Origin of the sequence: Pseudoalteromonas sp. SR41-7 (assembly GCF_014163935.1) — a bacterium.
In the GTDB taxonomy this organism is placed as follows: domain Bacteria; phylum Pseudomonadota; class Gammaproteobacteria; order Enterobacterales; family Alteromonadaceae; genus Pseudoalteromonas; species Pseudoalteromonas distincta.
In genome coordinates, this window is sequence record NZ_JACJEF010000008.1 from 1 (window position 1) to 57,671 (window position 57,671).

Annotated in this window: 44 protein-coding genes and 1 pseudogene (1 of these 45 running past the window's edge); 24 read left to right on the forward strand and 21 right to left on the reverse strand. The window is 39.5% G+C overall.

What is annotated here, in order from left to right; genetic code table 11:
- Window positions 1–558: 558 nt before the first annotated feature.
- From H5092_RS12210 to H5092_RS12230, 5 genes are all read left to right on the forward strand, one after another.
- Entirely contained in the window at window positions 559–1,353 is a 795-nt protein-coding gene (locus tag H5092_RS12210) for a VOC family protein (RefSeq protein ID WP_182733594.1), read from the forward strand.
- A gap of 88 nt (window positions 1,354–1,441) precedes the next feature.
- Window positions 1,442–1,807, forward strand: coding sequence for a hypothetical protein (locus H5092_RS12215; RefSeq protein WP_182694334.1), 366 nt, complete (start codon window positions 1,442–1,444; stop codon window positions 1,805–1,807).
- On the forward strand, window positions 1,804–4,137 hold the full coding sequence (locus H5092_RS12220; protein ID WP_182724140.1) for a fatty acid cis/trans isomerase: 2,334 nt from the start codon (window positions 1,804–1,806) through the stop codon (window positions 4,135–4,137). The genes H5092_RS12215 and H5092_RS12220 overlap by 4 nt, the downstream gene beginning before the upstream one ends.
- A 132-nt stretch (window positions 4,138–4,269) precedes the next feature.
- Entirely contained in the window at window positions 4,270–6,000 is a 1,731-nt protein-coding gene (locus H5092_RS12225) for a response regulator (RefSeq protein ID WP_182733595.1), read from the forward strand.
- A 76-nt stretch (window positions 6,001–6,076) separates the two neighbouring features.
- Window positions 6,077–7,489: an ATP-binding cassette domain-containing protein gene (locus H5092_RS12230; RefSeq protein ID WP_182733596.1), complete on the forward strand. Its 1,413-nt coding sequence runs from the start codon at window positions 6,077–6,079 to the stop codon at window positions 7,487–7,489.
- On the opposite strand, the gene H5092_RS12235 is transcribed toward H5092_RS12230, so the two are convergent.
- The 7 genes from H5092_RS12235 to H5092_RS12265 form a co-directional block, all read right to left on the reverse strand.
- The gene (locus tag H5092_RS12235; RefSeq protein ID WP_182733597.1) at window positions 7,479–7,670 is read right to left on the reverse strand and encodes a hypothetical protein; all 192 of its coding nucleotides are present in this window, start codon (window positions 7,668–7,670) and stop codon (window positions 7,479–7,481) included. The genes H5092_RS12230 and H5092_RS12235 overlap by 11 nt on opposite strands.
- 70 nt (window positions 7,671–7,740) lie before the next feature.
- Complete coding sequence (locus H5092_RS12240) at window positions 7,741–8,619, reverse strand: TraB/GumN family protein (RefSeq protein ID WP_182733598.1); 879 nt, start codon at window positions 8,617–8,619, stop codon at window positions 7,741–7,743.
- 49 nt (window positions 8,620–8,668) lie between these two features.
- The gene (locus H5092_RS12245) at window positions 8,669–10,105 is read right to left on the reverse strand and encodes a sensor histidine kinase KdpD (protein ID WP_182733599.1); all 1,437 of its coding nucleotides are present in this window, start codon (window positions 10,103–10,105) and stop codon (window positions 8,669–8,671) included.
- Entirely contained in the window at window positions 10,086–10,760 is a 675-nt protein-coding gene (locus H5092_RS12250; protein WP_182721024.1) for a response regulator transcription factor, read from the reverse strand. Before H5092_RS12250 ends, H5092_RS12245 begins: the two co-directional genes overlap by 20 nt.
- A 63-nt stretch (window positions 10,761–10,823) precedes the next feature.
- A complete protein-coding gene (locus tag H5092_RS12255) occupies window positions 10,824–12,770 on the reverse strand; it encodes an LTA synthase family protein (RefSeq protein ID WP_182733600.1) in 1,947 nt (648 codons plus the stop codon).
- Entirely contained in the window at window positions 12,761–13,132 is a 372-nt protein-coding gene (locus H5092_RS12260; RefSeq protein ID WP_007582120.1) for a diacylglycerol kinase, read from the reverse strand. Before H5092_RS12260 ends, H5092_RS12255 begins: the two co-directional genes overlap by 10 nt.
- Entirely contained in the window at window positions 13,129–14,799 is a 1,671-nt protein-coding gene (locus H5092_RS12265; protein ID WP_182733601.1) for a phosphoethanolamine transferase, read from the reverse strand. Before H5092_RS12265 ends, H5092_RS12260 begins: the two co-directional genes overlap by 4 nt.
- Before the next feature lie 540 nt (window positions 14,800–15,339).
- On the opposite strand from H5092_RS12265, the gene ilvG reads away from it, so the two are divergent.
- The 8 genes from ilvG (at window position 15,340) to H5092_RS12305 (ending at window position 24,457) form a co-directional block, all read left to right on the forward strand.
- Window positions 15,340–16,989, forward strand: a complete 1,650-nt coding sequence (ilvG, locus tag H5092_RS12270; RefSeq protein ID WP_182733602.1) for an acetolactate synthase 2 catalytic subunit — start codon at window positions 15,340–15,342, stop codon at window positions 16,987–16,989.
- Window positions 16,986–17,231, forward strand: coding sequence for an acetolactate synthase 2 small subunit (gene ilvM / locus H5092_RS12275; protein WP_002959893.1), 246 nt, complete (start codon window positions 16,986–16,988; stop codon window positions 17,229–17,231). The genes ilvG and ilvM overlap by 4 nt, the downstream gene beginning before the upstream one ends.
- Window positions 17,232–17,334: 103 nt before the next feature.
- The gene (gene ilvD, locus H5092_RS12280) at window positions 17,335–19,191 is read left to right on the forward strand and encodes a dihydroxy-acid dehydratase (RefSeq protein WP_024596945.1); all 1,857 of its coding nucleotides are present in this window, start codon (window positions 17,335–17,337) and stop codon (window positions 19,189–19,191) included.
- A gap of 2 nt (window positions 19,192–19,193) precedes the next feature.
- Window positions 19,194–20,747 (forward strand): threonine ammonia-lyase, biosynthetic, encoded by a 1,554-nt coding sequence (ilvA, locus tag H5092_RS12285; RefSeq protein WP_039485942.1) that lies wholly within the window; start codon window positions 19,194–19,196, stop codon window positions 20,745–20,747.
- Window positions 20,748–20,844: 97 nt separating this feature from the next.
- Window positions 20,845–21,879: an ABC transporter substrate-binding protein gene (locus H5092_RS12290; protein WP_182733603.1), complete on the forward strand. Its 1,035-nt coding sequence runs from the start codon at window positions 20,845–20,847 to the stop codon at window positions 21,877–21,879.
- A 60-nt stretch (window positions 21,880–21,939) separates the two neighbouring features.
- Entirely contained in the window at window positions 21,940–23,115 is a 1,176-nt protein-coding gene (locus tag H5092_RS12295; protein ID WP_182733604.1) for a methyltransferase, read from the forward strand.
- A 30-nt stretch (window positions 23,116–23,145) separates the two neighbouring features.
- Window positions 23,146–23,808, forward strand: a complete 663-nt coding sequence (can, locus tag H5092_RS12300) for a carbonate dehydratase (protein WP_002959903.1) — start codon at window positions 23,146–23,148, stop codon at window positions 23,806–23,808.
- Window positions 23,809–23,812: 4 nt separating this feature from the next.
- On the forward strand, window positions 23,813–24,457 hold the full coding sequence (locus tag H5092_RS12305) for an NAD(P)H-binding protein (RefSeq protein ID WP_182696387.1): 645 nt from the start codon (window positions 23,813–23,815) through the stop codon (window positions 24,455–24,457).
- A 217-nt stretch (window positions 24,458–24,674) separates the two neighbouring features.
- Here H5092_RS12305 and H5092_RS12310 read toward each other — a convergent pair whose 3' ends face one another.
- Window positions 24,675–24,938, reverse strand: coding sequence for a ubiquinone biosynthesis accessory factor UbiK (locus H5092_RS12310; protein ID WP_002959905.1), 264 nt, complete (start codon window positions 24,936–24,938; stop codon window positions 24,675–24,677).
- Between the two features lie 161 nt (window positions 24,939–25,099).
- On the opposite strand from H5092_RS12310, the gene rep reads away from it, so the two are divergent.
- The gene (gene rep, locus H5092_RS12315) at window positions 25,100–27,118 is read left to right on the forward strand and encodes a DNA helicase Rep (protein WP_182733605.1); all 2,019 of its coding nucleotides are present in this window, start codon (window positions 25,100–25,102) and stop codon (window positions 27,116–27,118) included.
- 15 nt (window positions 27,119–27,133) lie between these two features.
- Here the strand turns inward: rep and H5092_RS12320 are convergent, their stop codons facing one another.
- The 3 genes from H5092_RS12320 to elbB form a co-directional block, all read right to left on the reverse strand.
- Window positions 27,134–29,698 (reverse strand): diguanylate cyclase domain-containing protein, encoded by a 2,565-nt coding sequence (locus tag H5092_RS12320; protein ID WP_182724151.1) that lies wholly within the window; start codon window positions 29,696–29,698, stop codon window positions 27,134–27,136.
- A 164-nt stretch (window positions 29,699–29,862) separates the two neighbouring features.
- The gene (locus H5092_RS12325) at window positions 29,863–30,258 is read right to left on the reverse strand and encodes a cytochrome c5 family protein (protein WP_002959908.1); all 396 of its coding nucleotides are present in this window, start codon (window positions 30,256–30,258) and stop codon (window positions 29,863–29,865) included.
- Window positions 30,259–30,491: 233 nt separating this feature from the next.
- Window positions 30,492–31,139, reverse strand: a complete 648-nt coding sequence (gene elbB, locus H5092_RS12330; RefSeq protein ID WP_182733606.1) for an isoprenoid biosynthesis glyoxalase ElbB — start codon at window positions 31,137–31,139, stop codon at window positions 30,492–30,494.
- A gap of 523 nt (window positions 31,140–31,662) precedes the next feature.
- Between elbB and polA the strand changes: the two genes are divergently transcribed.
- The 3 genes from polA (at window position 31,663) to H5092_RS12345 (ending at window position 35,991) form a co-directional block, all read left to right on the forward strand.
- On the forward strand, window positions 31,663–34,398 hold the full coding sequence (gene polA, locus H5092_RS12335; protein ID WP_138488411.1) for a DNA polymerase I: 2,736 nt from the start codon (window positions 31,663–31,665) through the stop codon (window positions 34,396–34,398).
- Window positions 34,399–34,888: 490 nt separating this feature from the next.
- A complete protein-coding gene (locus H5092_RS12340) occupies window positions 34,889–35,476 on the forward strand; it encodes a YceI family protein (protein WP_182694000.1) in 588 nt (195 codons plus the stop codon).
- Window positions 35,473–35,991, forward strand: a complete 519-nt coding sequence (locus tag H5092_RS12345) for a DUF1285 domain-containing protein (RefSeq protein WP_182696383.1) — start codon at window positions 35,473–35,475, stop codon at window positions 35,989–35,991. The genes H5092_RS12340 and H5092_RS12345 overlap by 4 nt, the downstream gene beginning before the upstream one ends.
- 9 nt (window positions 35,992–36,000) lie before the next feature.
- Here H5092_RS12345 and yihA read toward each other — a convergent pair whose 3' ends face one another.
- Window positions 36,001–36,669, reverse strand: a complete 669-nt coding sequence (gene yihA / locus H5092_RS12350; RefSeq protein WP_002959920.1) for a ribosome biogenesis GTP-binding protein YihA/YsxC — start codon at window positions 36,667–36,669, stop codon at window positions 36,001–36,003.
- A 281-nt stretch (window positions 36,670–36,950) separates the two neighbouring features.
- Between yihA and H5092_RS12355 the strand changes: the two genes are divergently transcribed.
- The 3 genes from H5092_RS12355 to H5092_RS12365 all read left to right on the forward strand — a co-directional run bounded on the left by H5092_RS12355 (window position 36,951) and on the right by H5092_RS12365 (window position 39,449).
- A complete protein-coding gene (locus tag H5092_RS12355) occupies window positions 36,951–37,583 on the forward strand; it encodes a cytochrome c (protein ID WP_182682808.1) in 633 nt (210 codons plus the stop codon).
- Window positions 37,584–38,336: 753 nt separating this feature from the next.
- A complete protein-coding gene (gene yihI / locus H5092_RS12360; RefSeq protein ID WP_002959924.1) occupies window positions 38,337–38,921 on the forward strand; it encodes a Der GTPase-activating protein YihI in 585 nt (194 codons plus the stop codon).
- A 12-nt stretch (window positions 38,922–38,933) separates the two neighbouring features.
- The gene (locus H5092_RS12365) at window positions 38,934–39,449 is read left to right on the forward strand and encodes a DUF2489 domain-containing protein (protein ID WP_002959926.1); all 516 of its coding nucleotides are present in this window, start codon (window positions 38,934–38,936) and stop codon (window positions 39,447–39,449) included.
- A 75-nt stretch (window positions 39,450–39,524) separates the two neighbouring features.
- Here H5092_RS12365 and hemN read toward each other — a convergent pair whose 3' ends face one another.
- Both hemN and yjgA read right to left on the reverse strand, forming a co-directional pair.
- Window positions 39,525–40,898, reverse strand: coding sequence for an oxygen-independent coproporphyrinogen III oxidase (gene hemN, locus H5092_RS12370; protein WP_182733607.1), 1,374 nt, complete (start codon window positions 40,896–40,898; stop codon window positions 39,525–39,527).
- Between the two features lie 123 nt (window positions 40,899–41,021).
- Window positions 41,022–41,555, reverse strand: coding sequence for a ribosome biogenesis factor YjgA (gene yjgA / locus H5092_RS12375; RefSeq protein WP_182733608.1), 534 nt, complete (start codon window positions 41,553–41,555; stop codon window positions 41,022–41,024).
- A 144-nt stretch (window positions 41,556–41,699) separates the two neighbouring features.
- Here yjgA and pmbA point away from each other — a divergent pair, with 144 nt between their 5' ends.
- The 3 genes from pmbA (at window position 41,700) to H5092_RS12390 (ending at window position 46,099) form a co-directional block, all read left to right on the forward strand.
- The gene (gene pmbA, locus H5092_RS12380; protein ID WP_002959932.1) at window positions 41,700–43,049 is read left to right on the forward strand and encodes a metalloprotease PmbA; all 1,350 of its coding nucleotides are present in this window, start codon (window positions 41,700–41,702) and stop codon (window positions 43,047–43,049) included.
- Window positions 43,050–43,121: 72 nt separating this feature from the next.
- Complete coding sequence (locus H5092_RS12385; RefSeq protein ID WP_002959934.1) at window positions 43,122–43,601, forward strand: DUF721 domain-containing protein; 480 nt, start codon at window positions 43,122–43,124, stop codon at window positions 43,599–43,601.
- Between the two features lie 422 nt (window positions 43,602–44,023).
- Entirely contained in the window at window positions 44,024–46,099 is a 2,076-nt protein-coding gene (locus tag H5092_RS12390) for a M13 family metallopeptidase (RefSeq protein ID WP_154903909.1), read from the forward strand.
- 36 nt (window positions 46,100–46,135) lie between these two features.
- Here the strand turns inward: H5092_RS12390 and H5092_RS12395 are convergent, their stop codons facing one another.
- From H5092_RS12395 to H5092_RS12410, 4 genes and pseudogenes are all read right to left on the reverse strand, one after another.
- Window positions 46,136–47,236 carry a phosphotransferase enzyme family protein gene (locus H5092_RS12395; RefSeq protein WP_182733609.1) on the reverse strand — a complete coding sequence of 367 codons (1,101 nt, stop codon included), beginning with the start codon at window positions 47,234–47,236 and terminating at the stop codon, window positions 46,136–46,138.
- A gap of 22 nt (window positions 47,237–47,258) precedes the next feature.
- Window positions 47,259–47,657 (reverse strand): 8-oxo-dGTP diphosphatase MutT, encoded by a 399-nt coding sequence (mutT, locus tag H5092_RS12400; protein ID WP_007377262.1) that lies wholly within the window; start codon window positions 47,655–47,657, stop codon window positions 47,259–47,261.
- A gap of 68 nt (window positions 47,658–47,725) precedes the next feature.
- Window positions 47,726–50,434 carry a preprotein translocase subunit SecA gene (gene secA, locus H5092_RS12405; RefSeq protein ID WP_182733610.1) on the reverse strand — a complete coding sequence of 903 codons (2,709 nt, stop codon included), beginning with the start codon at window positions 50,432–50,434 and terminating at the stop codon, window positions 47,726–47,728.
- A gap of 371 nt (window positions 50,435–50,805) precedes the next feature.
- A pseudogene (locus tag H5092_RS12410) lies at window positions 50,806–52,833 on the reverse strand (methyl-accepting chemotaxis protein).
- 116 nt (window positions 52,834–52,949) lie between these two features.
- Between H5092_RS12410 and H5092_RS12415 the strand changes: the two are divergent.
- Window positions 52,950–53,720: an NADP-binding protein gene (locus H5092_RS12415; protein ID WP_182733611.1), complete on the forward strand. Its 771-nt coding sequence runs from the start codon at window positions 52,950–52,952 to the stop codon at window positions 53,718–53,720.
- Here H5092_RS12415 and hutH read toward each other — a convergent pair.
- The 3 genes from hutH to hutC form a co-directional block, all read right to left on the reverse strand.
- Window positions 53,717–55,252 carry a histidine ammonia-lyase gene (gene hutH, locus H5092_RS12420; protein ID WP_182724155.1) on the reverse strand — a complete coding sequence of 512 codons (1,536 nt, stop codon included), beginning with the start codon at window positions 55,250–55,252 and terminating at the stop codon, window positions 53,717–53,719. The two genes, H5092_RS12415 and hutH, sit on opposite strands and share 4 nt — an antisense overlap.
- Window positions 55,253–55,254: 2 nt before the next feature.
- Window positions 55,255–56,928 carry a urocanate hydratase gene (gene hutU, locus H5092_RS12425; RefSeq protein WP_182733612.1) on the reverse strand — a complete coding sequence of 558 codons (1,674 nt, stop codon included), beginning with the start codon at window positions 56,926–56,928 and terminating at the stop codon, window positions 55,255–55,257.
- Between the two features lie 66 nt (window positions 56,929–56,994).
- Window positions 56,995–57,671, reverse strand: partial view of a histidine utilization repressor gene (gene hutC / locus H5092_RS12430; RefSeq protein ID WP_002959947.1) — the 3' portion only. It continues 31 nt past the right edge of the window; the window shows 677 of its 708 coding nt (coding positions 32–708); the start codon falls outside the window, past its right edge; the stop codon is at window positions 56,995–56,997.

The window sequence follows — 57,671 nt, forward strand, 5'->3', positions numbered from 1 at the left end:
ACGAAACAGCGCCGATGATAGTGTAGCATTTGCTATGTGAAAGTAGGACATTACCAGGCTTCAAATTGTAGAGACCCGTTACAGCAATGTGACGGGTTTTTTGCTTTCTGGGATTTAGTAAATAGTCAAGAGCCCATCCCGAACTCAGTAGTGAAACCAAACAGCTCGAAGGCGAGCCCCGGCCAACGATAGTGTAGCATTTGCTATGTGAAAGTAGGACATTACCAGGCTTCAAATTGTAGAAAGCCCGACTAGAAATAGTCGGGCTTTTTTACGTCTGCAGAAAAGTGATTCAGGGATTCCTCTAGAGCGAAGGACTTCTTAGTAAATCATTTATATCAATCAGCAATAATATTTAATCCATTTGAGAGGTTAAATCTGACCCTAACTGCGTTAAAAACCTCAAATATGAAACAACTGGATAACGAATTTTTGTCCTTCTTTTATCGACTCCGCTTAGTTATTGCTCTAATCTCAATTTATGATCTGTTCAATTATGTAGTTTATAAAATGTGACAGAGTTCGTTTAGGTAAAATTAGAATAATAAGGGCTTAATCATGAGTAAAGTTGAAAACCACCCGCATGGTGTTTTTTGTTGGTCAGAGCTTTGTACGCACAATTGGAAAGACGGTAAGGCGTTTTATACATCATTATTTGATTGGGGGCATGACGATCAACCTATTGGACAGAACATATACTACACCATGCTACAAAAGCAAGGTGATGATATCGCTGCAATGTACGAAATGCCTAAAGAGCAAATTAGTGCAGGTATCCCAAGTCATTGGTTGGCTTACATTGCCGTCGATAATATTGATGATTGTGCGCTAAAAGCAAAAGAACTAGGTGCTGAGGTTATTGCCGGTCCTCATGATGTTATGAATGCAGGACGAATGTTGATGCTAAAAGATCCAGTAGGCGCAACTGTTGCACTATGGCAGGGGAATGAGCATAAAGGTTGTAAGCACTTAGGTGAATTAAATACGCCTTATTGGCATGAGTTAGCAACAAGAGATAGTAAAGTAAGTCGAGACTTTTACTGTGCTTTACTAGGCTGGGAAAGCGAAATAAAGCCTATGGAAGGGATGGACTACATTTTATTTTTAGTCGATGGACAACCAATTGCCGGTATGCTTGAAATGACAAGTGAATGGCCTGATGATACCCCTGCTCATTGGATGATTTATTTTGCAGTAGAGAGTTGCGATGTAATTGTTAGTAAAGCCGCTAGCTTAGGTGGACAAGTATGTGTTCCTGCAACAGATATCCCCGATGTTGGTCGTTTTAGTGTTATATGCGACCCTCAAGGTGCTGTATTTTCGGTGATCGAATCTGTTATGGATGACGTTTAAACACAGTTAAATTAGCTTTAGCGTTAATTTGCTCGCTAGTTTGATATAATACTCGTCAATTAAATCGTCAGAAAGTGCAGAGAACGCAATGGAATTTGAACAAGATAGTAATTTAACCCTCCCTTTATTTCTATTAGATGAATCATTAAGTAATAGAGACTTAGAGCAGCCTGATTTTGAAATATCAATTGGACTTGATGATGAGTTACTTGCTCAAATTTGCCAGAACCCAAGTGAAGATAGCAGTGTCGCTATTACTTTTAGCGGTTATGAGTTGCTTATAACTAATCCTCTGTACTTAGCTATATTAGATCAAGAGCACGATGCGCAGATAACATTAACGCATGGCCCTCTTTTAAGTATTGTTTTGAATACTGAAGGTCAGAATACATTTGTTTCTCCTCAAATGGATATGATGCCCACCTTTGATTTAGGTGATGAGGACGACGAATGAGAAAAATACTAATAAGTACGATAGTACTCATTATTTTAAGTGGTTGTGCATATTTGGGAAATGCTCACTACGATGATCTTTTTGGACCTGAACAAACACAAGAGAGAATGGTGCCTCATACAACAGGTGCTGGTGCTGATTTTTTACAAAATGTAAAACCTGTACTCGATACCCGCTGCGTAGTTTGTCATGGTTGTTACGATGCACCATGTCAACTGAAGCTCTCATCCCCTGAAGGTATTGACCGAGGTTTGAGTAAAGAGCTCGTTTACGATGGAACTCGTTTATTGGCAACAACCCCAAGCCGTTTATTATTTGATGCAACTAATACTCAGCAATGGCGAGAGAAAAACTTTACGCCAGTGCTAAATGAGCGCGTGCAAAGTGAAGAAGCTAACTTAGCGGGCAGTGTGTTATTTAATAGCCTGGTGCTAAAGCAAAGCCATGAATTGCCAGTAAATGAAGTGTTAGGTGATGAGTTTGACTTTTCGTTAGCGCGTTCGCAAACCTGCGCAACAATGGGTGAGTTCGATCGATTGGCAAGTGATCAACCTCATGGCGGCATGCCTTATGGTTTACCTGGTGTTTCGCGTGAAGAGTTTAATCACTTACAGAACTGGCTTAAAGGTGGTGGTAAAATGTCACATATTCAGCCACCAAGTAAATATGATCAGAATAAAATAGCGGGCTGGGAAGCATTTTTAAATCAAGATAGCTTAAAGTATCAGTTATCAGCACGGTATATTTATGAGCATTGGTTTTTAGCACATATTTATTTTACTTCAGAAAACCCACAAAGCTTTTTCAAATTAGTTCGCTCAAGTACGCCTCCTGGTGAGGAAATAAAGTTAATTAACACGCGCCGCCCATACGATGACCCTAAAGTTAGCCGTGTTTATTATCGTTTTATGCAAGAACGTACAACCATACTTTCTAAAACACATTTACCACTTGAGCTTAATGAAGCTAAATTACTGCGTTTATATGAGCAGTTTATTGCGCCAGATTATACTGTTACGAAAATGCCTAGTTATGAGGCTAAGGCAGCATCTAACCCTTTTAAAACTTTCGAAGTTATTCCAATTAATTCTAAGTATCAATTTATGCTTGATGAGGCAGAGTTAATTATTATGGGCTTTATAAAAGGGCCTGTTTGTCGTGGTCAGATTGCTTTAAATGTTATAAACGATCATTTTTGGGTGGCTTTTGCTGATCCTAATAAAGTAGCGACTCCGGCTGTAGGGGAAATGCTAATGCAACATGAAGAGGCATTAGAACTTCCTGCCGCTGAGGAGAGTAATGCCTTACCCATTTCTAGCTGGGTTAAATATTCAGTTCGCGAGAAAAAGTATTTACAGGCGAAAGTAGAGTTGGCTAACAAAATGTTCAAAGGTGGTGAGCACCTTACAACAGACTTACTTTGGAAAGGTGATGAGCATAATAAAAATGCGGCACTAACTATTTTTCGCCATTTTGATAGTGCAACTGTAGTTAAAGGTTTTATTGGTCAAGAGCCTAAAACCACCTGGATATTAGATTATGCTTTGTTTGAGCGTATTCACTATTTGCTTGTAGCAGGCTTTGATGTGTACGGAAATATAGGCCACCAATTAGTGACACGCCTATATATGGATTTTTTACGTTTAGAGGGAGAGCAAAACTTTTTAGCATTGTTACCTGAGGCTAAGCGTAATCAAATCAAAAAGCAGTGGTATCGTAATTCACCACCTGACTTATCTAAGTTCTTTAAAAATAACCGAGAATTTAGTCAGCCAAGCGGTATTAACTATAAAACTGATGATCCACAGCATGAGCTATATACTTTGATGAAAGAAGCCTTAGCGCCAGTTTTAAGTGAAAGATACAACTACACTGAAGTACCAAAGCCGTTAAATGTAGTAAGTTCTATGCCAGCAAAAGCGGTAAACTTGTTACCTCAGCTTTCTTTTGTACTTGTAAAGCAAAAAGATAATAGTCATAAGGGCTACACTATTATTCATCATAATGCGCACTACAATATTTCTAGTTTACTAAACGAGGATGGTCAACGTGCTTATGATGAAGATACCGCAACGATTGTTCCTGGCTTTATCGGTGATTACCCAGCAGCTATTTGGTATTTAAATAACGAGCAGCAAGTAAATGCTTTTGCCGAGCAATTGCCTATGATGCAAATAGAAGCCGATTATGGTGCTTTGAAATCTAAGTTTGGTATTCGACGTACTCATCCACAGTTTTGGCAATACAGCGATATATTGCACGATACAGCTAAAAAGTATCGTGGGATAGAATATGGAATGTTCGATTATAATCGATTAGAGAATCGCTAATATAATTTTACTACAATGGCCCAGCTTGATGCTGGGCTTTTTTATTGGGTATTAATAATTCGCTTAATTATTTTGACTGATTCTTCGTTTTAAAAAATTAGTCTACACTTATATAAAAAAACTGGTATATACATGTTCAATATTATTAAAAGCGTGAGAACACGTTACCGATGGGCACTAATTGCAATAGCGCTATTAATAAGTGGCTCTGCTTTATTAATGCAGCATAGTTTTTCTGTTCAAAAGTTTGATGCAAAAATTATTAACATCGCTGGTAGCCAGCGCATGCTCTCACAGAAAATTGCTTGGCACAGTAATGCTATGCTTAACATCAGTAATTACTCGCCAGCTCATACTGAGTCACTTGAGAAGTCCCTCAATACATTTAAAAAGTCCCATCAAACATTATTAACTAAAAACTCTGATGACGAATACATTTACTTAAATCCAGCGTTAGTAGACTTATATTTTGGTGAAACGATAGGGTTAGATAAAGCGGTATTTGACTATATAGAACAAACAGAGCGGCTTTTGTATCAGCAAGGAGAGATAAACCACTCAGTATTTTCTATAAAGCATGTTGAAACGTTATTAACAAAGCTTGATAAGGCAGTGAGCTTATTTGAATCTCAAGCTGTAAAAAAAGTAAATTGGGTCGCCAACCTAGAGATACTATGCTGGTTATTGGCAATGACATTATTACTTATTGAGTTAAGATTTGTTTTTATACCAATGGAAAAAGAGGTTTCAGACACGCTTTTAGAGCTACAAAAACAAAAAGATTTTGTTTATCAAACAAGTCAAAATAAAGAACATTTTATTGCCAGAGCTAGTCACGAATTTAGAACACCTTTGCAGGGACTTATTACGTCTATTGAGGAGCTAGAGGTTTCTGATAAACAGCAAAGCGTTAAAACCCAAGCTAACTATTGCGCGCTTAGGTTAATAGCCATATTAGATGAATTACAAGACTTGCAGGCTTTAAGTGCAGGTAAATGGGTACCGCATTTAAATGACGAAAACCTTTTAGAGTCGTGTAATAAAGTAGTAATAGCTTACAAGCATGCGTGTAAGCAAAAAGGCCTAAAACTAGTTAGCACTTTAGATGAATCGTTAAATTGTGTATGTAAATTGGATCATCAACGTTTGCAGCACACACTTACAGAATTAATTAGTAATGCAATTAAGTTTACACAAAAAGGTGAAATTACTGTTTCAGCTAAGCTTTTAAATGATGAATTTCATTTAACAGTGAGTGACACTGGCAGTGGCTTTTCGAAGAATATTACCAGTCTTGAATTTGACTCATTTAAACAAACCAATCACTTTCAAGGGTTGAGAACAGGCCTAACCCGGGTTCAATACGTTGTAAAAGCACTGCATGGTGAAATTACTTTTACAAATAATAAAACTCATGGTGCTTTGGTGTCTTTGTATTTACCAGTGACAATAAGTAAAGCCCTCCCAACACCTCTTAAAGTAAACAACAAGCTAACGTGTTTAGTCGTTGAAGATAACCCATTAAACACTATGTTATTAACCCGCATACTTAGTTTATTAGGTTTAAGCTATGATTGCGCAGAAAATGGTAAAGTCGCGTGTGATATGGTGAGTGAAAATCAGTACGATATTGTTTTTATGGATCTAAATATGCCAGTAATGGATGGGTTTGAGGCGATTAAAAGAATACGTTCCGATCTTAATAAAGTAATGCCAATTATTGTTATAACAGCAAATACCTCACAAAATGATATAGAGCGAGTTTATGAATACGGAGCTAACCTCCATATTCATAAGCCAATAAGCCAGCAAGCAATTAAAGACGCATTAAATAGTATTAGCGTTGTTAGTGAAATAAATTAATTTTGCGGATAACAAGCTTGCTAAGCACTTTTAATATACGTTAACTTGCTGTTTTAAGGTTTATTAGGAAAAGTTAGTGCAGTCAATTACGCTTGAGCAATTTAATGGTTACTTACAAGGGCAAGGTAAAAGCCGTTACGATATATGCAACCTAGATTGGCAAGTAAACCTAGGAGAACATTGGTTACTTTTAGGTGCTAATGGAGCTGGTAAATCTGCTCTGACAGCTGCGTTAATCGGTGAGGCTAAGTGCGAAAGTGGTAAGCGTATAAGTAGTATTAATAAGCTTATGCTCGTGTCTTCAGATTCACATAAACAGTTACTAGCTCAAGAATTAGAGCATGAAAAGCACACTCTCGTTAAAGACCTTATTTTTACAGGGCATAGTAATAATGATGAATTATTAGCGCAGCTAATAGAATTATTTAAATTTAGCTCATTACTAAATAGGCATTTTAGAGACCTTTCAACGGGTGAAACTCGTAAACTCCTACTTATAAAAGCACTCAGCTCCCATAGTGAGTTAGTCGTGCTTGATGAGCCATTTCATGGACTCGACGTACAATCTTGCCAGCAGCTTAATAAAATACTCATAGAACTTAGCCAAATTATTACTTTTGTTTTTGTACTAAACCGCCTAGACGAAATCCCTTCATTCATTACTCACTATGGCTATGTAAACCAAGGTTGCTTGTTACATACTTTGGCAAAGCCAGACAGTGAGCAATTGAGTGATTTACTAAAACTACTTCATTTAGAACATACCTCATTGGATGTGCCATCTCCGGATACTGAACAAGAGCAAAAGGCATTCACCGGTAATACCTTAGTTAAATTGAGTAATGCTAAAGTTAGTTACAGTGATGTAAGCATATTCAAAAATCTCAATTGGACTATAAAAAAGCATCAGCATTGGCAGCTTAGTGGAGCGAACGGTTCAGGCAAAACATGCTTATTAAATTTAATAACAGGTGATAACCCACAGTGTTATAACAATGACATTGAAGTGTTCGGTTTTAAACGTGGGACAGGGGAGAGTATTTGGGATATAAAACAGCATATTGGTTTTATATCTAACGCGCTACATATGGATTACCGCGTAAGTATATCGACTTTAAATACTGTTATTTCAGGTTTTTACGACAGCATAGGTTTATATCAAAAACCGAGCGACGCACAAATTAATATTGCTCAACAGTGGCTGGCATTTATTGGTTTAAGTGACAAGCAAAGCACCTCATTCACTCAGCTATCGTACGGCGATCAGCGTATGTTATTAATTGTGCGGGCTATGGTAAAACATCCAACGTTACTTATTTTAGATGAACCTTGCTTGGGCTTAGATGAAGCAAACAGGCAACGTGTACTGCTACTAATAGAGAAAGTTTGTGCTGCTAATACAAGTACTGTGATTTATGTAAATCATCATGCGGCAGACAAAATTAAAGGAATAGAGAATTACTTAAAAATGGAAGACTTTAGTTGTTAGTTCGTTTTTTATATTTTTTATTAATGCTTTCTATTAAGTAAATAACAATTTCAATCGCAATAAAAATAGAGGCAAGGATTAACCCAACACTTGGTTTAAAATACCCCTCTTGGTAGTAATATACTCCATTGATAAAAAGCATCGTGAGAAAAAATAAAATCTCAAATTGAAAACGTTTCATAATTTACCTAAACATTATGAGCTTACTTAGCGAGTTTGTTTACGTAAGCTCTATTGGGGTCATTTTTATTTTAAAGACGAGTAACGCTAAAGCCTTTATCTCGAAGTTGTTTAAGTAACCCGTGTTTTTCAGGTAAATGCAGAGCACCTACAGCAATAAATAGCTGCTCGTTTGCTAAACGCGGTGTGAGTTGTTTAACCCAATTATTATTGCGGTTAGTTAGCATTACTTGCTCGCTAATTTCACCGTAATTACTGTCATCAAAACTCATGTTGTAGTAATCGGTTAGTGTATCCATGTCACCGCTTTTCCAGGCATTAACTAACTTGATAAAGTAAGTATTAATATCGGCTAGTTGCTCAAAAGTTTCTTCAATCATTTCATTGCTTAATAGCGCCATACCATCAAACATTTGTAGTTGTTGTTCTAGGGTTTCAAGCTCACCAATTTTTATTTTATGTTCTTTAGCGTAAGCAAGTACTTGCTTGTCTATGCCGGTTTTATCTGAATATCCTGCATTTTGAAATTCAATTTGCATCATAGTCACCATAACAGCCCAAGGCTTTAAGCCATTAAACATAGCAATATCAATCGACTTTTTAGCAAAGTAATCTTTTAGCTTGGTATAATTTTGCTTTGAAAGCTCAGTTTGTAATGTTTTACCGTCCCTTAGCATCATAAATGGCATTGAACGCTGCTGCATTTCAAGTGGAGTAAGTTTGCTTATATCAACTTCAACAATCACTTCTTTGCTTGCACTAATTGCATCGGTTACATTTTTAGGTAAGCCTTTCATGCTGGCATCACCAACGTGTACGGTGCCAAATAAGTAAGAGCTAACGCCATTTTTTTCTATTTTATATAAGGCAGGAGCAGCGTAGCTGTTAAGGCTAAATGTTATAAGTAATGCCACAATAAAAAAGTGGCTAATACGAGTAAGAGCATTCATGGTTTGTCCTTAAAATCTCAAAATTAGTAGTGTAAATACTAACCTAAATTTACTTCAGAGGTAACGTTAATATAAACGTTAGCGTATTGTTTTCGGTATTACTGGCCTTAATAGTAAAGCCATTTAAGTTACATAAGCTCTGTACAATAGATAATCCTAAACCATGGCGCTGATTATTAGTTCTAGATGAATCTAGCTGATAGAGCGGGTCAAAAATAGCAGTTAGCTGTTCACCACTTAGTGGTTTATTTACTTTGTTACTAACAGAGATGCTCATGTTTGTGCTGTTATTTACGGCAGTTAATTTAATTGGCGCCTCAGGGAGTCCATAAAATAGTGCGTTATCGATTAAGTTACACAAAATGGTATTTAAACTAAATTCGTCAACATTAAGCGTAAGTTCGCCACTTATTTCGTTATTTAAACGCGTTTTGATACTTGGATGCTTAAAGGTCAGCTCATCAATAATTTGATTTACTAAGTTATTTAGCATGATATTTTGTGCATTTAATTGCATTGCACTGCTACTTGAGCGCTGCAACAGTAATAGATTGCTAACAATTGTTTTCATGCGCTGTGAAATATTAAGTACATCACTGGTATAGGTGTCGCTAATACGTTTATCGTCAGGGTAGCGAATAGCCACTTCTGAAAGGCTTATTAGTTCAGCTATTGGGGTTTTAAGCTCGTGTGCAATGTCGCTTGTTAGGCGTTTTTCATTACTATAGAGTTGCTGATTAACGGTAATAAACTTATTTAGCTCGTTACGTATAGGTTCTATTTCTTCCACTTTAAAGTCGCTTTCTATTGTTTGCGCAACACCGGTAATATCGAGTAACTTAATTTGATCGTTTAAGTTGTGTAGTGGGTGCAGGCCTTTATTTACAATACGTGTCACTAAATAGCGCACACCAAACACACCAAGTACACAGGTTAAAATAAAGACCACATCAATAATAATCAGTACTTTATTAAGTTCGGCTGTCGGCGCTGCGATTGCAAGCGTCATGGTATTAAAAACAGCAGAGTGGGTGGGATTTCTATCATCTTTTTGGGCTACAAAGTGACTTATAAGTGCGCGGCCATCACGCCCGTTAGGAAGCTCGTAATCTATAATTTTAGATTCATTTATCGGCATTTCTAAAAAAGGCAGGTTAGCATTTTCATAAAGCGCTAATGAGTCCGAGCGCTCAAAAACATCACTGCCATGCCATAACTGGTAAAACTCCGTGGCATCTGCAGCTTCATACTCCGACATAAACTCACCAGCAAAATCAAATTCAACCACGTTGTTGTCATCTTCAACTAAGGTTTTTAAGTAGTTAGCTTTATTAGTTAAAGACTGATTGAACTGATCTTCCACCCAAGTATCAACACTTAAATCAACGGTTAAAAATATGGTGAATAAAATAACTGAGATCACAGCGCTAATATTATTAACGAGTTTACGTTTTATTGAGTGATTTTTATTTTGTTGTTGCGACATAACCAAATCCACGTTTATTTTTTATCGGGAGCTCGCCATCAAACTGTCTTACTTTTTTACGTATGGTTGAGATGTGTGCTTCAAGCGCATTTTTAGAGAGCATATCAAACTGACCTACCACCGCTTCACTTATAAGCTCGAGCCCCAATACTCGCTCTGGGGCGTTAAATAAGCATTCTATTATTTTGTATTCATTACGCGTGAGCTCAATGGCATATTGCTTGTAGTGAAGAGTTTTAAGGGAGAGATCTAATACGCAATCACCTACGGTAAGGGTATTTTGTTGATTTTGCAGTGAACCACGACGAAGTAATGCAAGGACACGAGCATGGAGTTCTTCAAACGAAAATGGCTTAGTTAAATAATCGTCAGCGCCTTTCATAAGGCCGTTAATTTTATCTTGAGGCTCACTTCGTGCCGATAAAATTAGCACACGGCTTTGGCTATTACTGCTGCGCAGTGCTTGTAAAATACTCATGCCATCAACGCTCGGTAGCATTAAATCAAGTACGAGGAGGTCGTAGTTTCCACTCAGTGCCATACTCAACCCTTCTGAGCCATCACCAGTTTCATCTACGGTAAAACCAAGGTTGCTAAGGCCAACTTGCAAGCTGCGTCTTAGTGCTTCAGAGTCTTCAATAACGAGGATTTTCATGTTTACTCGGTTTATAAAAATAGCCTTGTTACTTTAACAAGGCTTTATTATCAAGTCACTTGGTTAATGATACCAACCATTTGTATAAGCTAGATTACCTAAGTTCGCGTGGGCTAGGGCTTTTTTTACTAGTTGCTCATCGTTTTCACATGGCACAAGCTGGTTATTGCTATACGTATAGGTGGTTGCTGGTTTTTGTGGTTGTAATACCACCACTTTATTATCGTGCATGTAGGCAAAGTTTTTGTCGTATTGCATCATTGCGCGTTGTTTGTTGTCGCTAATTGGCTTTGATAAATCATGACCTATCATTGGGTGCTTACCACTTGCGCCAATTAAAGACAGTAGAGTAACAGGAATATCGAGCTGACTGGCTAGTTGGCTATCTCGTTTATGGGTAATACCTTTTCCAAAAATAACGGCCGGAATTTTAAAGTGATCCACCGGTACTAAATTCGAACCCGATACGCGCGAGTCGTGATCGGCAATAACTATAAATACAGTATCATCCCAGTAGCTCGATTTTTTAGCTTTTTCGATAAAGGTGCCTAGTGCGTAATCGGCATACTTGGCAGCATTATTACGGGTTTGTTTTTGTTTATCGTACAGCGTTATTTTATCGTCAGGAAAGTCATACGGGCTATGATTAGAGCTTGAAAATATAAGGCTAAAAAAGGGTTTGTTTTGATTTTTAAGCTTAGTAAGTTCTATATCGGCTTGGTCGTACAAGTCTTCGTCTGATGCGCCCCACGAGCCATTAAAGTCTATTTTTTTAAAGTTATTTGTATCTACGATACTTTTAAAACCGTTGCCTAAAAAGAAGCTGCGCATGTTATCAAAATGGCTTTCGCCACCATAAATGAACTGCGTGTTGTAATTTTGCTTCGCTAAAAAATCAGCAATGGTAAAAAAGTCACGTTGTGATTTATCAAGTTTAACAACTGCACGCGAAGGCGTTGGTGTAAATCCTGTAATTACCGCCTCAATTCCACGTACTGAACGTGTACCCGTGGCGTATAAATTATCAAACCCCCAGCCTTGTTTATAAAGGGCGTCTATATTAGGTGTAAGCGGTAAACCGCCAAGCGTGCCTACATAACGAGCACCTAAACTTTCTTGTAAAATAATGACTAAATTTTTTGGTTTACCTGTATTACTTGCGCCATGAAACGTTTTTGTAGGGGCGGTTACATCACTAAATGTGCCTTGCGTATTTTGCATGTTACTACGCACAATACTAAGTAATTCATCGGTGGGCATTTTACCGTAATAGTCTTGGCTCGATTGCTCATTAGAAAGTTGCTTAACTGCAAACGCGACGCTATAAAGTGAGTTAAGGGTTAAGTCGTTAAGTAAATGATCGGTAGAAAACGAGACCATGGCGGGGTTAAGTGGTCTGTGTCCTAATGAGCTGCGGGCGCCAAAAATAGTTAAGCATACTAAAACAAGCGCTAAAATTGATTGATTTAAACCTGTTAGTGATGACTTGCTTTGCCATTGATTGCTAAATATTTTACTTGCAAATTTACAGCTTAAAATAAGTGCTATAACAGCAATAAATACTTCTAACTTATAGCCTGAAAAAATCATTTTTGAGACTTCTTTAGGATAAATTAAATATTCTATAAATAAGCGGTTTGGGCGTAAATCGTACTCGTTTATAAACGTAGGCGTAATCACTTCAAAAAAAACAAGTAAAGCAGACATTCCCACTAAATAAATTTTAATGAGGCCGCGTACTTTATTTTGCCACCCTACGCTTTGCATCAGTAAAGTAAGTAGTAATGCGGGCATAATAATGTAGCTTAGAGTGGCTATATCAACTCTTAAACCACCTATAAATATAGATAACCACGCATGCGATCCAAATACACGCTCCCCTTGCCATACACTTAATCCAAAGCGAGCAAGTGTTAAAAAGCTAAGTGCCAAAACAGCAAATACAACAAAAATCCATACAGGGCCAAGTGCATTTTGTATTTTAGGTATAAAAGTTAGCTTTATGCCCATAACACAGCCCACCAAATAAGAGCGGCAATTAGCATAGCTATAAACACGCTTGCAGAGGCTATATCTTTAGCTAGCCCCGAAAGCTCATGGTATTCACTGCCAATTCTATCAACTACAACCTCAACTGCCGTATTTACCAGCTCAGCAAACAATACAAAAAGCAGGCTAGCTATAAGCAGTAATTTATCCCTTAGTGCAATTTCTTGTAGCCACACAAACACACCGAGTAATGAAAACAGTGCTAGCTCTTGTTGAAACGCCGCTTCAAATCGACTCATCCATTTTAAGCCGTTAAAAGAATGGCTTAAGGTAAAAATAAGGCGCATTAAGCCTTGGCGTTTTATAACGGTTTTATTACTCATAGTTTTATTTCGCTTGGTGTTGTTTGGCAGTTAGCAAGTAAATCAAGTGATGCCTGATACGTTTTGCTTTTAATGCCAATTAAATTTAAAAGGGTGTGAAAAATATTGTTGTGTGAGCGTGCAGCGCGGGTGTCTAAATTAGCTAAACAGGTATTAGTAATGCGCTGATTATGCTCATCAGCCCACATATAAAGAGGAACGTGCGTTTGTGTGCTAGGTGCAAAGCTATACGGAAAACCATGTAAATAAGCACCGGCTTCGCCAAGTGATTCACCATGATCAGAGACATATAAAAACTGCTTATCTATGTTGTTTGGCAGCGCTTTTAATTGCTCAATTACCTGGGCGTTAACAAAGTCGCTGTACGCAATTGTGTTGTCGTAGGTATTAACTAATTCATCGTGTGAGCAGTTTTGAATGTCGCTTCTGTCGCACGTGGGCGTAAATTGCTTAAATTTTTCTGGGTAGCGTTTAAAGTAGGTTGGTCCGTGTGAGCCCATCATGTGTAGGACGATAACGGTATTAGCTTGGTTTAAATTAGCGAGTTTGCGCTTAAGTGGAGCAAGCAGTGCTTCATCAAAACAATATTTTCCATCGCAAAGCGCTGATGGGGTGGTTGGGATATCAATGTTAACAACACGGGTGCATACGTTTTTACAGCCGCTGTTGTTATCAACCCACAGTACGTCGCTGCCAGCTTGTTGTGCTAAGTCAACCAGGTTTTGTTGGTTGTCGGCTGCTAAACGATCAAAGTTATCTTGTGTTTGCAGTGAAAACATACACGGCACAGACACAGCAGTAGCGGTGCCACAAGACGCCACATTATTAAAATACGTCACATTATACTTTTGTGTATAAGGGTTGGTGTTGCGCTTATAACCTTGATAAGCAAAGTTTTCTGCTCGTGCGGTTTCGCCAACAACTATAACTGTTACGCTGGTGGTATTAGGCGCAATTAGGGTAGGTGCTGCATCTATATTTTTAAATTCCATATTGGTATACAGCAGCTGATCGCGCATATATTTATAACCGCTAGAGAGATACTGAAATGGGATGAGTTCTTTTTTCAAAATGCGGTTATTGCGGCCAGTGGCTGCGTAGTCGGCGTAAAAGTTTACGACCACTAAAGCAATTAATGAGCAGCACGCTACAATAAGTTTTATACGACTAATCGCTTCTTGGTGAGGACGGGTAAAGTGTATTTTTACTTTGCTTAATATAAAAACAGGTAGCGCACAAAACAGTAGTAGAAAGCCTATGAGCTGCGGATTTAAATAGCTCAGCGCTTCGCTTGAATCTGTTTCGAACGTGTTTTGAATCATTGAATAGTCAAACACGACGCCGTAATTTAATGAGCCGTAAAGTACGGCACTCGAAATTATCAGTAAAAGGTAGTTAATTGGTTTTAGTAACCACCTGACCGACACTATTGAAAAGAAAATAATTAAAAGGCATAACAACAGCAGTGGCACTGAAAGTAAAAATAGCCATGAAAAAGATGCAAGGGAGGTGATGGCGCTAAACGAACCTTGAATAAAAGGAATGTTTATAACTAAACAGTAATAACAGGCAATCATCACTACAAAGGCATTTGCACTACAGTGAATGTAAAACCGCTTACTACGATTTGGCTTTTTTTGTGCTGGTGTTTGGCTAGTTATGTTCATATTTAGGCTCGTTTAAAATAACAACGCCATGCTATGCAACAACACTTAAGAGTCGCTTAAGAGAACCTACGCATTACCTGAAGGAGATAAATAATTTTATTTATAAAAATATTCTCAAAAATTAATCAAACCTTAAATAAGGGATATAAGAATAGTGAATTTCTGAGATTAAAATTAGAGCATAAAAAAACCACTACCAGCTTGTATAATGAATTTTAAAACCTGATAAATTGCCTTTTAGTCTTTTTGTTAGATTAACTTTGGTGTTGACTTAAAGGGCCTAGCGCGGTACTAATATAAAAAGAGAGCGAAGGAATAACCTTCGCGATAATTGAACAAAATTTGGTATTAATTACATGCTTGCAAACGCACTTAACCTAGTCCTGATTATTATCGTGGTGATTATTCCCGCGAGGGCTTCGTAGTGCTTTAAAAACTTAAGCATTAAAAAAGCCCTCCGCACTTAACCGTTCGGAGGGCTTTTTAGTTTTAAGGGTAAAATTTGTAATTGGGTTGTCACTGAGGAATGAGGGTTTATTAATGACAGGCGCAGAACTAACAATCGACTTATTGGCCAAACACGGCGTAAATGAAGTATTTGGCTACCCAGGCGGAGCTATTATGCCAATTTACGATGCGCTGTATGGCGCGCCAGTCAAACACTACCTAACTCGCCATGAGCAAGGTGCAGGGTTTGCAGCAGTTGGTTATGCTCGCAGCACACGTAAATTAGGCGTATGTTTTGCAACATCTGGCCCAGGTGCAACTAATTTAATAACCGCTCTTGCTGATGCGATGATGGACTCAGTGCCATTATTGGCGATCACCGGCCAAGTGCCTACTGCAGCGATTGGTTCAGATGCGTTTCAAGAAATAGATGTACTAGGTATGTCGCTTTCGTGTACTAAGCACAGCTACATGGTAGAACGAGCTGAAGACTTAGCAGAGATATTACAAGAAGCAATTCATTTAGCGCAAAGCGGCCGCCCAGGTCCTGTACTTGTCGATATCCCAAAAGATATTCAAATGGCTCAAGTCCCTTTTAAACCTTGGCTAGCAGCTGATGAATACTTACCAGAGTTAGATTTAAAGCAAGTTGCTATTGCTAATCAATTGTTGAGTGAGGCTAAACAGCCTGTAGCGTATGTTGGTGGTGGTGTACAAGCCGCTGATGCGCAAGACGAACTAATGCAATTTTTAAATAAAACTCAGATGCCAGCTGTATCAACACTTAAAGCGCTGGGCAGTGTATTACCAGATTACGAACATTACTTAGGTATGTTGGGTATGCATGGTGGTCAAGCTGCTAATATCGCAGTGCAAGAATGTGATGTACTTGTATGTATAGGGGCACGCTTTGATGACCGCGTAACAGGCAACTTAGCTAAATTTGCAGCTAAAGCTAAAGTAATCCATTTAGATATAGATGCCGCTGAAGTTGGTAAGCGAAAACCTGCTAAAGCTTCATTAATTGCCGATTTAAAAACGTCGTTACCCGCACTTGAGTGCTTTGTAACACCTAAAGCTTGGTGTGACACAAATAAAGAAATGAATATTAAGCATGCGTGGCGTTACGACTACCCAGGTGAGAAGGTTTTTGCACCGTACTTATTAAACCAACTAAGCCAACGCATGCCAAAAACAGGGGTTGTGTGCTGCGATGTTGGTCAGCACCAAATGTGGGTAGCACAACACATGAAGTTTACTCATCCGAGTAATCATTTAAGCAGTGGTGGTGCAGGCACAATGGGCTTCGGTCTACCTGCGGCTATTGGTGCACAAGTAGCACGCCCTGATGACTTTGTTATCACTGTATCGGGTGATGGTTCTATAATGATGAATATTCAAGAGCTGGCCACTATTCGTCGTAACAATTTACCTGTAAAAATATTAATTTTAGATAACCAGCGTTTAGGGATGGTTCGCCAATGGCAAGAACTATTTTTTGAAGGGCGTTATTCTGAAACTAATCTGTCGGATAACCCAGACTTTGTGCAATTAGCTGCTGTATTTGGTATCCCAGGGCAAACAATTACTCACGCTAACCAAGTTGATGATGCGATAACTGCATTAGTTAACAGTAAAGGTCCGTTCATAGTACATGCCTGTATTGATGATAAAGAAAATGTTTGGCCACTTGTACCACCTGGGGCTGCTAACGACGAAATGATGACGGAGAAAGCAAAATGAAACATAGCCTAACTATTGCATTAAAAAGCCAAAGTATAGCGGTAGAGCGCTTTTTACGAGTGGTGCGTCATCGTGGTTTTGACCTTACGCATTTTCAGCTCAATATGGACGATGGTTTTTATAATGTAGACATGACGGTAGATAGTGATAAACCAATTCACCTTTTAACCAGCCAGTTAAATAAGCTGGTGGATGTCAAAGAAGTCACTTTACAAAATTTACAGCAACAACAGGCTGTGTAATTACGAACTGAAAAACAATTTACGAGTAACTGAATCACTCGGTTACTCACCAATTTTAGAATGAGGAATGCCCGCTTATTTTGCGGCAAAAACTGAGGTAACTATGGCTAAATTAAGAAGTGCAACAACAACTGAAGGGCGTAAACGCGCAGGCGCTCGTGCATTATGGCGCGCAACAGGTATGACCGACACCGATTTTGGTAAGCCGATTATTGCCGTAGTTAACTCGTTTACACAATTTGTACCAGGGCATGTTCACCTTAATCAGTTAAGTGAACTTATGGCTGAAACCATTACACAAGCCGGTGGCGTCCCTAAAGAATTTAATACTATTGCGATTGATGATGGTATTGCAATGGGTCACGGCGGCATGCTTTATTCGCTGCCTTCACGCGACTTAATTGCTGACTCAGTTGAGTATATGGTAAATGGTCATTGTGCTGATGCGATGATTTGTATTTCAAACTGCGACAAAATTACTCCAGGAATGATGCTTGCAGCACTACGCTTAAATATTCCGGTAATATTTGTATCAGGCGGCCCAATGGAAGCAGGTAAAACTAAGCTTGCTAACATCGATATTAAACTTGATTTAGTAGATGCCATGGTTAAAGGCGCTGATGAATCGGTAAGTGATGCAGATTCAGAGCAAGTAGAGCGCTCTGCGTGTCCAACATGTGGCTCGTGTTCAGGCATGTTTACTGCAAACTCAATGAACTGTCTGCTAGAAGCGATTGGTTTAGCATTGCCAGGTAACGGTACGACGCTTGCGACTCATAAAGACCGTAAACAACTTTATGTTGAAGCGGGGGCTCGTATTGTTGATTTATGTCGTGAGTATTATCAAAAAGATAATCAAGATGTATTGCCACGTGCTATTGCTAACAAAACAGCCTTTATGAATGCAATGGTTGTTGATATTGCAATGGGTGGCTCGTCAAATACGGTATTGCATTTACTTGCTGCAGCGCAAGAAGCGGGCGTTGATTTTGATATGTCGCACATTGATGCGCTCTCTCGTAAAACACCATTTTTATGTAAAGTTGCACCAGCAACACCTGAATATCACATTGAAGATGTGCACCGCGCAGGCGGCATGATGGCAATCGTACGTGAACTTGGCAAAGCAGGCTTAGTTGATATGTCAGTTAATCATGTTGCAGGGTCAACTATGGCTGAGCTCGTTAAAAAATGGGATGCAACAGATCCTACTAACGAAGCAGCGCGCAAATTTTACCGTGCTGGCCCTGCGGGCATTCGTACCACTAAAGCAATGAGCCAAGAGTGTCGTTGGGACGAGGGCGATAATGACCGTGTTAATGGGTGTATCCGAAGTGTCGAACACGCTTTTCGCCAAGACGGTGGCTTAGCTGTACTTTCGGGTAATTTAGCAGTTGATGGCTGTATTGTTAAAAGCGCTGGCGTTGTTGATGAAATGCTACATTTTGAAGGTACTGCAGTCGTGTACGAGTCACAAGATGATTCTGTAGAAGGTATTTTAAACGATGAAGTAAAAGCCGGTGATATCGTGGTTATTCGTTACGAAGGCCCTAGAGGAGGCCCTGGTATGCAAGAAATGCTATACCCAACTAGCTACTTGAAATCAAAAGGCCTAGCTGAAAAATGTGCACTTATTACTGATGGTCGCTTTTCGGGTGGTACTTCGGGTTTATCAATTGGTCATGTGTCGCCAGAGGCGGCAAGTGGTGGTGCAATTGCTTATGTTGAAAATGGCGACAAAATCATTATTGATATCGCAACACGTGAAATCACATTAGCGTTAAGTGATGAAGAGCTTGAAGCACGTAAACAAAAACAATTAGCACGCGGAAAACTGGCGTACAAACCAGTTGATCGTGAGCGCTATGTATCGTCTGCTTTAAAGGCTTATGCATTACTTGCAACAAGTGCTGATAAAGGCGCAGTGCGTGACTTAGCTAAATTGGAGGCGCTTAGTTAATTATGGTCTCTCAAGAGCTCGATTATTTTCGCGCTATTATTCAAGCAAACATGGAGCCTTTGGCTAAAGTTACCGAGGTCAGCGAAATGGCTGAGCTCGGTGCTAAATTAGGTAACCATGTTTGGTTAAAGCGTGAAGACCAACAGCCCGTGTATTCATTTAAATTACGCGGTGCGTATAACAAATTAAATAAATTACCTAAAGGCTCAGTGGTTATCACTGCTTCAGCGGGTAATCACGCTCAAGGGGTTGCACTAAGTGCTTCTCACTTAGGGCATCAAGCTACAATTGTAATGCCAGTAACAACGCCTGAAATAAAAGTCAGTGCGGTACGTGCGCTTGGCGGTGAAGTTGTGCTACATGGACATCATTTTGATGCCGCAAAAGCACATGCGCTTGAGCTTACAGAGCAACGAAACGGTATATTTGTTCCACCATTTGATGACCCAGACGTCATTGTTGGTCAAGGTACTGTAGCACGTGAGCTTATGCAGCAATTAAACGAGCTCGATGCGGTGTTTATTCCTGTTGGCGGCGGCGGTTTACTTGCTGGGATGGCGGTTTATATTAAATCGCTGCGTCCAGATATAAAAGTAATTGGTGTAGAAGCCGACGAAAGTGCATGTTTACAAGCGGCACTTAAAGCAGGCAAACCGGTAGAGCTTGAACGCGTTGGTAGTTTTGCTGATGGCGTAGCGGTTAAAATTATTGGCACTGAAACATTTCGCTTAGCGCAAAAGTTTTGTGATGAAGTTATAACCGTCACCAGCGACGAAATATGTGCTGCCATGCAGGATATTTTTGTATCTACCCGTGCAATAGCAGAGCCTTCAGGTGCACTTGCAACGGCAGGGCTTAAAAAGTGGAGCCAGCAGTCGGGTTTAAAAGGGTTACATTTAGCGGCTGTTTTATCCGGTGCTAATTTAAACTTTGATCGCCTGCGTTATGTTGCAGAGCGCACTGCGCTGGGTGAAAAAAACGAAGCGTTATTAGCGGTTACTATTAAAGAAGAAAAAGGCAGCTTTAAACAGTTTTGTGCTTCTTTAGGTGGCCGTGCTATTACTGAGTTTAACTACCGTTATGCAGGACCTGGTGAAGCACAAATATTTGTAGGTATTGCCCTGCGCCAAGGCGAGCAAGAGCTTAATGAGCTAAAGCAAGACTTAACAAATAATGACTACCAATTTTGCGATCTGTCGGATAACGAACTCGCTAAATTACATGTGCGCTACATGGTTGGCGGAAAAGCACCCGAGCAATTACATGAGCGCTTACTTCGCTTTGAATTTCCAGAGTATCCAGGTGCGCTTGCACGCTTTTTAGATACTTTAGGTAGTAATTGGAACATTACCTTATTTCATTATCGTAATCACGGTGGTTCGATGGGGAATGTACTGGCAGGTTTTGCTATTGAGCCGAGTCAGTATGAGATGTTTAACGAGCACTTAAATCGTTTAGGTTACAGTGTACAAGATGAAACACAAAATCCGTGCTTTAGCCAATTCTTAACATCAAAGCCCCAAGCAGAAAAAGCCGAAAAACTCGCCTCAGTATAATCCTACTTTATAGGCAGGCACCTAACTAGGGTGCTTGCTTTATTACACGTTTTACATATAGTTACAGGTAATCGTCATACTTTTTGAGGACACCTAGTTGCTATTTAAAGGATTAATCATTGGATTGTGCTTTTTTTGTAGCCATATCGCGGCGCAAGAATCAGTCACATTACAGCTAAAATGGACACATCAGTTTCAGTTTGCTGGCTACTATATGGCAAAGCAAAAAGGCTTTTATAATGAAGCGGGCCTTGATGTAACCATTAAACAAGCTAATCCAATGAAACCTGATACCTTTGCTCCTGTCGCCAGTGGCGAAGCACAATTTGGAGTAGGGCACTCTGGTATTTTACAGCAACGTATTAATGGACAACCTCTTGTTGCTATGGCTGCCTTATTGCAATTTTCACCTTACTGCTGGATGGTTAAAGACACGTCTGATATTTTTCATCCACGTGACTTTGTTAATAAACGTATCACTGCGGTAAGCAAAAATGATGGTACCGAACTACTTATTATGCTTAAACGCAGTGGCGTTGATGTGGATAAACTCAAAGTTTACGATGGCGAAAATCCAGGCCAGGCTTGGATTAAAAACAAGCTAGATGCTATGCAAGTATATGTTACTACAGAGCCTTATTATATGACTCAACAAGGTGTAGCTCATCGACTTGTTTGCCCACAGCGTTATGGTATGGATGTATATAGCGACATTTTATTTACCAGCGAAAACATGCTTAAGAAAAATCCTCAAACGGTCGAAAAATTCTACCAAGCGAGCCTAAAAGGGTGGCGTTATGCTATGATGAACATGGATGAAGCCATTGCAGTCACCCAGCAAAACTATGCACCGGGTAAAAGCTTTTATCAGCTCGCTTTTGAGGCTGAAGTACTAAAAAGTTATATAACCCCACCCACTACCAGTTTAGGGCATATGTCGATAGCAAAGTGGCGCTTAATTGCGGACTTATATGGCATACCGCAAAACGAATTTGACGAAGTGAAATCTCACTTTATTTATAAATATCAAGAACCTGAAAAAATGCAGTTATCGTGGATGCTCATAGCAGCTATTTTGGTAAGTATTATTTCAATACCTTTGTATTTACGGCTTATTTTTAGTAAAAATTAACTGCTTAGGTAATTCACGAAACTGATATAATTAATTGTCTTTTTTATTTTTTAAGCTGTTATGACTTTAGCTGAGCAATTTTTAGCACTTGATTCACTTTTAATGCGTCATCGTCAGTATTGGCAGTGCACTGCATTTGATTTTGACACTATACCTTGGCCAGAGCTACAAGGCATACTTAGCGAACTAACTGATGATCAGGTAAGCTTTCTTGATAACGATCAAAACCAGCTATACCAATTTTTTAGCCAGCACATAAGCCAACTTGATGAACTTGCAAAGTTATGCGAGTTACCTAGCGCAGCCCACTCTCAAGCTGATTATCCATTTTGGATAAGTAACGGCATTAAAGGTCGTAAGTTTGCACAGTTACAAGATTTTGTATCTGCACTACCTAATACCAAACAACCTGTTTTAGAGTGGTGCGCGGGTAAAGGACACTTAGGTCGAATGCTTGCGTTTAATGGCGCAAGTAATGTACATAGTATTGAACTGCAACAAAGCTTATGCGAGCAAGGACAAAAAAGTGCACAGCAACAAGGCTTAGCAATGCACTTTAGCCAAGCAGATGTATTAAAAGACGATATCACTCAATTTTTTAATCCAGACATGCATGCTGTAGCACTTCACGCATGCGGTGGCTTACACCAAGCATTTATGCGCCAAGCAAGTTTAACGAAAGTACAGCAAATTAGCTTTTCACCTTGTTGCTACCATTTATTCACGGCTAATGAGTACCGTGCAATGAGTGAGGATGCAAATAAAAGTGAGCTTAATCTAACGCATCGTGATTTAAAGCTCGCATTACAAGAAACTGTCACAGCGCCTTCTCGTCTGGAAAAAGTACGTAAAACAGAACTTGAGTGGCGACTTGGTTTTGATGCATTAAGAAAGTCGATCACTGGCGAGCAATATTACGTAAGCGTACCTTCGGTCAACAAAGCTATATTCTCAGATTCGTTTAAATCGTTTTGTGCATGGGCTGCAGATAAAAAGGCATTAAAATTACCTCAAGACACTGATTATATTGAGTATTTAGAGGTTGGGGTGGCTCGAAAAAAAATAACTGACCGAGTTGAACTGGTTCGACATGTGTTCAGAAGGGCAATTGAAGTTTGGCTTGTGCTCGATCGTGCTTTATATTTGCAACAGCAAGGTTATCAAGTAAGCGTTAAAACGTTTTGTAAAAAGCAGTTAACGCCTCGTAATATTTTGATTCTTGCTAATGTCCATTAAATTTCCGTCCTCGACTTAATAAGAGATGCAATGAGAAAGTTAAAAAATTTATTCGATAACAACAAACGTTGGGCTGCTCGTACAAGTGAAGCAGACCCTGAGTTTTTTAAAATTTTATCTATGCAACAAAATCCAGAGTATTTATGGATTGGTTGTTCAGACTCTCGTGTACCTGCAAATCAAATAGTTGATTTATTACCAGGCGAATTATTTGTACATCGTAACGTTGCTAACGTGGTTGTACACACTGACCATAACTGCTTATCGGTTATGCAGTACGCTGTAGAGGTTTTAAAAGTAAAACATATAATGGTAGTAGGTCACTATGGTTGTGGTGGCGTACAAGCCGTTTTAAACAATGCTAAATTTGGCTTTATTGATAATTGGCTACGCCATGTAGGAGATGTAAAAGAAAAGCATCTTGAACAACTCGACGCAATGCCAGAAAGCGAACGCTTAAGCCGCCTTATTGAGCTAAATGTAATTGAGCAAGTACGTAATGTGTGTCGTACTAACATTGTGCAAGATGCCTGGGAGCGAGGCCAAGAACTAAGCGTTCATGGTTGGGTTTATGGTTTAGAAAACGGCCATCTTCATGATTTAGAATCTGTAGTAACGTGCGCGAGTGAAGAAACGCAAAGCTACAAAAAAGCAGTGCAACACGTATTTAAAAAAGTGGGTGAAAATAAATAAATCCATGACTAAAACGGCGGTGTTAATAGGTGCTACAGGCTTGGTCGGTAATGAGTTGCTCCATAAGTTACTTAATAGCGATCGTTATACAAAAGTAGTTACGTTAAGCCGTCGAGCTCTGCCTGTCACACATGCAAAGCTAGTTAATCACGTTATTGATTTTGAAGAATTAACTCAATATGTTGAGCTTTTTAAAGGTGATGTATTGTTTTCGTGTTTGGGCACAACCCGTAAACGAGCGGGCTCGATACACGCTCAGCGTAAAGTTGATTTTGATTATCAGTTTATAGCGGCGCAGTTAGCGGCATGTAATGGCGTTACGCATTATTGCTTAGTGTCATCAAGCGGGGCGAATACGCACAGTAATAGTGCTTATTTGAAAATGAAGGGAGAGCTTGAGCAACATATTAAAGCACTCCCTTTTGATAAAATAAGTATTTTACAACCATCTTTATTATTAGGTGATCGTGAGCAATTTAGAGTGGCAGAAAAGATAGGCAGTATTATTTTTCCTGTTATTACGCGATTTGCGTTTTTAAAGCGTTACAAACCAATAACTGGCGAACAAGTTGCGCAAAAAATGCTGAGTGTGAGTTTAGCTCAGCGGGCTAAGTTGTCTTATTATGTACTTGATGAGCTATTTGAATAAACTGAGTAAAACGCAAAAGGCAGCCTAAGCTGCCTTTTTTGTACATTAAATTAATACCAATTTTATTAAAAAAATTATCATTCTAGTGTATTAGATAACTCACGAACTACGTTAAAAATTATTTATATAGAACAACTATGTACCATAATTTTAGCCTTGTTATTGAGCTATTTTCTTATCGCTGTAATAGAACACTAATTTAATGCAATTGGTATAATTATTCAGCGTCAGTTTTAGCGCTAAGTTGTTGCTCAAGCAATGAAACTTTAGCTTCGAGTTCGGTTAACTTTTCGCGAGTACGAATAAGTACTTGGCTTTGCACATCAAATTCTTCACGGCTCACAAAGTCCATCTCAGCAAGCTTGTTTTGTAGAACTTGCTTTGTTTTACCTTCGAGTGTGTCTGCTAGGTTTTTTACACCTTGTGGCATATTGCTAGTAATTTGCTTAGCAATTTCTTCAAGTTTTGCTGGGTTGATCATATTTGTCCCTTCGGCATTGCCTAAATGATAATAACTAATATTACCTTATACCCACGGTATTTAACACATGATCATCTTTACCTTAATTAATTAAGGCAATTGCTATGCTCGCTGTAATGGTTACGTTAAAATTGCGCGTCTTTTAAATTTCTTTGGTCGTTATGAAACTCAATCCTAAACAAGATGAAGCCGTAAAATATATTAGTGGTCCCTGCTTAGTACTCGCGGGCGCAGGCTCTGGTAAAACCCGTGTTATTACGAATAAAATCGCTTATTTAGTGAAAAAATGTGAGTACAAAGCGCGAAATATAGCCGCCGTTACTTTTACCAATAAAGCAGCCAAAGAAATGCGTGAGCGAGTACTGCAAACGCTCGGTAAGCAAGACGCTAAAGGTTTATGGGTATCAACGTTTCATACACTCGGTTTAGAAATAATAAAAAAAGAGTTGAGTACATTAGGGTTTAAACCCGGCTTTTCGTTATTTGATGATCAAGATACCAATCAGCTTCTTAGTGAACTCACCGAAGACGAGATCAAAAAAGACAAGGACTTACTTAAACTACTTAAAATGGAAATTGGTAGTTGGAAAAACGAATTAGTACTGCCAGAGCAAGCAATACGCGAAGCGCGTGATCCGCAAAAAGCATTGTTTGCGCAGTTATATGGGCGCTATCAAAACCAGCTGCGTGCTTATAATGCACTGGATTTTGATGATTTAATTATGATCCCTACTTTGTTACTTACTAATAACGCCACATCTCGTGAGCGCTGGCAGCAACGCTTTAAATACTTGCTGGTGGATGAGTATCAAGATACCAATACAAGCCAATATCAACTTGTTAAATTGCTAGTAGGCGAGCGTGCCCGTTTTACTGTGGTAGGTGATGACGATCAATCAATTTACTCATGGCGTGGTGCTCGCCCGCAAAACTTAGTGTTATTAGGTAAAGACTACCCAGGGCTTAGACTTATAAAGCTTGAACAAAACTATCGAAGTGCAGGGCGAATACTAAAAGCGGCTAACATTTTAATTGCGAATAACCCACATGACATAGAGAAAAAGTTATTTAGTGAACTAGGTTATGGTGAGCCGATTAAAGTAATAGGGTGCCGCGATGAAGAGCATGAATCTGAGCGTGTGGTTGCTGAAATAATTTCACATAAGTTTATGAAGCGAACCAGCTATAAAGATTACGCGATTTTATATCGTGGTAATCATCAAGCACGTGGCTTTGAAAAATCACTAATGAGTAACCGTATCCCTTATAAAATTAGTGGCGGTATGTCGTTTTTCGCTCGCTCAGAAATTAAAGATATTATGGCGTACTTACGCCTATTAGTTAATCAAGATGATGACAATGCGTTTTTACGTATCGTAAATACACCGCGACGCGAAATAGGCACGGTTACCCTTGAAAAGCTTGGTACGCTTGCTAATGAAAAGCACGCGAGCTTGTTTGCTACCTGTTTTGATAACGATTTAGGCTACAGACTAAAAGGGCGTGGCTTTAATGCGCTTGCTGGATTTGCACGCTGGGTTGTTGAGCTATCTGATAACGCAGTACGCGGTGATACGCTCGAAGCTGTTAAAGACTTAGTGCGTAATATTAATTACGAGGCATATTTGTGCGAGTCGTCACCGAGTGCAAAAGCGGCTGAAATGCGTATGAAAAACGTATCAGAGCTGTATCGTTGGATAACAGATATGTTGACCGGTGATGCCGACAACGAACCAATGACATTAGCCGAGGTTGTTAGCAAGCTAACCCTTCGCGATATGCTTGAGCGTAACGAAGAAGAAGATGAAACCGATGCAGTGCACTTATCAACACTACATGCATCAAAGGGCTTAGAGTACCCGTACGTATTTATGGTGGGTATGGAAGAGGGTTTACTTCCGCATCAGGTAAGTATTGATGAGGACAACGTAGATGAAGAACGTCGCTTAGCTTATGTTGGTATTACTCGCGCACAGCAGGAGTTAACACTTACTTATGCAAAGATACGTCGTCAATTTGGTGAAACTTCACAAACTGAATTAAGCCGATTTGTACAAGAGTTACCGCAGGACGATCTTGCGTTCGAAAACAAAAAGGCGCCAAATACCCAAGCAGAGCGCATGGAAAAAGGCCAAGCAAGAGTCGCTAACTTACGAGCGATGTTTAAAAAGCCTGAGTAATACCTCAGGCTAACTTTATAAAGACTGGGTTGCTTGCACTTCAGGTAACTCAGAGCATACTAAAGCGTGTTGTTTACCTACAAAAAATGCCAAACCGTGTTTATCTAATAAAGCTCTAAAATTAAGTATTGATGGGCCTTTAGCAATGACCTTCATTGCTTTGAGCTTTGTAATTGCAAGCACGCCCTGTAGCTGAAAATCGTATCTTTCTTGTTGTAAAACACGTTTACTAAAGGTCGAGCTAAGTAGTAAATAATCAAAATTAATATCGGTTAGTAAATTAAGTTCGCACCTGTCTTTAGCAAAATTGTTTAAACCAATTGAATAACCAAGTTGTGATAGCGTTTTGAGGTTTTTTATTTGCGTTGCACATGCGTGGCGAATTTCTTGTTCATCAAACAATAAACAGAGTTGGCTTTGTCCTTGTTGTTTATTTAGCGTATCGGTAAATAAAACAAATTCGTGTTCCTCAAGTAGCAAACCAGAGCAAGGAACCAATGCCATAGCTACATTTGCAGTAATTGCTTGTGCATAGGCGCGTTGTAATAGTTGTAACTCTACTTGCAGATGCTGCTCTTTATCTGATGCAAACTTTTTCAAAATATCAAAGCTAGTAAAGCCAAGTATTGGGTGTTCACCAAATGCTTCAAATAAAGATTCAGACTGTTGTTGCTCATCAAGCGTAATTATTTCTGAGCTTCTAAAACTCATAGGTAATATATCAAGGTGATGTTGTGCTTTTAGAGTCTGCGCAGGTATTGATTGCGTTAATAGCGGATGAAATAACTCGTAACGATTTTTTCCTGAGTTTTTGGCGTGATACATGGCGGCATCGGCATCACGAATAATTTCATCTGTATGCGTATAGCTTTTCTTTGAGTAGGTTATCCCTATACTTGCGCCACTTTGTAAAGACTCACCTTTAAGATAAAAGGGTTTTTTCATTAAATCTATAATACGATTTGCAACATCTTCTGCTTGTTGAGGCTCAGTTAAATGGGTTAATAAAATAACAAATTCATCCCCGCCTAAACGTGCTAGTAAATCATGCTCGCGTATACATTGGGCAAATAACTCACTTACGTTAATTAAAAATTGATCGCCTGCATGGTGGCCAAGCTGATCGTTAATATCTTTAAATTTATCTAAATCGATAAACAAAACAGCAAAGTGGTGCTCAGGAAAACGTTGATAATGTTGTAGCGTTTTTTCGAGCTGAGTTAAAAATAGACTACGATTAGGCAAGCTCGTAAGTGAATCGTGATGTGCATCATGATAAAGCTGCTGCTCTATTTTTTTTCGCTCATCTATTTGCATTTGTAAGTGCAGATTAGTTTGACGCAATTCTTTGGTTTTTTCGTTTACTCTAAATTCGAGTTCTTGATGGCTTTTTGCAATTGCTTGATTGACGAGCTTTGTTTGTAAAACAGCTGCAATTTGATGCGATACAAAGGTAATTAACTCGCAATCATCTCGGCTGAAAATATGTTTGTTATCGTAGGCTTGGCAAACAATAAGGCCGATAACACCTTGAGCTGTTTTAAGTGGAGCGCCTAACCAGCTAGTGGCCATTTGCTCTTTTGGTACAGGTGCTGAACGTTGTACCACACCGCTTACTATTAATTCTTTTGCTCTACATGGGTGTATTAGTTGTGTTTCTTCGGTGCTTATTACCAGTTCGCTATAACCTTTAGCAAAGCGTCTTGGCTGTGTATTTTCTTTAAATTCATCTACGCAATAAGGAAAACTAATCCACCCTGTTTCTTTATCATAAAGCGCAATATATAAGTTTTCTGCGTAGGTAATTGTTTTTATTATTTCGTGTATCTTAAAATAAGCGTCATCAAGGTTTTTAGCTTGTGTTGCTATCTCAGATATTTTAAATAGAATTTGTTGGCGTTGAAGTGCGCGTTTACGCTGCTCTATTTCAAGGTTTAGTGCATCGTTACTTTGAGTGAGTGCGCGGGTGCGAATTTTAACTTCTGACTCAAGAAGCTCTCGTTTTTTTACACGCTCTATTGCTGTAGCCAAATAAAGCGACATAAACTCAAGTAATTGTATTTGCTGTGAGCTATAGCCTTGTTTTGTATCGTAACTTTGCGCTGCTAAAACACCGATAATATTATGTTCTTGGTAAACAGGTACGCCTACCCAATGTTCGGCAGGAGTGCCTAATGCTTTAAATAAACCTTCTGCTGCAGCATCTTGCATTTGCTGCTTGGTAAAACATGTGGTTTTACCCTGTTTAAATACATAACCCGTGGCGCCTTCATCAAAGCTATTTGATTGGTTAAGGGCGACGGCAATACCATCTTTTTCATCTGAAAAGTAAGAAAGCTCTAGTGATTGGCTGTATTGATTTAGCAGCACCACATAAAAACTTTTACTAGGTACGTACTTTTGTAAAATGTCATGGATGGCGGGGTATAGCAGGGTTAGCTCGGCCACAGTACTTGCCTGCTCTGATAATTGGATCAGGGCATTTTGTAAGTGATGTGATTGTTTGTATTTTTCGAGAAGCGCTCTAAGGCGTTTATTTTGATACGCCAATTTACTCGATACTGATAGTTTATCTTCCAATGATCTAACCGGCTATTTTTATTGTATAGTTATTAGCCTTATACTTTCACTTTTAGTGCTTATCGTCAAGTTGATATTCCTACTAAAGCAGTAGCTAGACACACTATTTTAGGCATTAAAAAAGGCTTACAGAAGTAAACCTTTTTTGTATATTTCAATCGAGCTTATTTAGATGTCATAAAGTCGATAGCAGCGCTAATCTCATCATCAGAACAATCCATACACGTGCCTTTTGGAGGCATAGCATTAAAGCCATTTAGTGCATGCTCAAGTAAAGTGTCTTTACCTTTAGCAATACGTGGAGCCCAATCGTCAGCCGATTTAGGCGCGCCTAGTGCACCAGTGCCGTGACATGCAAAACATGCACCTTGATATACTTGCTCACCAGAGCGAGGACCGGTAGGCGCCGCTGCAACTGCAGCTTTATCGCCTTCAAGGTATACAGCACCAACCGGCGCGAGACGTGCTTTAATTGCATCTTCAGTCATAGAGTTATCATATGGCTGTGCGTATGCAGTGGTTGCTAGCAATAATAATGCTGCAGCTGTTAATTTTTTCATTTTGCCTTGCTCACTTCGATTTGAACGTGATCAATCACGATTAAAGATGACGGAAATTAAACCGATTATAACTCTCTGGGCCAATTTATAAAATGCTAAGAGCCGTTTTTATTAATAAAACTGACTACTTTTTGCGTTAACGCAATAAAATTTAATTATTTACTGTTTTTTGTTAAGCAATTTAATAAGCGTAATCAGTCATACAATTAACTTTTTAGATCCTAAGATCAAAATCAATTTATTGATAATACGCTACTAACTAGTTTTGCGATCCCTGCGTCGGCTTCAAGAATCGATTCTGCCAACATGTAAGCAGGGGTGGTAACTAACTTATTTGGTTCATCGATAACTACACCGTCAACCGCACAATCTATATGTTTAGCGCCTAATGTGCTTAGCGCTTGTGCTGTCTCTACATCGTTACCAATAGTAAGTGCGGCGTTATCGTAAATAAATGGGATCAATGCGGGTGCAATACACATATAACCTGCAGGCTTATTTGCTTTTGCAAATGATTTACAAGCATTAAGGACGCCCTGATTGATATTTGCTTTTGCGCCTTTAATTGCAAAATCGCATAAGTTTTTTGCAGCACCGAAACCGCCAGGTACAATTAATGCGTCAAACTGAGTCACGTCTAGTTCAATCAGCGATTTAATGTCACCTCGTGCAATGCGAGCAGCTTCTGTTAATACATTGCGTTTATCAGGCATTACTTCACCTGTTAAATGGTTAATGGTATGAAGTTGTTCAATATCTGGTGCAAAACACTGATACGTTGCGCCATTTTTGGCTATATGTAATAAAGTTAAAATTGCTTCATTAATTTCACTACCATCGTACACACCAGACCCTGCTAATATTACTGCTACGTTTTTCATGCTTTTGTCCCCTAAAGTCTTTTTTATAAGTCGATCGGATGAAGTTTAACATGCTCAAAATTTCTCGCGAAAATAAATTTTTAGTACAAAAATCATTCGCAGTGCAAGTCGTTTTGCGGTTTATGCCATTTGCGATCACTTTGCCTTTAAAAAAATTATAAAGGATCGCTATGATCTTCGATCCATTGTGCTAGAATACTCCTCCGGTTATTTAAATGGACGCGAATAATCAAAGTGAATAACAACAGAAGCAGTCGTTAGAAAACCTTTTTCCACATTGGTTTAAAATAATAAAAAAAGAACCTCGTATTATCTTTTTTAAATTAAAACATACAGTTAAAGTATTTTCTAGGCATTTTATAATGCTTTGGAAGAATAGCTCGTGGCTGTTATCTACACACTTATCCACAGCTTGCTCTAGTTTTAATAACACGATAAACAGTAATTCACAGTCGTTTTATTTACTACCTTATGGCATGCTTATAATTACCTTAATTTTTTGCATTTAGGATCCAAATTCACCATGGCTCAGATCCCCGAAAACCCACTTATTTTAGTTGATGGCTCGTCATATTTATTTCGTGCTTATCATTCTCCGCCGCATTTAACTAATTCTAAAGGTGAGGCTACGGGCGCTATTTACGGCGTGATCAACATGCTTAAAAGCTTGATCAGACAATATGATCCCTCACACATGGTGGTTATATTTGATGCTAAAGGCAAAACGTTCCGTAACGATATGTATAGCGAATATAAGGCAAATCGCCCGCCGATGCCGGATGACTTACGTACGCAAATAGCACCAATACATAGCATTATCAAAGCGATGGGTTTTCCGCTAATTAGTATCGAAGGCGTTGAAGCTGATGATGTTATTGGCACATTTGCACGCATTGCAACTGAGCAAAAACGGCATGTCCTTGTCTCCACTGGTGATAAAGATATGGCGCAACTTGTAAATGAACACGTTACATTAATAAACACGATGACCGACAGTATTTCAGATCCTGTTACCGTAGTGGAAAAGTTTGGTGTAGGCCCCGAACTTATTATCGATTACTTGGCACTAATGGGCGATAAGGTCGACAATATCCCAGGTGTTGAAGGCTGTGGTCCAAAAACGGCCGTTAAGTGGTTAGAGAAATATGGCTCGTTGCAAGGTGTAATGGATCACGCAAGTGAGATTAAGGGTAAAATAGGTGAAAAGTTAGCTGCAGCTCTCGATCATCTGCCTTTAAGCTACGAGCTTGCAACAATTAAGTGCGATGTTGAAGTCGAATCAGATCTTGATACGTTCAAACTACAAGAGCCAAATAAAGACGAATTAATTGCACTATATGGTGAGTGCGAATTTCGTCGTTGGTTAGCTGAGTTACTAGATAACCCCAAAGATGCAGAAACACATCTAGCTGTACCTACCGAAGCCACTGAATTACCAAAAGTAGAAGATGCTCATTACGAAACTATTTTAACGCAAGCGCAATTTGATACGTTAATAGAGCAATTAAATAGTGCCGAGTTATTTGCGTTTGATACAGAAACTACCAGCCTTGATTACATGAAAGCGCAATTAGTGGGTATGAGTTTTGCCGTAAAAGCGGGTGAAGCTGTGTATTTACCTCTAGCGCATGACTACCCGGGTGCGCCTGAGCAATTAAGTCTGGAATTTGTAATGCAAAAGCTAGGCCCAATTTTGGCCGATGAAAACAAAGCTAAAGTAGGGCAAAACCTTAAATACGACAAAAGTGTATTAGCGAATGCAGGTTTTGCGCTAAACGGTATTAAGTTTGACACCATGCTTGAGTCATACGTATTTAATAGTGTGGGTACACGCCACGATATGGACTCGCTAGCACTTAAATATCTAGGTCATAAAAATATTAGCTTTGAAGATATTGCTGGCAAAGGTAAAAAGCAACTTACCTTTAACCAAATTGAACTTGAAAAAGCTGCGCCTTACGCTGCAGAAGATGCCGATATTACTTTACGCCTACATGAAGTGCTTTGGCCAAAAATAGCGGCTGATGAAAAGCTAAAATCTGTATTCGAAGATATAGAAATGCCACTTGTTAGTGTGATTTCTGATATTGAACGAACCGGCGTTGCAATAGATAGCAATATGCTTGCAGCACACAGCCAACGATTAGGCGAGCGTTTAATTGAGCTTGAAAAGGAAGCATTTGAAATAGCAGGCGAACCATTTAATTTAAGCTCTCCTAAGCAACTACAAGTATTGTTGTTTGAAAAGCTTGGCCTGCCTATTATCAAAAAAACACCTAAAGGTGCACCTTCTACCGCAGAAGAAGTATTGCAAGAGCTTGCTCATGATTATCCACTACCTAAAGTAATTATAGAGCATCGTGGTTTATCAAAGCTTAAATCAACTTATACCGATAAATTACCATTAATGGTGAATGAGAAAACCCAGCGTGTACATACGTCATATCATCAGGCAATTACAGCAACGGGGCGCTTGAGTTCAACCGATCCTAATTTACAAAATATTCCTATTCGTTCAGAAGAAGGGCGTCGAATTCGTGAAGCGTTTATAGCTGCCGATGGTTACAAAATTGTCGCTGCCGATTACAGCCAAATTGAGCTGCGTATTATGGCGCACCTTTCACAAGACAAAGGTTTATTAAATGCATTTGCTAACGGCTTAGATGTACACAGTGCAACTGCCGCTGAAGTATTTGGTGTAGAGCTTGATGATGTAACTACCGATATGCGCCGCAAGGCGAAAGCAGTAAACTTTGGCTTAATTTACGGTATGTCTGCATTTGGTTTAGCACGTCAACTAGATGTGCCGCGCCACGAAGCGCAGCATTACATAGATAAATACTTTGAGCGTTTTCCTGGTGTATTAGAGTACATGGAAACAACACGCGAAAAAGCAGCTGAAAATGGCTACGTTGAAACAATATTTGGTCGCCGCCTACATTTACCAGAAATAAACGCACGTAATGGCGCGCGCAGAAAAGGAGCCGAACGTGCTGCTATAAACGCACCAATGCAAGGTACTGCTGCTGATATTATTAAAAAAGCAATGCTGAGCGTTAACCGCTGGGTACACGAACAGGCGCCAAATACGATTAAGCTACTAATGCAAGTACACGATGAATTGGTATTTGAAATTAAAACAGACTGCGCACCTGAATACACAAAACATATTTGTGAGCTGATGTCGCAAGCTGCAGCGCTTGATGTGCCGCTTATTGTTGAAGCCGACGAAGGTGACAACTGGGAACAAGCCCATTAATGCAATTTGAGCATTTTAATTAAAGCGCCTTTTGGCGCTTTTTTTATGTTTAATAAAAATGGCGAATAACAGCTATTTAATTAGCTATATGCAAGCTTTAGTTAAAATAAGGTTAATTTAAGCAACTATTTGTATTAAATAGTTATATGTTCGTCAATTCGAGCTGTTTTACAGGAATATGATTGTATTTTAATGCGTGCTTTTGTTAAAGTCCCGCCTGTCCTATCCTGTAGGACATCCTGTTGATGATGCATCTGAAAGGGTGCAACAAATTGATAGCTTCTCCCCAGTTTGCTATACCGGCCTACCAACTTGTTTGGTGGGCCGTTTTTTGTTTTACGCCTAAAAATCCTATCTAATTAATTCTTTTTTGCGCTATACCAATTGTATTGTGCATTCGTCACTTCGAGGTGGTTTGGGTACATCGCAGGTGATACCATCGAAGTGCTATCATTTTTATTCTTTTCATTTTATTACTAAGGAGTGCGTTATGTTTAAAGCATTAGCTATTGCAGGTTTTTCTTTATCAAGTTTAGTTATTTCTAATGTTGCTCAGGCTAATTGGCAGCTAGTGAATGATAAAAGCCAACTAAGCTTTGTTTCAATTAAAAAAGATTCGATTGCTGAAGCTCACCATTTTACTAACCTTGAAGGTATGCTTTCTGATAAAGGTGAGTTTAGCGTTAATGTTGATTTAACATCAGCCGAAACTCTAATCCCTATTCGTAATGAGCGTTTAGCTACATTTTTATTCGAAGCGGCTAAATTCCCCAATGCTGTTTTAACTGCAAATTTAACTAAAGAGCTAAGTAATATCAAAAAGCCTGGTCAATATGTATTGAAGGGTATTACAGCTGAGCTTGATTTTCATGGTAATAAAAAACCATTGGCAATTGATGTACTCGTTAACAGCACGCAAAGTGGTGATTTAACGGTATCATCATTAACACCTATTATTATTAATAGTGATGATTTTGGTGTAACCGAAGGCGTTAAAAAGCTGCAAGAGTTAGCGGGCTTGCCTTCAATTGCAACAGCTGTGCCTGTTACATTTGCAATAACACTTAAAAAACAGTGATTTCTTTAAGTGAGCTTAGCAAGCGATTAAGCGAGCCAAGCAAACCTTTTGATAGTTGGCAGCCTAACCATTGTGGGGAGCTGCCAATTGTTATTAATAATGAAGGGAAATGGTTTTACGATGGCAGCGAAATAACACGCCCAGCCATGGTGAAGCTGTTTGCTTCTGTATTGTGTAAAGAAGGTGAGCAATTTTATTTAAAAACCCCTGTCGAAAAAATAACAATAACGGTTGAAGATGCGCCGTTTATTATTGTTGATTGGCGCTTTGAAAATACAGCGCAAGGGCAAGTGTTGTGTTGTATTGATAATTTAGCTAGGCAGTGGTTAGTGAGCGCTCAGCAGCCCTTGCATATAAAAGACTACAATGGTTCAAAGGTGCCTTATTTAAAGCTACCGTATGGTTGTAGTGCGCGAGTTTCACGCAGTGTATTTTATCAGTGGGCTGAAAAAGCCGAGTCTGATAAGCTCGGCTATTTTATTAAATCTGCAGGAAAGCAGTTTTATTTATCGTAACGCCAGCGTTTAAGCCTCTGGGTTGGTTTCGTCTGTGATTGTTTCATCGCTAGGTGGTACAGCAATAACAGGACCTAAAAACCATTCATCTAGCTTTTTAGCTACTTCTGGTAAACCGGTGCCCTTTAATGATGAAAACGCATGAACTGTAATATCCCCATCAAGCGTGCTTAATTCACGGCGAACTTGCAGTACTTGTGATTTACGAGGGCCTTGCTTTAGTTTGTCGGCTTTAGTTAATAGTGCCAATACTGGAATCTCACTACCAATTGCCCAGTTAATTAAATCACGGTCTAAATCTTTTAATGGATGGCGAATATCCATTAAAATAACAATACCTTTTAAGCTTTGACGCTTTTGCAGATATTCACCTAACGACTTTTGCCATTTCTTTTTCATTTCGATTGGTACTTTAGCAAAGCCATAGCCTGGTAAATCGATAAGGCGCATATCGTCAACATCCGCTAAATCGAATGTATTGATTAGCTGAGTACGTCCAGGTGTTTTACTTGTACGTGCTAGCTTCTGATCGGTTAATGCATTTAATGCACTCGACTTACCTGCATTGGAGCGACCGGCAAACGCAACTTCAATTCCCGTATCAGCAGGTAATTTAGTAATGTCGGGAGCGCTTGTTACGAAAGACGCAGTATTATATTTGATACGAGATTTGAGCACAGGCTCTCCTAAAACTTAAAAAAATAACATTGAGTAAACCAAATTCACTCAGGGCGCGTATTTTATACTATAAAGGATGTATTAAAAAGCGTATTTAACCACCTAAAAACAGCACCTATGGTACATTTAAAACATGTTAAAGCTTAATCTAAGTCAAAACCCTGTAAATTATAAGCTTAATATGTGTAGAAAACGTGCCAGAGAATTTATTATCGTGTAGAATATATGTATTACAACATCACGATTGTAGATGATACAGGGTCGGAAACAGAGAATTCACCATGAAAAAAATAGCACTATCTTTAACAATATTGCTTGGTGCGTTGTCAGCAAGCAACGCAACAGCATTTGATGGCGATGTAAACGCAGGTAAAGAAAAATCAGCAACGTGTGCGGCTTGTCACGGCCCAGACGGTAATGCGCCGGTTAATATTTACCCTAAAATTGCAGGTCAACATCCAGATTATATCCTTAAGCAACTTCAGGATTTAAAATTAGGTATGACGTCAGGCGGCAAAGAAGGGCGTATGGATCCAGTAATGAGCGCTATGGCTATGCCACTTAGCGAGCAAGACATGAAAGATCTAGCTGCTTATTTTTCTTCAATCAACATGACTGAAGGTGCTACACCTAAAGATGTTGTTGAAGTTGGCGAAATGCTCTTTAAAGCAGGCGATGCGGAGCGTGGGATTCCATCATGTGCAGCATGTCATGGTCCACGTGGTAACGGTTCATCACTTGCTAAGTTTCCAAAAATTTCTTTTCAGCATCCTGGATATATCAAGTCTCAACTTGAAAAATTCCGTGATGGAACTCGTCACAATGACTTAAATGGCATGATGGGCGATATAGCGAAGAAATTAACAGATAAAGATATTGAAGTACTTTCTCAGTACTTAGGTGGTTTACACTAAAGTCGTATTTATTTAGCAATTAATAATAAATATACTACAATGTTTTACAAAAAGCAGCCCGGGCTGCTTTTTTTGTGTGCAAAATTAACGATATCACCCGTTTAAATGTAAGACATTGACCATGCGTTAGTGTGAGAAAAGTCTTCTTTTTATTTTTTATTCATCATTAACCTATTGTATTTTATTGTTTATTTTGTTTTAAAATGTAATAAGTATAATAAAAGTTATATAAACCAGTTGTAACAAAATCATTAACGAGTAAATTAACCACTGTCGCAAAAGAACAATAACAAAACGGAAACAAGCTATAAGGAAAGTGGCGCGGCATGACTACATAGCACAAGATTGGTGCTACTAAAGGAAATAATAAAAAAGAGTCACGATGACCGAAAATAATAAAATACTCATGGAAGTTTAATAACAAAAACAAAATGGAATGTAACAAGGAACGTAAAAATAATAACAATACGGACTGATAATAATAAAAATAATAAAGACTAAAAAAAGTCGAAGGGAGAAGTGTCCAGATAATGGCGCTCAGATTAGCAGGCGGTAGAGATGTTTTCTCTACCGCCTTTTTATTTGTCCTGTTACAATACCCACCGTTTAAAATTAGCGATTAATTAGCTAAGGCGCTTTTAAATGAGAAACCCAACCTCTATAGCGCAAACTGAATTCTTCTGGCTAGGCCAGCACTGCGATGCCCATTAATTTGCGCTTCGCTCAAAACCTCTTAAGTGAGATGATCAAGATATGAGTAGAACTAAAAAGTCACGCAAAAGCCCAGCAAACGGACCTGTTCGTTTAAGCCAAGATAAGCTTAAAGAAATGCGCGCATTAAAAGAGCAGCGAGTTAAAAAAACCAAAGGCGCAAAGCCCGGTTCTCGTAATGCGCCAGATTTACTAGATAGCGAAAGCCAAAATAGTAATCACGCGCCTAAAGATAAGCGTGTAGGCAGTAAAAAGCCTGTGCCGTTAATCGCAACCGCGCCAGAGCCTAAAGTTGAAATGAAACGCAACTTAAAGCCAACTATTGAGCTGAAAAAAGTAATCGAGCCTGAATTTACACCTGAACAAGAGCTAGAAGCACTTGAGAATGATGAACGTTTACTTAAATTAGTAGAGCGTCATGAAAAAGGTGAAATGCTAACAGGTAAAGATGCTAAGTACTTTAATAGTCGCATTGCCCGTCATCAGGCGTTATGTGAAATTCTTGGTATTGAAGATGAGGACGAAGACGAGTTTGAAGATGACCTTGAAAGCCAAGGCAATTCTGATTTCGATCAATACTTATCTGATGATTTAGCCAACGAATGGTTAGATGAAGACGACAAATAGTAAGGATAAATAATGAGTACCTCGGTAATTTTAGCCTTACTTTTAGGCGCTGCTATCATAGCTGGTTTGGCATTTTATGCGGGTCAGTTGCTGTATAAGTTAAATGCGCAAAAAAAGTTAATTGCTAAAACGCAGGCTGAACAAAAGCAAAAGCTTGAAAAGTCGCGTTTAAAGCGAAACGCAAAACTAGCCGATAGTATTCATTTAATCGCACGTGCAATGAATGAAGAGCAGTGTGAGTTTTCTGAAGGCTGTTTACGTATTTGGGTACTTATGTCTCAGTATGCCTTTGAAAGCGAGCGTGATTTAACGACGCAGTATCCTGGTATTTATAAAATGTATCAGGTAGTTAAAGAAATGCCGACGCACGATGCACGTAAAAAATACTCTAAAAAAGAGATTTTTAAGCTAGATAAGGCTCGCTGGCAAGCTGAAAAAACACTTAAAGATGAAGTTAAAGCGGATTGCGCTAAAATTATTATCGAGTTTAAAGCCGCTCCAGGTAGCGATAAAGTCGTTTTTAATTAAAGCTACAACTTAAATACAAAAAGCAGACCTAGGTCTGCTTTTTTGTGCCGATGTATTTATTATCCAGAGTTCAGGCTAAATCACCCTTGAAAAGCGCGTTGCGTTAATTTGTTTTTGTAAGTGAGCATCGAAGCACATACAAATAATACGAATGAATAAGTTCCCGCGTGGTGTTACGCTAATTTTATTATCAATTATAGTGACTAGTTCATCTTTTATAAGTGGCGCCAGCGCTACTAATGCATCCTCAAAGTAGTCATTAAATATAAGCGCGTGTTTTTCACTAAGGTCTTGTATATCTAATTCAAATTGGCAAATGAGCTGTTTAATTGCATCAGCACGAATTACATCATCATGTGTTAAGTGCATTCCTTTATTAAGAGCACTACCGCTTTGTGTTTCTACGTTGTGGTAATAATGTTTTAATTCTTTTTGATTTTGTAAAATGGCGGTGCCAATTTGTGAAATTGATGACACGCCTAAACCTAATAAATCACAATTTCCATGGGTTGTATAACCTTGAAAGTTACGATGTAACTTGCCTTCATTTTGCGCAACAGCTAGTTCATTATCAGTTTTTGCAAAATGGTCCATACCAATAAATTGATAGCCTGCTTGCGTCATCTGCTCCAGCGTATTTTTAAACATGGTGAGCTTATTATGAGCACTGGGTAAATCTGCATCTTTAATCTTACGCTGTGCAGCAAAGCGCTCTGGTAAATGCGCGTAGTTAAACACTGATACTCTGTCAGGGCTTAACTCAATAAGTTGCTCTATAGTTTTCTTAAAGCTCTCTGGCGTTTGCAGAGGTAGCCCGTAAATCATATCTGCATTAATAGATTGAAATCCTAGCTCGCGAGCTTGTGTAATTAATTGCTTAACGGTATCTGCATTTTGCGGGCGATTAACAGCAAGTTGCACGTCGTCGTTAAAGTCTTGAATCCCAAATGAGACACGGTTAAAGCCAAGCATTCTTAAATCAACAAGCATATTATCGGCAAGTGAGCGTGGGTCTATTTCAATACCGCGCTCTGTTGTGCGTGTAAAATTAAAGTGTTGTTCTAAAAGTTTAATTAAACGGGTCATTTGTTTTGCGGTTAAAAAGGTGGGAGTACCGCCACCTAAATGCAATTGCTCAACCGTGTAGCTTTTAAATAAAGGCGCTTGGGCAGTAATTTCTTTTGCTAAAAAGTCGAGATACGTATCTGCCTTAGATTGATGACGGGTAATTATTTTATTACAGCCACAGTAGTAGCAAAGCTGACTACAAAACGGGATGTGAATATATAAAGAAAGAGAGCGACTTGTTGACGATTCTATAGCGCTTAGTAGGTCTTGTTGCTGATATCCGTCACGCAGTGATAAAGCCGTGGGATAAGAGGTATAACGCGGACCAGACACATTATATTTGTTTATTAGGGTTTCATCCCATTGTGGAAGTTTAATCATCACGCACACCTAAGTATTTATTTATTGGGGATTATAAAAAAGTACTCAGGAAGGCGGTTTGATCTATAACAAAAAAGGTGCCGAAGCACCTTTTTTAATAAAATATAACTTAATACGACCTAATTAATACGTAATAGTATGGGCATCTTTAAGGTATTGAAATAATTCTTTATAACCTTTACCCGGCTTTTCAGCTTTCGCTTCTTTTGCCGCATTTCGAACCAATTGGCGCATTTGTTGACGATCAAGAGATGGAAACTGCTCAATAGTCTCATTGATAAGGTCATCACCTTGCTCAATTAAATCTGAACGTAATTGCTCAATTTTTTTGACCAATACTTCAGCTTGGTTATTTTTATTAAGCATCACATCGATAATCGCTTTAATATCATCAATGTTTTCTACAGTACGCAGTGTTTTAGCGATGTAATTTAAGTGGCGGCGATACGCGTCGCTTTTGGGACTTATTTTATCAGCAACAACCATCGCTTCTTTTAAATCGTCATTTAATGGCAGGCGTTCGCGCTGTTTTTTACCCATTTTGGCAATTTCAGTACCTAACTGATGAAACTCTTGCGCTTCGCGTTTAAGCTCCGTTCTTGATACATATTCAATTTCTTCTTCAATTTCAGCAGGCTTGCCTTTTTTCTTTGCCATGGGGTGCTCTTAAATAAAAATAACTTTTGCCATTATACATGAATATGATACTTAGGAATATTAGCTGATGTGATGCATTGAGTGTGTTAGCATTTAAATATAAGAAATGCGTGCATTATGCCTCTAAGGCTCAGGACTTAATTTATGAAAAGCCAACAAAACGATCCAATTTATTCTCAAATATCGCAAGTTAAAGATGCGGTAGCAGAAGTACTCGAACATGCTAAAAAATTAGGCGCTACAGCTGCAGAAGCTGCGATGTCTAGCACGTCTGGTTTATCGGTTAGTACACGAATGGGTGAAGTAGAAACCATTGAGTTCAACCAAGACGGCGGCTTAGGCATTAGTGTATATGTTGGTAATAATAAAGGCTCGGCGTCAACGGCTGATTTAAATCCAAAAACATTGCGCACGGTAGTCGAAAAAGCGATTGATATAGCCAAATTTACATCTGATGATCCATTTAACGGCGTTGCTGATAAAGAGTTACTTGAATTTAATCCTAAAGATTTAGATTTATATCATCCTTGGGATGTAAGTCCTGAGGAAGGCATTGAGCTTTGTCATGCTGCTGAGCAAGCTGCATTAAATGCGGACGAGCGTATTGTTAACTCTGATGGTGCGAGTTTTTCATCGCATCAGGGATTACGTGTTTATGGTAACAGCCACGGTTTAATTGCAGGTTTTCCGCGCACTCGTCATAGTATTAGTACTATGGTAATAGGTAAAGATGGCGAACACATGCAGCGCGACTCTGCTTATACAGTTGCTCGCGATCAGGCTGGTTTAAATGATGCTGCGGCAGTGGGTCTTGAAGCGGCAGCTGAAACCTTAGCTAAATTAAACAGCCAAAAGTTAGGCACAATGAAAGTGCCTGTTATTTTTAGAGCAGATATTGCAAATTCATTGTTTGGTCACTTGGTGTCGGCAATTGGTGGTGGCGCGCTTTATCGTAAATCAAGTTTTTTACTTGATAGCTTAGGCACTCAGGTATTTAGTAATTGTGTGAATATTGCTGAGCGCCCACATATTTTAAAAGGGTTGGCATCGTCACCGTTTGATAGCGAAGGTGTTAAAACATTCGATAGAGAAATAATTCAAGGCGGCGAGTTACAAACTTATTTATTAGCAAGTTATGCTGCGCGTAAAATGAACATGACCCCAACAGGACATGCTGGCGGTATACATAACTGGCTCGTTGAGCAAACTCATAACGATTTAACTGCACTATTAAAAACCATGGGTACTGGCTTATTAGTTACAGAGCTAATGGGGCAGGGCGTAAATACCGTAACGGGTGACTACTCTCGTGGTGCTGCAGGTTTTTGGGTTGAAAATGGTGAAATTCAATATCCGGTAAGTGAAATTACTATTGCTGGTAATTTAAAAGACATGTTTAAAGGTATTTCCGCCATTGGTGGTGATATAGAACGCCGTGGTGGTATTCAAACAGGCTCAGTATTAATCGAGCAAATGCAAATAGCCGGCGCGTAGTATTAATACGCAGTGTATACTTAGACCCAGAGTATTATCTTTGGGTCTAAGTGAGTTTTTACGAGGTGTAAAATGGCTAAAGATAGATATGCACCAAAACCGCTAACCGATATTATGGCGGGGTTAAATAATCGTTTATCGGCTTATGCAGGCAAAAGCCAAGCACTTGATACACAGCAAACCTTATTAAAAGATTTTTTAGGCCCTAAATTGGGTGATAAATGCCGAGTTAGTAATTACCGAGACGGCACGCTAATGATAGAGGCGGTATCTGCGCCTATCGCGCTTAGGCTTAATTATTTAAAAATGGATATGCTTTCACACTTTAGAGCTGCTGGAATGGCAGAGCTTGGACAAATAAAAATAACTGCAAATCCTCAAGCAACTCAGCGATTAAGTACCGCGAATAAATCGGGCAGCCCTACAGTTACCAACTCTCGGAAAATGAGTGAGCAAACCGCTAATTACTTAAATGCGATAGCGGCTTCTGCCCCCCCTTCATTAAAAGAAAAACTAGAGCGTTTAGCGCTCCACGGGAAGAATAAAAGTTAGCCTTAGCCACCCACTATATTGTTATTGGTAGGGCTATTTTTGCAGCTCACCGCATTCAAAATACTTTGTTACATATTCCATTTTATTGTTGGTCTAATGAGGTTTATGATACTGCGTGGTGTGCTTTATTATTTAAAGCTCCCTTGATACCCATTCCATTAAGTAAAAGCGTACAGGCAGTGCTATTTTTACTCCTGCTATATTCAAGAATTTAATGGAGTTGGTATGTGATACCAACCTGCATAAATCTTTGATCAATTTAACGAATTAAATTGCACTATAACGTCGTTAAAAATTTTTTATTTAGAACAACTAGATACAAAAACTTTTGCCTAGTTCTAGCGTAATTTTCTTAACGTTAATTAGACCCCATACATAAGCAGATTGGTATGATTTAATTCTAACTAACAAACGGAATCATTATGAATAAAGTAACAATGGCCGCTGCGAGCATAGCGCTTGCACTTGGTCTAGTAGGTTGTGGTGAAAAACAACAAGAAGCTAAAGTAACCGATACTCCTGTAGTAACAGCACCCGCTGAAAAGCCACTAGAGCTTGGTATTGAACTAGCGAATATGGATAGTTCAGTACGCGCACAAGACGATTTTTATTATCATGTAAATGGACAGTGGTTAGCAAAAACTGAAATACCAGGTGATAAGTCTAACTACGGTTCTTTTTCGCAGCTATATGATGAGTCACAAAAAGCGATGAAAATTGCCCTTGAAAACGCAGCCGCGAATAAGGCCGCTAAAAAAGGCAGTGATGAGTATAAAATTGGCGCATTTTATAAAAGCTACATGAATCAATCTGCGCGTAATGAGCTAGGTATTACGCCATTACAACCGTCATTAGATACGATTGATAGCGTTAAATCTAAAGCTGACTTAGTGGGTTTAATGGCTAAAATTCAAAAACAAGGCGGTACTTTACCGTTTGGTTGGTTTGTAAATAACGATGCTAAAAACTCGAGCGAGTATGCATTGTATTTATCTCAGTCGGGCCTAGGTTTACCAGATCGTGATTATTACTTAAACGATGACGAAAAATTCACTAAAATTCGCGCTTCTTACGAGCAATACATCACAGATGTTTTAGCAAAATCAGGCGTTAAAAATGCAGCAGAAGCTGCCAAGAGCGTACTTGCATTTGAAAAAACACTAGCTGATGCTCAATGGAGCCGTGTGCAAAGCCGTGACGCAACTAAATCTTACAACAAGATGACAGTAGCAGACGCAAGCAAGTTGATGGGGGAGCTTGATTTAGCTGCATTCTTTAAAGATGCAGGCGTGAGTGCAAGTGACATTATTGTACGTCAACCAAGCTACTTAGAAGCACTTGCTACTATTTACAAAGACACTGATTTAGCAACGTGGAAAAACTACTTAAAATTTCATTTTGTAAGTGGTTATGCAGAGCTACTTAGCGAAGATTTAGTTAACCTTAACTTTGACTTTTACAGCACAACACTTCGTGGCGTAGAAGAACAAGCACCTCTTTGGAAGCAAGCGGTTGATGCATCTAACAGTGTACTTGGTGAAATTTTAGGTAAGGTATACGTTAAAGATAACTTCCCGCCAGAAGCTAAAGCACGCATGGAAGAGTTAGTTGATAACGTAATTAAAGGTTATGGCGTTGCTATCGAAAATCTTGAGTGGATGAGCCCTGAAACAAAGCTTGCAGCGAAAGAAAAATTAGACAAATTTACGCCTAAGATTGGTTACCCAGACACGTGGAAAGATTACTCAGAGCTAGAGATTAACTCAGACGAGCTAGTAGGTAATTACATTCGTTATAGCGAATGGGCATACGCAGATATGATTGCTAAATTGGGTAAACCAGTTGATCGCTCTGAGTGGCACATGACTCCGCAAACGGTAAATGCGTATTACAACCCAGTAAACAATGAAATTGTATTTCCAGCCGCTATATTACAACCACCATTCTTTAATTTAGAAGCGGATGATGCTGTAAACTACGGCGCAATTGGCGCGGTAATTGGGCATGAGCTTGGCCACGGTTTTGACGACCAAGGTGCTAAATACGACGGTGACGGTAACTTACGTAACTGGTGGAGTGAGACTGACCTTAAGCAATTTGAAGAGCGTACAGCGGCTTTAGTTGCACAGTATAACGAATATAAACCATTTGAAGATGCAAGTGTTAATGGTGAGCTAACGCTTGGCGAAAACATTGGTGACTTAGGTGGTTTAACCGTTGCGCATAAAGCGTATATGCTATCTTTAGGTGATAAAAAAGCACCCGTGATAGATGGTTACACAGGCGATCAACGTTTCTTTATGGGTTGGTCACAAATCTGGCGTCGTAACTACCGCGATGAAGAGTTGCGTAATCGTTTATTAACAGACCCTCATTCACCAAGCCATTACCGTGTAATCGGTATCTTGTCGAACATGCCTGAGTTTTACGAAGCGTTTGACGTAAAAGAAGGTGATAAAATGTATATCAAACCAGAAGATCGCGTAAAAATCTGGTAATTGCATTGCTATAAATAACAAAAAACCAATAAGTTTTTAGCTTACTGGTTTTTTTGTATCTTGAATTTGTTTATCGACTAAGCACGCGTGCATCCATTCTTCGTTACTCAGTATGTTTTTATAAAGCGCGAGTTGGTTTTGTGCTCGCTCTAAATTATGCTCTGCATGAGCCACTTTAAAGTACACATCGTTATTTAAGTAATCAGTTAAAAAACGCACACTCAACATAAGCGGCATTATTTTAGCGCCTAATAATAAGCTTTCTTGCTCTAGTATACTCATGCTGCTTTTTAATGGCGTTACATAGCCTTTTACAATGGCTGAAAATATATCTTTTCGAATAACAACGTTGTGTAAGTTTGTTGAATCCTCGGCTTCGGGGGAGCAAAATGTACGTACCATGTCGCCAAAGTCATAAAGCCAAAATCCTGCCATGCAGGTGTCTAAATCAATAACTGCTTTTGCTTTGTGAGTTGTATTACAAAACAGCATATTATTTATTTTTGTATCGTTATGACACACTCTAAGCGGTATGTGTTTAGCTACCTGACTAAGCTCAGTAATTAAATGCTGCTGCGTTAAGCAATATTCTATTTCGTCAGCGCAGTGCTTTACTCTATTAACTACGTTGTTAGTGATTGCGGTATTTAATAGCTCAAAGCGCATCGCTAAGTTATGAAAATCAGGAATTACAGTGTGCAGCTGTTGCGCATCAAAATCTTGTAATGCATGAGCAAATACGCCAAAGGCGTAAGCCGCTTGCTCGCTCTGCTGGGTATTTTTAACAACGTCTTCGCTGTAGCTATCACTAATATAGTTAAGGACGCGATAATACGCATTATCAATTTTTATTAAGTGTTCATCGTTTTGTGTAGCTATATGTTTGATTATTTCAAGCGGGTAATTATTTTGCAGTTGTTTAGCATTTAAATGCTGCTCAATCAGTTTTGCATTACTCACTAACTGAGCAGGGTTTTTAAATACCTCAGTATTAAGTTTTTGCACAATAAATTGTTTATCAATACTTGTAAGTAGCCATGTACTATTTATATGACCGCTACCAATCGCACTAACTTGAGTTAACTCAGGGGGCAGTGCTAACAGTTCGCTTAGCTTATTTTGTATTGAGATATTCATTGTGCTCACTTATGCCCTTTTTTTATGCGTATCGGGCAACTATTTTTTCGATAATTTCAGCATTCGCTTCAGGAAAATCATAATTTTCTAATTCAGTAATTGCTACCCATTCGCTAGGTTGTCCTTCAGCGCCATGTGCTTCACCGCTAAAGTTACTTACTACGTGTACATCTAATTTAACGCATTTATCGCCGTAGTCATGTTCAATCACCATCAATTGGCTAGAGCTGTGAATGGTTAGTCCAACTTCTTCAATAAGCTCGCGTTTAAGTGCAACAAACACACTTTCTCCAGCTTCAACTTTACCACCAGGAAATTCCCATAAACCGCCTTGATGTTGTTCATCTGCACGTTTACAAATGAATATAGCGTTATTTTTCTTAATAACACCAACAGCTACATGTACAATTTCTATAGTCATTACTTTAAAACTCCATAAAAAAAAGCGACGCTAGCGCCGCTTTTTAATAAGCTACTGACAATATTGGGTTATTTTAATTTACCGCAACACTGTTTGAATTTTTGACCTGATTTACAAGGACAAGGGTCATTACGACCTACTTTTGGTTCTGTACGAGCCATTACTGTCGCTGTTTCTGGCGCTTCGCCACCTACGTGCTCAGCTTCTTCATGTTGGTATTCGCGAGGAGCATTTTCACTTTTACGGTGTTGCTCTTCTACTTTTTCAACATCTTCTTCTGCGCGTACTTGTACTTTACTTAGAATGCTTACAACATCTACTTTCAAGTTTTCAAGCATTTCGGAGAACAGCTCAAACGATTCACGCTTGTACTCTTGCTTAGGATTCTTTTGCGCGTAACCACGTAAATGAATACCTTGGCGTAAATGATCCATTGCAGCAAGGTGATCTTTCCAATGCTGATCAAGACTCTGTAGCATAATCGCTTTTTCGAATTGACGTAAAACAGAATCGCCAACTTGCTCTTCTTTTTTCTTGTATGAATGCTCAACCGCCTGCTCAATACGCTCACGAAGCTTTTCTTCGTATAGTTTATTGTCATCTGCTAACCACTGAGTAATAGGTAACTCAATTAAGAAGTCTTGTTTTAAACGCTCTTCAAGGCCAGGAATGTCCCACATTTCAGCAAGGCTTTGCGGTGCAATGTACTGATCAATTGTATTGCTAAGTACGTCACCACGAATTGCAGTAATAGTTTCTGAAATATCACCTTCTTCAAGTAGTTCGTTACGCTGAGAGTAAACAACACGACGTTGATCGTTTGCTACATCATCGTACTCAAGTAGTTGCTTACGAACATCGAAGTTACGTGCTTCTACTTTACGCTGTGCATTTTCAATCGCACGGTTTACCCATGGATGTTCAATTGCTTCACCGCGTTGCATGCCTAATTTACGCATCATGTTAGTCATGCGCTCACCGGCAAATATACGCATTAGCGCATCGTCCATCGATAAGTAAAAACGGCTTGAACCAGCATCACCTTGACGACCAGAACGACCACGTAATTGGTTGTCTATACGACGAGATTCGTGACGTTCAGTACCAATGATATGTAAACCGCCGGCATCAATTACTGCATCATGGCGAATTTTCCAAGCTGCTTTAATTTCAGCAATTTGCTCATCAGTTGGGTTTTCAAGTTTTTCAACTTCACTGTTCCAGTTACCACCTAACACGATATCGGTACCACGACCGGCCATGTTTGTTGCAATTGTTACTGTTCCTGGTAGGCCAGCATCTGAAACGATGTCAGCTTCTTGCGCATGAAATTTAGCATTAAGTACATTGTGCTTAATTTTTTCTTTGCGTAAAAACTGCGATAAATACTCAGAGCTTTCAATTGAAATAGTACCAACAAGCACCGGTTGTCCACGGTCTTGGCAGTCTTTAATATCAATTAAAATAGCTTCGTATTTTTCTTCTTGCGTTAGGTAAACTAAATCGGCGCGATCATCACGAATCATCGGCTTATTAGTTGGCATAACAACGGTATCAAGGCCGTAGATTGACTGAAATTCAAATGCTTCAGTATCGGCTGTACCTGTCATACCTGCTAACGTTTCGTATAAACGGAAGTAGTTTTGGAACGTAATAGAGGCAAGTGTTTGGTTCTCGTTTTGAATTTTTACACCTTCTTTTGCTTCAACAGCTTGGTGTAAACCTTCTGACCAACGACGACCTTCCATTGAACGACCCGTATGCTCATCGATAATAATTACTTCGTTTTCTTTTACAACGTAATCAACATCTTTTTGGTATAGCTTATGAGCACGAAGGGCGGCATAAACATGGCTTAGTAGCGTAATGCTTGCTGCTGAATAAAGCGAATCGCCTTCTTCAATTAAGCCGCGCTCAGTAAGTAGCTCTTCTACTTTAATTTGACCACGTTCTGTTAAATGAACTTGCTTAGATTTTTCATCGATAGTGTAATCGCCGTCACCTTCAATGCCTTCTTCGTCTTCTTTTTCTTGAAGCTCAAGTAAAGGGACGATGGTGTTTATTTCAGTGTATAGCTCAGAGCTATCCTCAGCTGGACCTGAAATAATAAGCGGGGTACGTGCTTCATCAATTAAGATTGAATCCACTTCATCGACTACAGCATAAAATAATGGACGTTGAACTCGTTCATCAATGCTAAAAGCCATGTTGTCACGAAGGTAGTCAAAACCAAATTCGTTATTAGTACCGTATGTAATGTCGGCAGTATAAGCTAGCTTCTTTTGCTGCGGCATCATACCTGGTACGTTACAGCCTACTGTAAGGCCTAAAAATTCAAATAACGCACGGTTGGTTTCAGCATCACGTTTAGCAAGGTAGTCATTCACGGTAATTACGTGAACACCTTTGCCTGTTAAGCCGTTTAGATAAGCTGGTAGAGTAGCTGTAAGTGTTTTACCTTCACCGGTACGCATTTCTGCAATGCGACCTTGATGTAAAACCATACCACCTAATAACTGCACGTCGAAATGACGCATGCCATTTACACGCTTTGACGCTTCACGTACCACAGCAAAAGCCTCTGGTAGAATGTCGTCAAGGCTTTGTCCGTTATCGTAACGTTCTCTAAACTCAGCTGTTTTAGCTCTTAAATCTTCATCAGAAAGCGCTTCAAGTTGCGTTTCTAGCGCATTGATTAGCGCGACCGTCTTTCTTAAGTTTTTAATAGTGCGGTCATTGCGACTACCAAAAAGCTTGGTAAATAAATTAGATATCATGATAAAACCGTTACAATGTATTCTTTGTCAGCCGAGTATCGGCTAACCCATTTTTAACAATTGGTAATTAATATGTGCTTTTAAGTAACACTTAGAACATATTAATTAGCAATTTTGTATTAAACCGTTCAAAAAGCACTGTTTATTACGTGCGCTACTATACCAGACTCTGCCAAACAACAAACTATCTCAATAAAAAGATCTGTGTATAAAATCGAAAAATTTGATCTGGTACGTAAAAATCACTTTGTATTACTCAATTACAGTAAAAATAGCAGCGAACTGTAAAGATATGGTGCTAAATAAATTAAAAACAAGGGTTATAGTTGCGCTTAAGTTTTACGCTTAAACACAGCTATTAAATACATGTTTTATAATTTAAATTGATTAACCGTTTTGTTAAGCGCCGCAGCTAAATCACTTAAGTCACGAGCTTCGTCAGCGAGGGTGTGCGCATGGTCAGCGGTACTGTTCACTAAGTTATTAATTGCCGAAAGGCTCGTATTAATATCTTCAGCAACAACAGTTTGCTCCTCGGTAGATGTGGCTATTTGATGACTTTGGTCTTGTACTTTAGTAACCGACTGCGCAATATTGTGAAGTGAGCTAAGCACTTCTTTAGTTTGAAGCACTGAGCCCTCGGTTTGATCTTGTCCTTGTTGCATCATTACTGAGGCTTGTTGAGCTATTTGCTGCAAGCGCGAAATCATATTTCGAATATCGTCTGTTGATTCTTGTGTGCGACTTGCTAGTGAACGTACTTCATCAGCAACAACGGCAAAGCCTCTACCGTGTTCACCGGCACGAGCAGCCTCTATAGCCGCATTAAGTGCAAGTAAGTTGGTTTGATCAGCAATGGAATTAATTACATCGACTAATGCACCAATGTTATTACTTTCTTGCTCAAGACCTGCAACCACTTTAGATGCTTCGCCAATATGTAATGCCAGTTCAGTCATTACTGTTTGCGCCTGTGTAGAACGGCTAGCTCCTTCAGCTGTAATTGCTTGTACTTCTTCAGCTGCGTTATTTGTGTGTTGTGCGTTACGTGATATTTCAAGCACAGTAGTCGCCATTTCAGTTACCGCTGCGCTCACGCTATCAACTTGCTGCTTCTCTTGCTGAATTTCAGAATTTGTTTTCTCAGAAACACTTCTTAGCTGGGCCGCTGCATTACTTAGTTGTTCTGCTTGCGCTGCGGTATCAAGCATCATGGCGTGCAACTTATCAATAAAAGTGTTCATATGGTTGGCCAGCTGTCCCACTTCATCTTGACTATTAATATCAATTTTTTGAGTAAGATCGCCTTCGCCCGATGCTATATCACGCATAATGTGCGTAAGCGTTGTAATGGGTTTTGAAATCATGTGGGTAGCCCATAAAATCATGGCTAATATAATGATTAAGATAATAATTACCGCTGTTGTTGTAGCGGTTACTGCAGCATTTACGGGCTCTTCAATCATAGTAGTTGGGATAAGTAGACCTACATACCAATCTATATAAGGCTGCTCTAGCTGCAAACGATGGTAAACCACATAAAACTGCTCACCTTTAAAAGTAACCATTTGGCTGCCTTCAAGGTTATTTCGCATTTGTGTATTTAACTCTTTAAAGCCTGCTGTATTTGTAAATTGTTGCTCAAGCGCATCGAGCCCTTCTTTACCGTTTGCACCTTCATCTGTAATTGAAAGTTTATGCCCAGTGGCCTTTGAAAAATGAACTACTTTTTGATTACCATCGAGTAAAAATCCATAACCTTGGCCGTTAAAGCGAATATTTTCGACCATGTCGTTAATTTTGTTTAATTGTAAATCAACACCGCCCATACCAATGAGTTTTCGCTGAGCGTTATAAACAGGTTGTTGTACTACTGCGGATGCTACGCCTGTGGTTAAATCAACAGAGATTGGACCTACGTAAAGCTTGTTAACTTACATGGCTTCTTGCCACCACCCACGCTTGTAAGCGTAATAAGGCTGGCCGTTGTAGTGACTTGTACGCTCGTTTTCTTTAAAGTATTCACCGGTGGTTGCTGAGGCAAAAAAGGCCGATAAAATGTTTTCGTCATTTGAGCTTAAACGCACAAAGTCTTGGTTTACTTCGTTGTAACCTGGCGCGCTTTCGAGTGCTTGATCGCGTGTATCCCAATTTTCAAAAAAGTTGATTAAATGTGGGTTATTAACAAAGGTTGATACCATTTTACCGTACATCGCGAAGTAACTTTGCATTGAAAGTTGCTCGGTCTGTAGATAACTTTGTGCTTCGTTTTCTATGTTTTCTCTAGAGAGATTGGCAATGTGTTTAACAAAAAATGTTGAGGCGATAATTAGTAAAACGGTAATTGTTCCACCAATCAATAATAATATTTTCTTCCGTAATGATAAATTATTTAGCATGAGTACACATATTTTTATTATTTATGAAATTATATCTAATCATATCTTACTTAAAATCTCTATAAAGTTAGATAGAAAGAACTAGTTATGCGTTTAAAATAAAGGCTTATACAAAAATGACAAAGAAAAGTAATAAATTAGTAGTATTAGGTGCAGGCTGGTTAGGACATGCTTTATGCGTAAGTGCACAAAAAGCTGACTGGCAAGTACAAGGAACGCATAGAACAGATATACACGAGTTTGACTTTGAGCGTCAGTTTACACTTGAAGATGGGCAATTAAGGCATCAAGTTGATTTACAAGGTGCTTATTGGGTATGTGCTATTCCACCACGTAGCAGACACAGTGAAAGTAATTATCCTGAAACACTCACCGCAGCGCTTAAGCTTTCAAAGGAGCTAAACGCAAAGGGCTTTTTATTGTGCTCATCAACCGGGGTGTACGATCAAGAGCCTGGTGTATATAGTGAAAGTAGCGATATTTCATGCACAAACGAGCGCCAAATAAAGCTTTACGAAGCTGAAGAGCAAGTGCTTGAACAAGATGGCAAAATACTTCGTTTAGCTGGCTTACTAGGGCCTAATAGAGAGCCAGGGCGTTTTGTGGCAGGTAAAGAGCTCAATACATCAAGTGAGCAAGTGGTAAATATGGTGCATCAACAAGATGTAATTAATGCTATTTTTGCGGTGATAGAGCACTGGCAAGTAGGGCAAAATATTTATAATGTGGTTAATCCTGCGCACCCCACAAAAGCTGAATACTACGCGATGAAGTGTCAGCAACATGGTGGTGAAATGCCAACGTTTACAGGAACTGATTCGGCTGAGCGAAAAATATTAGGCTCAGCCATTGAAGCCTTAGGGTTTAGCTATCAGCACGGTATTTAATATGCTGAAGGCAGGGGACTGCTCTCTATAAAGTCGCATAGCTTACCTTCACTTAGTAATGTATTAGCAGCTTCGATATCGGGAGCAAAGTAGCGGTCTTTATCATAATAACTTACATGCTCGCGTAACAATGCTTTAGCGCTTTGCACTTTATCTGATGGTTCAAGCGGCTTTCTAAATTCTAGCCCTTGAACCGATGCTAACCATTCTATTGCCAAAACACCTTGGGTATTATTGGCCATTTCATCTAAGCGCCTTGCTGCAAAGGTTGCCATAGAAACATGATCTTCTTGGTTTGCAGATGTAGGCAAGCTATCGACCGAAGCCGGATGCGCTAATGATTTGTTTTCTGATGCAAGCGCTGCTGCGGTAACTTGGGCAATCATAAATCCTGAATTTAAACCGCCGTTTTCAACTAGAAATGGCGGCAATTTGGATAGGTTTGAATCGATAAGTAATGCAATTCGCCTTTCTGCTAATGCGCCAATTTCGGCAATTGCGATTGCTAAGTTGTCAGCGGCCATTGCAACGGGCTCTGCATGAAAGTTTCCTCCCGATATTATGTCGCCTACATCGGCAAAAACTAGCGGATTATCGGTTACACCGTTCGACTCGCATAGCAATACTTCTGCGGCTTGGCGTATCTGAGTTAGGCAAGCACCTAGCACTTGAGGCTGGCAGCGAAGGCAGTATGGATCTTGTACTTTTTCACAATTGACGTGGGAGCTACTAATTTGAGAGTGCGTATCGAGTAGCTCTCTAAATACTTGAGCGGTGTCTATTTGTCCGCGCTGTCCGCGAATTTCATGAATACGTGCATCAAATGGCGCGCGACTGCCCATTGCAGCTTCTATGCTTATTGATCCGATAACGCAGCTTTGTGCATATAAGTTCTCGCTTCTAAATAGGCCTTGTAGTGCAAACGCAGTCGACGCTTGTGTGCCATTTAATAAAGCTAAGCCTTCTTTGGCTGCAAGGGTAAGGGGTTCAAGTCCCGCTATTTTTAACCCTTGTGCTGCGCTAATTATTTCTCCTTTATGTCGCATTTGACCTTCAGCTAATAAAGGTAGACACATATGCGCAAGAGGGGCTAAATCTCCCGATGCCCCCACGGAGCCTTTTTTAGGCACGCATGGATATACTTCGCTACTAAGCAGCTGCATAAAAAATTGGATTACTTGCAGGCGAATGCCCGAATAGCCACGTGAAAGCGAGTTTACTTTTAAGGTGATCATTAACCTTACTGTGCTGTCATCCATGTATTCGCCAATACCCGCAGCGTGTGAAAGCACAATGGAGCGCTGTAATAATTCAAGTTGGTCGTCGGCAATTTTAGTATTGGCTAATAATCCAAAGCCGGTGTTAATTCCATATACAGTGCGGTGTTCATTAATAACATTTTGAACGGTTTGCGCGCTGGCTGCTATTTGCGACTCGGCATGCTTTGCAAGGCTCAGCTTTACCGGTGAATTATTAATTTTTCTTAGTGTGTTTAAATCAAGTGATCCGGGTGTGAGAGTAAGTTCGAACATGATCATTCCTCGTTTAACATAGGTAGGTCTAAATTTTGTTCTTTAGCGCAGTTTTTTGCTATGTCGTATCCGGCATCAGCATGGCGCATTACACCTGTTGCAGGGTCGTTCCACAGTACGCGAGCAATACGCTCTTTAGCTTCATCAGTACCATCGGCAACAATAACTACACCAGAGTGCTGACTAAATCCCATTCCTACACCGCCACCATGATGAAGCGACACCCAAGTAGCGCCACTTGCGGTATTAAGCAGTGCGTTGAGTAATGGCCAATCTGATACTGCATCTGAGCCATCTTTCATGCTCTCTGTTTCGCGGTTAGGGCTGGCAACTGAGCCAGAGTCGAGGTGATCGCGACCAATAACTATAGGGGCTTTAAGTTCGCCATTTTTAACCATTTCATTAAAGGCCAGTGCAAGGCGTGCTCTATCTTTTAGGCCAACCCAGCAAATGCGTGCAGGTAAACCTTGGAATTGTATGCGTTCCCGCGCCATATCAAGCCAGTTATGTAAATGTGCATCATCAGGAATAAGCTCTTTTACTTTAGCGTCGGTTTTATATATATCTTCAGGGTCGCCTGATAATGCTACCCATCTAAATGGTCCAATCCCTTCACAAAATAAAGGGCGAATATATGCAGGCACAAATCCAGGAAAATCAAACGCGTTGGTAACACCCTCATCAAACGCCATTTGACGAATATTATTACCGTAATCAGTAGTGGCGGCACCGGCTTTTTGTAGTGCTAGCATAGCTTTAACTTGGACTGCCATTGATTGTTTAGCGGCTTTTACTACGGCTTTTGGATCTTGCTCACGCATTTTTGCTGCGTACTCCATTGTCCAGCCTTGTGGTAAGTAACCATTTAATGGATCGTGAGCAGATGTTTGATCTGTGACTACATCAGGGGTAATGCCTGTTTTAACCAGTGTACTAAATACATCGGCAGCGTTACCAAGCAAACCCACTGAGAGGGCTTTACCTTTTACACATGCATTGGTTACTAATTGCAGTGCGTGTTCAAGACTTGTTGCTTTTACATCAACGTAGCCTGTTTTTATACGAAAATCGATACGGCTTTCATCACATTCAACAACCAGTGCACTAAACCCAGCCATTGTAGCTGCAAGTGGTTGCGCACCGCCCATACCACCAAGACCACCTGTTAATACCCATTTACCACTAGCGCTACCTGTAAAATGTTGCTTTGCCATAGCTACAAAGGTTTCGTAAGTTCCTTGTACTATGCCTTGCGAGCCAATATAAATCCAAGAACCCGCCGTCATTTGCCCGTACATCATCAAGCCTTTTTTATCGAGCTCGTTAAAGTGCTCCCAATTTGCCCAGTGTGGAACAAGATTTGAGTTAGCAATAAGCACGCGAGGGGCATTGCTGTGGGTTTTAAATACACCAACGGGTTTTCCTGATTGTACAAGCAGGGTTTCGTCGCTTTCGAGCCTATCGAGGGTTTCTATAATTTTGTCATAACTTGGCCAATCACGAGCTGCTCGGCCAATACCACCATATACAACAAGTGCATGAGGATGCTCTGCAACTTCAGGGTCTAAGTTATTCATTAGCATGCGCTTAGCAGCTTCTGTTTGCCAGCTTTTAGTACTTATTTTATCTCCATGAGGTGCACGTATTACGCGACTTGTGTCGAGTCGGTTGTTCATGTTTTGCTCCTGTTGTATATACAAGGTGATTTGTTATAAAAAAAGCGCAGTAAGCGCTATTGTTTGTTATTTTTTAAATGTTAAGTGGCCACCTAAGCGATATTTACTGCCTGGTGATACAAGGCGCGCAAAGCTTACAATGCCTTTAACAGACCAGGTGCGTCGGATTACTTGTAAGCATGGCTCTTCATTATATAAGTTTAACCATTGGCACATTTCGCTGTTTGGCATAATGGCCTCTACTGTATGCCTTGCTTGGGTAAGTGGGGCAACACTAGATAGATATTCATGTGGTGTAAGCATGCTAAAGTCTTGTTGTAAGTAGCCAGTCGCAAGGGCAGGATTTACAAAACGCTCTTCTAGCTGCAAAGGGCTGTCGTTTTCGTTATGCACAAGTACACTTCGATATACAACACTGTCAACCTCAACACCAAGTGCAATGGCAATAGGTGCGACTGCATTTATTGATTCGAGTATGAGTACACTACAGGTGTAGTTGCCGTTACGCTCTTTTACTTCATCAGCAATATTTTTTATTTCAAGTAACGATGACTGCGATTTAAATGTAGCTACAAATGTACCTAACCCTTGGCTGCGGGTTAAAATACCTGCCTCGGTTAATTCGCTTAGTGCTCTGCGGGCTGTCATCCTGCTTACACTAAATTGACTACTTAGTTCGTTTTCAGAGGGAACACGTTGGTTTTCTTGCCACGTACCGCTGCGTATTTTATCAACAATGAATT

Excerpts from the sequence above, each read along its gene's own strand:
- ilvA (WP_039485942.1), top strand. The coding sequence starts at position 19,194 with ATGGTCTCTCAAGAGCTCGATTATTTTCGCGCTATTATTCAAGCAAAC.
- H5092_RS12340 (WP_182694000.1), top strand. The coding sequence starts at position 34,889 with ATGTTTAAAGCATTAGCTATTGCAGGTTTTTCTTTATCAAGTTTAGTT.
- secA (WP_182733610.1), bottom strand. The coding sequence starts at position 50,434 with ATGATATCTAATTTATTTACCAAGCTTTTTGGTAGTCGCAATGACCGC.
- H5092_RS12295 (WP_182733604.1), top strand. The coding sequence starts at position 21,940 with ATGACTTTAGCTGAGCAATTTTTAGCACTTGATTCACTTTTAATGCGT.
- H5092_RS12240 (WP_182733598.1), bottom strand. The coding sequence starts at position 8,619 with ATGAATGCTCTTACTCGTATTAGCCACTTTTTTATTGTGGCATTACTT.
- ilvD (WP_024596945.1), top strand. The coding sequence starts at position 17,335 with ATGGCTAAATTAAGAAGTGCAACAACAACTGAAGGGCGTAAACGCGCA.
- H5092_RS12385 (WP_002959934.1), top strand. The coding sequence starts at position 43,122 with ATGGCTAAAGATAGATATGCACCAAAACCGCTAACCGATATTATGGCG.
- H5092_RS12305 (WP_182696387.1), top strand. The coding sequence starts at position 23,813 with ATGACTAAAACGGCGGTGTTAATAGGTGCTACAGGCTTGGTCGGTAAT.
- pmbA (WP_002959932.1), top strand. The coding sequence starts at position 41,700 with ATGAAAAGCCAACAAAACGATCCAATTTATTCTCAAATATCGCAAGTT.
- yihI (WP_002959924.1), top strand. The coding sequence starts at position 38,337 with ATGAGTAGAACTAAAAAGTCACGCAAAAGCCCAGCAAACGGACCTGTT.
- hutH (WP_182724155.1), bottom strand. The coding sequence starts at position 55,252 with ATGTTCGAACTTACTCTCACACCCGGATCACTTGATTTAAACACACTA.
- H5092_RS12395 (WP_182733609.1), bottom strand. The coding sequence starts at position 47,236 with ATGAATATCTCAATACAAAATAAGCTAAGCGAACTGTTAGCACTGCCC.
- elbB (WP_182733606.1), bottom strand. The coding sequence starts at position 31,139 with ATGAAAAACGTAGCAGTAATATTAGCAGGGTCTGGTGTGTACGATGGT.
- ilvG (WP_182733602.1), top strand. The coding sequence starts at position 15,340 with ATGACAGGCGCAGAACTAACAATCGACTTATTGGCCAAACACGGCGTA.
- can (WP_002959903.1), top strand. The coding sequence starts at position 23,146 with ATGAGAAAGTTAAAAAATTTATTCGATAACAACAAACGTTGGGCTGCT.
- H5092_RS12235 (WP_182733597.1), bottom strand. The coding sequence starts at position 7,670 with ATGAAACGTTTTCAATTTGAGATTTTATTTTTTCTCACGATGCTTTTT.
- H5092_RS12310 (WP_002959905.1), bottom strand. The coding sequence starts at position 24,938 with ATGATCAACCCAGCAAAACTTGAAGAAATTGCTAAGCAAATTACTAGC.
- H5092_RS12225 (WP_182733595.1), top strand. The coding sequence starts at position 4,270 with ATGTTCAATATTATTAAAAGCGTGAGAACACGTTACCGATGGGCACTA.
- hemN (WP_182733607.1), bottom strand. The coding sequence starts at position 40,898 with ATGATTAAACTTCCACAATGGGATGAAACCCTAATAAACAAATATAAT.
- H5092_RS12355 (WP_182682808.1), top strand. The coding sequence starts at position 36,951 with ATGAAAAAAATAGCACTATCTTTAACAATATTGCTTGGTGCGTTGTCA.
- H5092_RS12215 (WP_182694334.1), top strand. The coding sequence starts at position 1,442 with ATGGAATTTGAACAAGATAGTAATTTAACCCTCCCTTTATTTCTATTA.
- H5092_RS12255 (WP_182733600.1), bottom strand. The coding sequence starts at position 12,770 with ATGGGCATAAAGCTAACTTTTATACCTAAAATACAAAATGCACTTGGC.
- yjgA (WP_182733608.1), bottom strand. The coding sequence starts at position 41,555 with ATGGCAAAGAAAAAAGGCAAGCCTGCTGAAATTGAAGAAGAAATTGAA.
- H5092_RS12250 (WP_182721024.1), bottom strand. The coding sequence starts at position 10,760 with ATGAAAATCCTCGTTATTGAAGACTCTGAAGCACTAAGACGCAGCTTG.
- H5092_RS12220 (WP_182724140.1), top strand. The coding sequence starts at position 1,804 with ATGAGAAAAATACTAATAAGTACGATAGTACTCATTATTTTAAGTGGT.
- hutU (WP_182733612.1), bottom strand. The coding sequence starts at position 56,928 with ATGAACAACCGACTCGACACAAGTCGCGTAATACGTGCACCTCATGGA.
- rep (WP_182733605.1), top strand. The coding sequence starts at position 25,100 with ATGAAACTCAATCCTAAACAAGATGAAGCCGTAAAATATATTAGTGGT.
- H5092_RS12210 (WP_182733594.1), top strand. The coding sequence starts at position 559 with ATGAGTAAAGTTGAAAACCACCCGCATGGTGTTTTTTGTTGGTCAGAG.
- H5092_RS12260 (WP_007582120.1), bottom strand. The coding sequence starts at position 13,132 with ATGAGTAATAAAACCGTTATAAAACGCCAAGGCTTAATGCGCCTTATT.
- ilvM (WP_002959893.1), top strand. The coding sequence starts at position 16,986 with ATGAAACATAGCCTAACTATTGCATTAAAAAGCCAAAGTATAGCGGTA.
- H5092_RS12325 (WP_002959908.1), bottom strand. The coding sequence starts at position 30,258 with ATGAAAAAATTAACAGCTGCAGCATTATTATTGCTAGCAACCACTGCA.
- H5092_RS12365 (WP_002959926.1), top strand. The coding sequence starts at position 38,934 with ATGAGTACCTCGGTAATTTTAGCCTTACTTTTAGGCGCTGCTATCATA.
- H5092_RS12390 (WP_154903909.1), top strand. The coding sequence starts at position 44,024 with ATGAATAAAGTAACAATGGCCGCTGCGAGCATAGCGCTTGCACTTGGT.
- H5092_RS12415 (WP_182733611.1), top strand. The coding sequence starts at position 52,950 with ATGACAAAGAAAAGTAATAAATTAGTAGTATTAGGTGCAGGCTGGTTA.
- H5092_RS12245 (WP_182733599.1), bottom strand. The coding sequence starts at position 10,105 with ATGTCGCAACAACAAAATAAAAATCACTCAATAAAACGTAAACTCGTT.
- mutT (WP_007377262.1), bottom strand. The coding sequence starts at position 47,657 with ATGACTATAGAAATTGTACATGTAGCTGTTGGTGTTATTAAGAAAAAT.
- H5092_RS12265 (WP_182733601.1), bottom strand. The coding sequence starts at position 14,799 with ATGAACATAACTAGCCAAACACCAGCACAAAAAAAGCCAAATCGTAGT.
- polA (WP_138488411.1), top strand. The coding sequence starts at position 31,663 with ATGGCTCAGATCCCCGAAAACCCACTTATTTTAGTTGATGGCTCGTCA.